We start from the raw sequence: 55,534 nt of genomic DNA, 5'->3' as shown, positions 1-55,534 counted from the left end.
GTAAGCCTCTCCGTCAGCGGCCCGGCGCTCACGGATTTCGCCAATGGCGGCGGGCCGCAGGGCGTTGTCGTCAGCTTCAATGAATCGGTCGCCGCGTTGTCTGCGGTCGGAAAACCGGTCGAAACAGGCATCACGGTCACGCCCGCCGTTGACGGCAGCTGGAAGTGGCAGGACGACCGCCACCTGAGCTTCGAACCCAAGCACGAGTGGCCCGTCGGCGTCGAGTTCAAGGCCAGCATGGGCCGCGAATTGTTTGCGCCGCAGATGCAACTGGAGACCTACGACTTCGCCTTCAGCAGCGCGCCGTTCGTCGCCAAGATCCGCAAGGCGGAGTTCTATCAGGACCCGCAGAACCCCGATCTCAAGAAAGGCGTGTTCGAGCTGCACTTCAGCCACCCCGTCAACGCGGCCGAGCTGGAAAAACGCATCGAGCTGCGCTTGTCGGGGCAGGCCGAAGGCGTGCTGGGCGTGGGCCGAGAGACGACTCCCTTCACCGTCTCGTACGACAAGCTCAAGCTCAACGCCTACGTGCATTCGGCGCAACTTGCCGTGCCGAAAGAATCCACACAGCTGACGCTGACGGTCGACAAGGGCGTGCTCGCTCAGGCCGGTGGCACTGGCAGCGGCGCCAAGCTCAACCAATCGATCGCCGTGCCGGGCCAATACGGCCTGAGCATCACCGAGGTGACGCCGCTGGTGGTCACCAACGAGCGCTTCGAGCCCGAGCATGTGCTGGTCATCCACACCTCACAGCTGGTGCATGAGCGCGAACTCGCGAAGAACGTGTCGGCCTGGGTGCTGCCGCTGAAGAACCCCGACATCAAAAAGGACGAGCAGGGCGATGAGCCCTATGCGTGGTCGGACATCAAGGAGATCACGGCCACCGTCCTCGCCGCGTCGACCAAGCTCCCGCTGTCGCCGGTGCCGGCAGAGCGCGACTACACCGACACCCACAGCTTCAAGCTGCGCGCCGACGTGGGGCGCGTGGTCTATGTGCAGGTCGAGCCGAAGTTCAAGTCTTTCGGTGGCTACCTGATGCGCGACCGCGCACAGCAACTCGTCACGATGCCGCCGTACCCGCCCGAACTGCGCATCCTGAGCGAAGGTGCGCTGCTGCCGATGAGCGGCGAGAAGAAGCTGGCCGTACTGGTGCGCGATCTGCCGGGTTTGAAGATCGAAGTCGGCCGCGTGCAGCCCAACCAATTGCAGCACCTCGTTTCGCAATCGCAGGGCAGCTACGCCAACCCTGATTTCCTCGGCAGTTTCGGGGCCGACAACCTGACTGATCGCTTCGAGCGCACGGTCAAGCTCGGCGACCTGCCACCGGGCAAGGCGCACTACGAAGCCATCGATCTGGCCGAATACCTGGCCAAGGACGGCGAGCAACGCAAGGGCTTGTTCCTGTTGAAGATTGCAGGCTTCGACCCGAAGACGGCTGACGCGAAGCCCGGCGAGAGCACCGAGACCGAGAACAGCAGCGAGAACAACACCGAGAACAGCGAAAGCAACGAGAGCGAAGCGCAGCCGGAATCCCAGTCGAACGTCGACCCGAGCAGCCTGCAGCAGCGCCGCCTGGTGCTGGTGACCGATCTCGGCATCGTGGTCAAGCAGTCCACCGATGGCTCGCGTGATGTGTTCGTGCAATCGCTCTTCACCGGCCTGCCGGTGGCGGGCGCCAATGTCGAGGTGGTTGCCAAGAACGGCAGCACGCTTTTCAACCAGGCGACCGACGCCAGCGGACGCGCGCACTTCGACAAGCTCGAAGGCCTGACGCGCGAGCGCGCGCCCTTGCTGCTGATGGTGCGCAAGGGCGGCGACATGAGCTTCATGCCGCTCAACCGCAGCGACCGCAACCTCGACCTGTCGCGCTTCGACGTGGGCGGCTTGCAGAACGCACGCACCAGCGACCAGCTGAGCGCCTACCTCTTCTCCGACCGCGGCATTTACCGCCCGGGCGAATCGATGCACATCGGCATGATCGTCAAGGCCGCCGACTGGCACAAGACGCTGGCCGGCCTGCCGCTCGAGGCCGAGGTGCTCGATGCGCGCGGCCTGACGGTCAAGCGCGAACGGCTGCGCCTCGCGGCGGGCGGCTTCGCCGAGCTGAATCACAGCACGCTGGCCACCTCGCCGACCGGCAACTACACGATCAACCTCAACATCGTGAAAGACGACAAGGTGGAGCGCCAGATCGGCTCGACCACGGTCAAGGTGCAAGAGTTCATGCCCGACCGCATGAAGGTGACTGCCCAGCTGTCAGTGCCGTTGAGCGATGGGTGGATTGCACCCAAGGACCTGAAGGGACGCATCAACGCGCAAAACCTGTTCGGCACGCCGGCCGAGAACCGCCGTGTCGAGCTGGCGATGACGCTGAGCCCGACCTGGCCAGCCTTCCGCGGTTACCCCGACTACCAGTTCTACGACCCGCAGCGTGCGAAGGAAGGAACGAGTGACAACCTGCCTGAAGGCAAGACGGATGCGAACGGCGACGCCGAGTTCGACCTCAAGCTCAACCGCTTCGAGAAAGCCACCTACCGCCTGAGCTTGCTGGCCAAGGTGTTCGAGCCCGAAGGGGGGCGCAGCGTCTCGGCCGAGACGAATGCGCTGGTGTCGGAGCGGCCCTTCCTCGTCGGTGTAAAGAACGACGGCGACCTGGGGTTTGTGTCGCTCGGCAGCAAACGCGTAAGCCAGTGGATCGCGATCGATCCGCAGGCGAAGAAGGCCGCTGCGCCTGACCTGACGCTGCAGCTCATCGAGCGCAAGACGGTGTCGGTGCTGATGCGCCAGCCCAACGACACCTACCGTTACGAGTCGCGCAAGAAGGAGTCGACGATCTCTGAGCAGCCACTGGCGCTGTCAGTCGGCGGCTACGCGTTGACGCTCGACACCAAGAAGGCCGGCAACTACAGCTACGTGCTGCGCGATGCGAGCGGCCTGGAGCTGAGCCGCATCGACTACAGCGTGGCCGGCAAGGGCAACGTGACGCGCTCGCTGGAGCGCAACGCCGAGCTGCAGCTCACTCTCAACAAGAAGGACTACGAGCCTGGCGAAGAGATCGAGCTGAGCATTCGTGCGCCCTACGTCGGCGCCGGCCTCATCACCATCGAGCGCGACAAGGTGTTCGCGCAGCAATGGTTCAAGACCACGACGACGGCGTCCGTGCAAAAGATCAGGCTGCCGAAAGACTTCGAAGGCAACGGCTATGTGAGCGTGCAGTTCGTGCGAGACCCGGCGTCGGACGAGATCTTCATGAGCCCGCTGAGCTATGGCGTGGTGCCCTTCGCGACCAGCCTGGCGCAGCGCACGCAAACACTCAAGCTCGCTGTGCCCGAACTCACCAAGCCGGGCCAGGACTTGAAGATCAGGCTCAGCAGCGACCAGCCCACGCGCGCCATCGTGTTCGCGATTGACGAAGGCATCCTGCAGGTGGCGCGCTACCAGGCGGCCGACCCGCTGGGCCACTTCTTCCAGAAGCGGGCGCTCGAGGTGCGCACGTCACAGATCCTCGACTTGCTGCTGCCGGAGTTCAAGCGGCTGATGGCGCAGTCGGCGCCCGGCGGCGACGAGGGCAGCGCCAATGCGCGCTTCCTCAACCCCTTCAAGCGCAAGGGCGAGGCACCGGCCGTGTACTGGTCTGGCATCGTCGACGTGAACGGCGACAAGGAGTTCAGCTACACCGTGCCTGACCACTTCAACGGCACGCTGCGTGTGATGGCCGTTGCGGTGAACGAGGGCTCGGTCGGCGTTGCGCAAGACAAGGCGCTGGTGCGCGGCGACTTCGTGCTCTCGCCCAACCTGCCGCTGGCGGTGTCGCCGGGCGACCAGTTCGATGTGTCGGTGGGCGTGGCCAACAACGTCACCGGTTCGGCCAAGGACTCGCCGGTGCAACTGGTGCTGAAGCCGGCCGCCACCTTCGAGGTCGTGGGCCCGGCGAGCCAGACGCTCAAGATCAGCCCGATGCGTGAAGCCGTGGCCACCTACCGCCTGAAGGTGAAGGACGCACAGACCGCCAGCCTCGGCTCGGCCACGCTCGAGTTCACGAGTTCGCTCGGTGACAAGTCGAGCGGCAAGTCGGCCACGCGCCGCTTGGACATCAGCGTGCGCCCTGCCACGCCGCGTGCGACAACGCTCGCGCTGGGGAGCTTCACCGGTTCGACCGAGGTGGCGGTGCCGCGCGATCTGCTGCCCGAGTTCCGCAAGCAGGAGGTGGCGATCTCTGCGTTGCCGCTCGCCATGGCGCCGGGCCTCATGAGCTACCTCGACAGTTTTCCGCATCAGTGCACCGAGCAGCTGGTGAGCCGCGTGCTGCCGGCCCTGGTGCTGGCCAAGCGGCCCGAGTTCGGTGCCAGCACACCTGCAGCTGCGGCCAAGGCCTTCGACGAGGCGCTGCGTGTGCTGCGTTCACGGCAGAACGCGCAGGGCGGCTTCGGGCTGTGGGGCGCATCGGTGCAAGCCGATGAGTTCGCGTCGATCTACGCAGTCCACATGCTGCTGGAAGCGCGCGAGCTGGAGATCTCCGGCGTCAGCGTCCCGCCCGACATCTTGCGCCGTGGCCTCGACTACGCACAGGCGCTCGCCGCCAGCAACCCGGCCGATCTGGGCTCGGCCCGCACCCGCGCCTACGCGATCTACCTGCTCACGCGCAACGGCGCCGTCACCACACCATTGGTGGCGAGCCTGCGCGAAACGCTGGACGCCAAGTTCGCGAAGGAATGGCAGGCCGATTCGACGGCGGCCTACCTCGCGGCCACCTACCAGCTGCTGAAGCAGGAGAAGCCGGCCACCGAGCTGATGGACGGCCTGCTCACCGCGAGCGAGAAAGACACCGCGCCGTACCGCTGGTGGCCGTACTACGACCCGGTGGTGCGGGATGCGCAGACGCTGTACCTCATCGCCCGCCACTTCCCGGCCAAGCTGAAGGCGCTGTCGCCGCAGACCATGGGCCGTTTCGTGGCGCCGCTGAGCCGCGGTTCGTTCAACACGCTGTCGTCGGCCTACACCGTGCTTGCATTCGAGGCGATGGCGCGCACGCTCGGCGCCGATGCGATGGGCAAGCTGTCGGTCACGCAGTACGACGCCAAAGGCGCCGCCAGCGAGCTTGCGCTGCCAGCCAACCTGCTGCCGCGAGCCGCCATCCGGCCGGGCACGGTGAAGCTCAAGCTCGCCAACGACACGCGCAACACCACCTACTACAGCGCCACGCAGAGTGGCTTCGACCGCACGCCGCCCACGCAGGAATTGAAGGCGGGCATGGAGGTGTTGCGCGAGTACGTGGGCGCCGACGGCAAACCCGTCACCTCCGTCAAGCTCGGTGACGAGGTGACGGTGAAGCTCAGCCTGCGTGCCATCGGTGGCGGTTCAGGCAACAGCGTGCCCAGCGTTGCGTTGACCGACCTGCTGCCAGGCGGTTTCGAGCCGGTGCAGAGCCGCGACGCGAACGGTGCCGCCAGCACGGTCAACGGGCCGTCGCTCGAGTACGCCGATGTGCGCGAAGACCGCGTGGTGATCTACAGCAGCGCCTCGGGCAGCGTGCAGACCTATAGCTACAAGCTGCGCGCCACCAACACGGGAGAGTTCACCGTGCCGCCTGCCTACGCCGAGTCGATGTACGAGCGCGACAAGCAGGCGCGCTCACTGGCCGGCCGCATTGTCGTGACAGGGCCCACCGCGAAGTGAAGCTGCGCGGGGTCATCGTTGCGGGGCTTGCCCTGGCGCTTTGCCTGCTGGCACTGCGTTTGTGGCCGGCTCCGCCGCTGCAGCAACGGGCTGCGTTGTCGCGCGCCTTCTACAGCAGCGACGGCGCACTGCTGCGCATCACGCTGGCGGCCGACGAGCAATACCGCGTGTGGACGCCGCTGGACCAGATCGAACCCCGCCTGGTCGATGCGGTTCAGCTCTACGAAGACCGGTGGTTCCGCTGGCACCCCGGCGTGAACCCGGTGAGCCTGGCGCGCGGCGCGTGGACGAGCTACAGCGGCGGCACGCGGCGCGGTGCCTCCACGCTAACCATGCAACTCGCACGCCGGCTCTACCGCATCGACAGCGGCAGCGCGCAGGGCAAACTCAAGCAGATCGCCGCGGCGTTGTGGCTGGAAGCGCGCTACAGCAAGCGCGACATTCTCGAGGCGTACCTCAACCTGGCGCCGTATGGCGGCAACATCGAAGGTGTGGGCGCCGCCAGCCTCGTCTACTTCGGCAAGCGGGCGGCGCATCTGTCGCTGCCCGAATCGCTGGCGCTGGCGGTGATTCCGCAGAACCCCAATCGCCGAGGCGCTGGCGAAGCGGCCTGGCCCATCGCCTTGCAAGGCGCCCGCGAGCGCCTTTGGCAAACGTGGTTGCGGCAGCATGGCGCCCTCGCCACGCGCGAGGCCGAGATGGATTTGCCGCTCAAGCTGCGCTCGGTCAAGCAGCTGCCTTTCGGTGCACCGCATGCGGTGCAGACGCTGCTCGCGCAATTGCCGGCTCAGCCGCAAACCACCTTGTCGCTGCACGGCCCGACGCAGGCGGCGGTCGAGCGTGCCATCAACCAGTTCATCGAACGCCGGCAATCGGTGGGCGTGCGCAACGCCGCTGCCTTGCTGGTCGATGCGTCCACGATGCAGGTGAAGGCGTGGGTCGGCTCGGCCGACTACTTCAACGAGGCGATCGACGGCCAGGTCAATGCCACCACGGCCAAGCGCTCGCCAGGCTCCACGCTCAAGCCTTTCATCTATGGCCTGGGGTTTGATCAAGGCGTGCTGCACCCGCGCACCATCCTGAAAGACGCGCCCACCAGCTTCGGCACTTACAGCCCGGAGAATTTCGACGGCCGCTTCGAGGGGCCGATCACGGCGCAAGAAGCGCTCATCAAGAGCCGCAACATCCCGGCCGTGTCGGTGTCGGCGCGTTTGTCGCAGCCGACGCTGTACGGCTTTCTCAAGCAGGCGGGCGTCAGCAAGCTCGCCAGCGAACAGCACTACGGCCTCGCGCTCACGCTGGGCGGCGGAGAGCTCAGCATGGAAGAGTTGGCCACGCTGTACGCCACGCTCGCCAATGCCGGCGAGCTGTCTCCGCTGTCGTTCGTCAGCGAAGATCAACAGAAGAAGCCGCTGCGCCTGCTGACCCCGGAAGCCGCCTTCGTCACGCTCGACATGCTGTCGCGCAACCCGAGACCCGACACCGGCGTTCCGGCATTTCCCGGCGTCGCGTGGAAGACCGGCACCTCTTGGGGATTCCGCGACGCGTGGACGGCCGGGGTGTTTGGTCGCTACGTGCTGGTGGTCTGGGTCGGTAATTTCGATGGCAGCTCCAACGCGGCCTTCGTCGGTGTGCAGACCGCGGCGCCGCTGTTCTTCAATATCGTCGACAGCCTGCGCAGCCAGGGCCTGGACCCGGGCGCGATGGCGACCACCGCGCCTGCCAACCTGGCGCGCGTCCAGGTATGCGCGGCGAGCGGCGACCTGCCGAATGCGTATTGCAAGGACCTCGCAAGCACCTGGTTCATCCCGGGCAAGTCGCCCATCAAGGTCAGCACTCTGCACCGCGAGGTGCTCATCGACCAGGCCAGCGGCCGTGCCGTTTGTGCCCCGGGCCCGGGCGTGCGCAGCGAGGTGTTCGAGTTCTGGGGCACCGACATGCTGCAGCTGTTCGCGCAGGCCGGTTTGCCAAGGCGCATCCCGCCCGTGGCACGCTGCGGGGCGATGCGCACCGATGCCTTGGCGGTGGCCGATGGCCCGCAGATCGTCGCACCGCTGCGCGGCGCGAACTACGTGCTGCGCATCGCCCACCCGACGCCGCTGAGCCTGCGTGCCAATGCTGCACAGGCCGGTCCGCTGTATTGGTTTGCCGACGCCGCGTTTGTCGGAGAGGCCCAGGCCGGCAAGGACCTGAGCTGGTCGCCGCCCACCGCCGGCCGCTACGTGCTCAGCGTGGTCGACGCCCAAGGTGTGACAGACACACGCGAAGTGGCCGTGGAGTTTGCCCCCTGAGCCGGCGTTGAAGTTGAATGCGGGCGAAAATGCCGCCCATGCATTCACTTCGAGACACGTTGCGCCATCCGCAATTCCGGGCCGGCGCACGTGAGATGAGCACGGTCAGCCTGGGCATCGCCGCCTGGGGCCTGGTGACCGGGGTGGCGATGGTCAAGAGCGGGCTGTCGATCCCGCTGGCGCTGTTGATGAACTTCACGGTGTTCGCCGGGAGCGTGCAGTTGGCCGTCATCCCGCTGATGATGGTGGCCGCGCCGATCTGGGTGATCTGGGCCACGGCGGTGTGCATCAACCTGCGCTTCGTCATCTTCAGCGCACAGTGGCGGCCTTACTTCATGCGTTACCCCTTGCGCCAGCGCCTGTTGTTCGGCTACGTGAGCGGCGACCTGACCTATGTGCTGTTCATGAAGCGATTCCCCGAACCGCGCGACGACGACGGCCAAGTCGAATATTTCATGGGCGCGTCGACCACCAACTGGCTGGCGTGGCAGCTGCCCTCGGTCGCGGGCATCCTGCTCGCCGATGTGATCCCCACGCACTGGGGGCTTGGTTTTGCCGGCGTGCTCGCCTTGTTGGGGTTGACCTATTCGCTGCTCTCGGACCGTGCGACCGCCCTGGCCGCCGTGATTGCCGGCGCCGCAGCGGTGGCCGCCTTTGCGCTGCCGTTCCGCCTGCACATCGTGGTGGCCATTGCGGCTGCGATCTGCGTGGGTCTGATGATCGATGGTGGCGGTGATGCGGGGCGCCGCGTGCTGACCGCGCTCGGCCGTCGCAAGTTGCAGCCCGCCGTCGGCCAGGCGAACGAGAGGGCCACGGCATGAGCGACAGCTACGCCTTCATCACCATCGTCGGGCTGACCGTGATCACAGTGGTCACGCGTGCGTTCTTTCTCGTGTCCGAACAGGAAATGGTCTTGCCGGACTGGGTCAAGCGCGGTCTGCGCTACGCCCCGCTGGCAGCATTGACCGCCGTGGTCGTGCCTGAAGTAGTGATGACACAAGGCCAGCTCATCTCCACCTGGCAAGACGCCCGGCTCTATGCCGTGGCGGTGTCGACCGCCTATTTCTTCTGGCGTGGCGGCATCCTCGGCACCATCGTCAGCGGCATGGTGGTGCTGATCCCTCTGAAGCTTGTAATGGGTTGGTAACCGGCGCTCGCATTGCTGGTGTCCAATAGGGCGATTCTGGAATCCCTACTACGCTTCGCCACCATGAACGTTCTCCGATTCGAAGACATCGCCGCCCGCGGGCAGGCCAAGGGCCAACGCGTGTTCATCCGCGCCGACCTGAACGTGCCGCTCGACGATGCCGGCCACATCACCGAAGACACCCGCATTCGTGCTTCCATTCCGTGCATCGAGCTCGCCTTGAAGGCGGGCGCTGCGGTGATGGTCACCTCGCATCTCGGCCGGCCGACCGAGGGCGAGTTCAAACCCGAAGACTCCCTGGCGCCCGTGGCCAAGCGCATGGGTGAGCTGATGGGACGCGACATCCCGGTCGTGGCCAACTGGATCGACGGCGTCAGCGTCGCGCCCGGCCAGCTCGTGATGCTTGAGAACTGCCGCGTCAACAAGGGCGAGAAGAAGAACAGCGAAGAACTCAGCAAGAAGATGGCTGCCCTCTGCGACATCTTCGTGCACGACGCCTTCGGTACCGCCCACCGCGCCGAGGCCTCGACCTACGGCATTGCGCAGTTCGCCAAAATCGCCTGCGCCGGCCCGCTGCTCGCAGCCGAGATCGATGCGATCACCAAGGCGCTGGCCAACCCGAAGCGCCCGCTGGTGGCCATCGTGGCCGGCAGCAAGGTCAGCACCAAGCTGACGATTCTTCAGGCGCTCGCCAAGAACGTTGACCAGCTGATCGTCGGTGGCGGCATCGCCAACACCTTCTTGCTCGCCGCTGGCCTGCCCATCGGCCATTCATTGGCCGAGCCCGACTTGCTGGGTGAAGCGAAGGCTGTCATCGAGGCGATGAAGGCCCGTGGCGCCGCAGTGCCGATCCCGACCGACGTGGTCACTGCCAAGAAATTTGCGGCCGATGCGCCCGCCACGGTCAAGGCCGTGGCCGACGTGCAAGCCGACGACCTGATCCTCGACATTGGCCCGCAGACCGCCGCGTTGCTGGCCGACATGCTGAGGAAGGCCGGCACCATCGTCTGGAACGGCCCCGTCGGTGTGTTCGAGTTCGACGCCTTCGCGAACGGCACCGAAACGCTGGCGCGTGCAATTGCCGAGTCGAGCGCATTCAGCATTGCCGGCGGTGGCGACACGCTGGCTGCCATCGCCAAATACGGCATCGAGAAGCAGGTGGGCTACATCTCCACAGGCGGCGGTGCTTTCCTTGAAGTGCTGGAAGGCAAGACCTTGCCAGCCTTCGAAATCCTGCAGAAACGCGCACAGGGCTGATCGGTCCGAGACGCCAACCCAAGAAAAGAACGGAGACTTCACGATGCCCCGCGCTACCAAGATCGTTGCCACCCTCGGCCCTGCTTCCAGCTCACCCGACGTGCTCGCACGGATGATCCGCGCCGGCGTCGACGTCGTGCGACTCAACTTCTCGCACGGCACGGCGCAAGATCACATCGACCGCGCGACGCTGGTGCGCGAGGTGGCCAAGTCGTGTGGCAAAGAGGTCGCGATCATGGCCGACCTGCAAGGCCCGAAGATCCGCGTCGGCAAGTTCGAAGGCGGCAAGACGGTGCTGGAGCGCGGGCAGAAGTTCATCCTCGACGGCGGCATGTCGGAGCTGGGCACCAACGAGCGTGTGGGCCTGGACTACAAGGAGCTTCCGCGCGACGTGCGCCCCGGCGACACGCTGCTGCTCAACGACGGCTTGATCAAGCTTACCGTCGACGTCGTGCGTGGCCAGGAGGTGCACACCACGGTGGTGGTCGGCGGCGATCTGTCCAACAACAAGGGCATCAACAAGGCGGGCGGCGGTCTCACTGCACCGGCCTTGACGTCCAAGGACATGGAAGACATCAAGACGGCGATGAGCTTCCAGTGTGAGTACCTCGCGGTGAGCTTCCCCAAGAACTCGACCGACATGGAAATGGCGCGCCAGCTTGCTAATGTGGCCGGCGAACCGTGGCGCCACAAGCCGGCGCTGATCGCGAAGATCGAGCGCAGCGAAGCGATTCCCGCGCTCGAATCCATCATTCGTGCGAGCGACGGCATCATGGTCGCGCGTGGTGACCTGGCGGTTGAGGTGGGCAACGCGGCCGTGCCGGCGCTGCAGAAGCGCATGATCAAGATGGCGCGTGAGATGGACCGCCTGACCATCACCGCGACGCAGATGATGGAGTCGATGATCGTCAACCCGGTGCCCACGCGCGCCGAGGTGAGCGACGTCGCGAACGCCGTGCTCGACGGCACCGACGCGGTGATGACCAGCGCCGAGACGGCCGCTGGCAAGTACCCGGTGGAAACGGTGGAAATGATGGCGAGCATCTGCGTCGAGGCCGAGGCTGCCGAAGAGATCGCACTCGATGCCAGCTTCACCAACAAGAAGTTCGGCCGCATCGACCAGTCCATCGCGATGGGCGCGTTGTTCACGGCTTTTCATCTGGGCTGCAAGGCCATCCTCGCGTTGACTGAATCCGGCTCGACCGCGTTGTGGATGAGCCGCCATCGCATCCACCTGCCGATCTTCGGCCTGACCTCGCAGATCGCTAGCCAGCGCCGCATGGCGCTGTACCGCAATGTGCAGCCAGTGCTGATGCCCAACTTCACCGACCGTGATGAGGCACTGAAGCACGCCGAGTCCTTGCTCGTTGCGAGCGGCGTGCTGCGGCCAGGCGACACCTACGCCATCACCTGTGGTGAACCGATGGGTTACCCCGGTGGTACCAACATGCTCAAAGTTTGCCTCGTCGGCTGAACGGCAGAGCGAAGCGATTGCCGCCATCAAGCAACGCCCGCGGAACCGGCTTCGCCGGGCCGCTGGGCGGCGCCCCTCGGGGGCAGGAGCGAAGCGACTGGGGGGCCGTCAATCAAACCGGACGGCGATGCCGGTAGTGAACAGCGCGTCGCTGCGCCTCAGGCCTAAGCCTGGGTCGCTGTTGTACCTGTGCAGCAGCCCGGTCGTGAGTTGCATGCGGTCGGTGATGGCCACGGCCAAGCCCAGATCGAGCACGGTGCGGTACTCCCCGCGTGTGCGCATGTTGGGGTAGACCTCGAACTTCTGCCTCGCCGAGGTGTTCGGTGTCAGCTTGTGGTTCGAGGCTTCGATCATCACGAGCTCCGTGCGGCCGTAACTTGAGCGCAGGTCGCCTGCCACGTCTGCCGCTTCCACGTAGCGGTCTTCCGAGTAGCCGATACCGGTAGACAGGTCCCACGTGTTCTCTTCCGTCTTGATCACGTGCTTGCCGAGACCGCCGTAAGCCGAGACGCGGGACTCGATGTTGGCCGGCCGATCGCGAAAGTAGTCGAGCTTGCTGAAGCCGAACCATTCCTGATTCATCAGGTTCTGGTCGTACTGTGTGCTCGCGGCCACGTTGGATGCCGTGGTGCCGGTGTCTGCTCGCGCATAGTTCAACCGGCCAAGGAGCGACCATTTGCTGTCTTCTGTCTGGCGAACGCCTTCGCCTGTCAGCGTGGCCGCGGCCGAGCGGGTGTTGCCCTCGCTTGCGCTGATGCTCAGCCCAAACAGCGAACGGAATACGCCGTCGGGCTTGGGTGATATCTGCGCAATGGCCCAGCGGGGCGTCACAAGAATGAAGAAGAGAAGGAGGAAGAGTCGGAACGGGGCGGGCTTGCGAAAAAAGGTCATCGGAACGAAGTGCGAGAGGTTTGTGTTGTCCGACATCATGTTTCGATCTGCGTTCAACGCAAGTTCTTGGCGCCCGGCCACAATGCAAGCATGGAATCAACGCTGACTCTCGATGACATTCGCGCCGCCGCGGCGCGCATTCGCGGCCAGGTTCTGGAGACGCCGTGCTCGCCCTCCCGCACATTGGGCGAGATGACGGGTTGCCAGGTTTTCCTCAAGTTCGAGAACCTGCAATTCACCGCTTCGTTCAAGGAGCGTGGTGCACTCAACAAGATCGTGCAGCTCACCGAAGCGGAGCGCGGGAGCGGCGTGCTGGCCGTGTCGGCAGGTAATCATGCGCAGGGTGTCGCGTATCACGCACAACGCCTGGGCATTCCGGCCACGATCGTGATGCCGCGGTTTGCGGCACCGGTAAAAGTTGCACGTACACGTGGCTTCGGTGCGAAGGTGGTGCTCGAAGGCGACACGTTTGACGATGCGCGTGCATTCGGCGTGCAGCTTGCACGTGAAAGCGGGCTCACGCTCATTCACCCGTACGACGATCTGGCGGTTGCTGCAGGGCAGGGCACCATCGCGCTAGAGATGCTGGCGCAGCAGCCCACACTCGACACCTTGGTGGTGCCGGTTGGCGGCGGTGGGTTGATCGGTGGCATCGCCACGGCAGCACGTGCGCTCAAGCCGGGCATCGAGATCATCGGCGTGCAGACCGAGCGCTTCCCTGCCGTGTGGAATGCAACGCACGGCCAGAACCAAGAGGTGGCGCAGGCCACCATTGCCGACGGCATCGGCGTCAAGTCACCAGGGGCGCTGACCTTGCCGCTGATCCAGGAGCACGTGAGCGATGTGCTGCTCGTTGGTGAAAGCGACATCGAACAGGCCATCGTGATGCTGCTCGAGATCGAGAAAACGGTGGTCGAGGGTGCCGCTGCAGTCGGCTTGGCCGCGTTGGTGAAACACCGTGAACGCTTTGCGGGGCGCAAGGTCGGGCTGGTGCTATCCGGCGGCAACATCGAACCGCTGGTGCTCGCCGAGATCATCGAGCGTGGCATGGTGAAGTCGGGCCGGCTGGCTCGCTTGCGGCTTGATGTGCGCGACGTGCCCGGCGCATTGGCCGATGTGGCCACGCGGCTGGGCAAGCTCGGCGCGAACATCGATGAGGTGCAGCACCAGCGTGCGTTCAGCTCGGTGTCAGTCGAACGCGTCCAGATCGAAGTGGTGGTGCACACGCGTGGTGTGGACCACATCGAAGAGATTCTTGCGGCGATGCGCGCAGCCGGTTATCGCGCCGAGCGCATCGGCTGAGCTGCGGGCCGGCTCGGCAGCGGCCTGCTGCGGCTAGATTCCGCCGCGAACGCTTTCGATCATCGCCGCGACGGCCGGCGACGCGTTCAGCGGCACAAGGTCCACGTCGCCGAGTTCGGGCGACATGACGCGGAACAACTCATCGGCGAAGCTGTGGCCGATGGTGTCCACGCCGTCGAAGTCCATCTCGGCGCGGCGGAATGCGTTCAGGCGCGCGGCCACGCGGCGTGCCTGTGCGCGTGAGTCGAGCCCTGCCAGTGGCGAGGCCATCAGCCGCAATGGCACGACAGTGCGCTCGAAGCCGAAGCCCGCACCGTTGAGGCTGTGGGCGTGCAGCACCGATTCGAGCGTGCGTGTCGTGTCCAACGAGATCGCGGCGTAGACGGAGGTGCCTTGGTGCTTGAGTGCACGGCCGGGGCGCCAGCCGCTGCCTTCCCAGTCGCGATGCTGGAAGGCGACTTCGTTGGCATGCAGATCGAACACGTCAGCCAGGCGCGAGGTGAAGAAGAGCCCCCGACCGGCGTGGCGGGCGGGTTGGCTGGTCAGCTTGCCCTTGCTCAGCTCGAGCATCGCGAGCGTCGGGTCGTCGAGCGCGAACGAACGCGACAGCTGGTCGAACACGCCGCAGCCGTCGTCGGACACCAGCAGCTGCACGTGGCTGGCTGTCTGGCGCAATGACACGGTGACGCTCGTGCCGCCGCTGTGGTCGATGGCGTTGTTGAGCAATTCGCCGAAGATGTGTTGTGCCATTCGCTGCACGCCGGTCGGCAGGGCAAAGAAGGGGGCGAAGTCGCGGGCCCAGGGCAGGTCTTCCTGCAGGCCGGCGAGCGGGTAACGCTGCACCACCTGGCGCATAACCCCCGGACGAAAGTGCGGGCTGCGTGCCGAGCCCTCGCGCTTGAGCCAACCCAGTTGCACCAGGCGCTGCAGCGCCTTGTTGGCCGTGCTGCGGCTGATCGAGGCCGATTGCGTCAGGTGATGAGCGAGGTCGTGCGGATGTTGCACGGCGGCTGCAGTGATGTGCAGCGTCAAAGCGTTCAGGTCGAGTCGTCGTGCCACGGCAGTTCCCAGGTCTCCATGTGGAAGGCCAGTGTCGGCTTGCGGACCCGAATCTGGAGGGGGAAAAGCGGGCCATTCCCGGCGCAGTTGCTGCGATCCCGCGCTCCGGATCGGGCGCCCCTCAAGCGCGGGAGACGCGCATCCTGGAAGGGTTTTCACGGGGGAGCGTCGCTACAATCGGTTCAGTTTCAGAGCGGTTACAGCCGCGCTGGCCGGTGTTTGGCGCCGGCACCCCAGTTTCGTCACTTCCGGGAACCACCATGCCTATCGTCTCAATGCGCCAGTTGCTGGACCATGCCGCTGAAAACAGCTACGGCATCCCTGCCTTCAACGTCAACAACCTCGAGCAGGTGCAGGCCGTGATGTCGGCGGCCGATGAGGTGGGCTCGCCGGTGATCCTGCAGGCCAGCGCCGGTGCCCGCAAGTACGCTGGCGAAGCTTTCATCAAGCACCTGATCCAGGCGGCCGTCGAAGCGTATCCGCATATTCCGCTGGTGATGCACCAGGACCACGGGCAGAACCCCGAGGTGTGCAAGGGCGCCATCGACCTGGGCTTCAGCTCGGTGATGATGGATGGCTCGTTGCAGGCCGACGGCAAGACGATCGCCAGCTACGAATACAACGTCGATGTGACCAAGAAGGTCGTGGAGATGTCGCACAAGGTCGGCGTGACCGTGGAGGGTGAACTGGGCTGCCTCGGCTCGCTCGAGACCATGAAGGGCGACAAGGAAGACGGTCACGGCACCGATGCCACCATGACCATGGAGCAGCTGCTGACCGACCCGGAGCAGGCCGCAGATTTCGTCAAGCGCACTCAGCTCGACGCCCTGGCCATCGCCATCGGCACCAGCCACGGCGCCTACAAGTTCACACGCAAGCCCACGGGCGACATTCTCGCCATCAGCCGCATCAAAGAGATTCACCAGCGCATTCCCAACACGCACCTGGTGATGCATGGCTCGTCCAGCGTGCCGCAAGACCTGCTGGCCATGATTCGCCAGTACGGCGGCAACATCAAGGAAACCTACGGTGTGCCGGTCGAGGAAATCCAGCACGCCATCAAGTACGGCGTTCGCAAGATCAACATCGACACCGACATTCGCCTCGCGATGACTGCCGCGGTGCGCAAGTTCCTGGCCGAGAACCCCGAGAAGTTCGATGCCCGCGAGTGGCTCAAGCCGGCGCGCGAAGCCGCCAAGGCGATCTGCAAGCAGCGATACATCGAGTTCAACTGCGAAGGTCAGGCCGGCAAGATCAAGTCGCAGAGCCTGACGCAGATCGCCCAGCGCTACGCCAAGGGCGAGCTTGCACAGATGGTGGTCTGACCGTCATCCATCTTGATGATGCCCCTGGGACCCGTGCCGTCTTCGGCCGGGTGAGGGGAATGTGCCTCCTACAATCGCGGGCATAAAAAACGCATGGGACACGTCGTCAGGCGTGTGCGGAAAGAAATCACTTCATGACGGCGGCCTTGCTGAATTCTTCTTTGACGTCCCTGCCGTTGCTGGCGAGGGGCAAGGTGCGTGACAACTACGCCGTCGGCAACGACCGCATGCTGATGCTGGCAAGCGACCGGCTCAGCGCCTTCGACGTGATCATGGGCGAGCCGATCCCTGGCAAGGGTGCCTTGCTGACGCAGATGGCCTTGTTCTGGTTCGCGCACCTCGAAGGCATCGTTCCCAATCACCTGACAGGTGACGACCCCGAAAGCGTCGTGTCTCCGGCCGAGCGCGAGCAGGTGCGTGGTCGTTCGATGCTCGTAAAGCGCCTGAAGCCTTTGCCTGTCGAAGCCGTCGTTCGCGGCTATCTGGCCGGCAGCGGCTGGAGCGAATACCAGGCCAGCCAGTCGGTCTGCGGGGTCGCGCTCCCCGCTGGCTTGAAGAACGCGGGCAAGCTGCCGGAGCCGATCTTCACGCCGGCGACCAAGGCCGAGATGGGCGACCACGATGAAAACATCTCATTCGGGCGCATGAAGGAGATCGTCGGTGCCGACCTTGCCGAGCGTGTGCGCAGCACCGCCATCAAGCTGTACACCACCGCGGCGGCGATTGCACTGGCCAAGGGCATCATCATTGCCGACACCAAGTTCGAGTTCGGCCTGGACGCCGATGGCACGCTGACCTTGATGGACGAGGTGCTCACGCCCGACTCGTCGCGCTTCTGGCCGGTCGAAGGCTACGAAGCGGCTTTCCGCGAAGGCCACAACCCGCCGAGCTACGACAAGCAGTTCGTGCGCGACTGGCTGGAGCAGGCGCGTATCGACGGCCAGCCTTGGAACAAGAAGGCGCCTGCGCCCGCATTGCCTGCAGACGTGGTCGACAAGACGGCGGCCAAGTACCGCGAAGCATTGCAACGGCTGACGGCCTGAACTTCATAGCAGCATGAAATCGCGTCTGCTGAGCAGCTTGGATGCCGCAATTGCAGCGGCCACACAACCCGTTCAGGCCGACTGCCTGCGCGCTGAGCGAGCGGGTCTGCTGGCGCGCCAGGGGCAGCTAGCCGAAGCGCGTGCCGTAATTGCTTCCTTGCAGGCGCAATACGCCTTGAAGTCCAATGCCGCTGTGAGTGCATGGGTGGCCCTGGCCGACGGGCTGCTGAGTCATTTCAGCGACTTGAACCGCGTTGCGCACGATAGGATGCGCCGTGCTTATGCACTGAGCGGCGCCGCACGCGACCTGCGCTTGCAGGCCTCGGCCGCGGCCTGGCTGGCACACATGGACTACGCGGCCTACGACCTCGAACCCATGGCGCGCCATGTGGCGGAAGCGCTTCAACTCGCCGATGCCGATCACCATGGCCCACGGGCCCGCGCCTGCCTCGTGGCGGCCTTGGCCTATCACTTCGGCAACCGCTTCGAGAGCGCTCAGCCCTGGTATGCAAAGGCTCGCCTGCATGCCAACGCCGAAGGCGACGAAACGACGCTCAGTGCCATCATGTACAACATGGCCGGCTTGCTGACCGACCAGGCGCGGCAGCTGATGCTGACGGGTACGCCCGACACCTCGGTGGCTCGCCGCGCGATGCTCAGCCTTGAGTCGACCAGCAACTTCGATGCGTTGATCGGCACCGCGTCCCTCAATTCCTTGGTGCCGCTCAATCGAGCCCGTGTCTGCTCGATGCAAGGTCAGTGGGCCGAAGCGATTTCGCTGTACGAAGCGCACTTCAGTGATGGCCTGCTGCAGGGGCTCGACCGCATGCGTGCCTGGCTGGGCGCCGATCTCGCCTGGTGCCGTCTGCAACTTGGCCAGACCGAGCAAGCATTGAAAGAAGCGATGGCTGCCGAAGTGGCCGTCGCGCACGACCGCGACGTGGACGACCGGGCTGCCGCGCACAGCCGCCTTGCACAGATCTTCACGCACCTGGGCCAGATCGAGGCCGCGGCCCGCCACAGCGCGCAGGCCGCCATCGACTGGCGTGCCCATGAACGGGATCAGGCCGCGGCCGTGGCGGTGATGGACAGGGTGCTTGCCAAGACCCGCGGCTGAGCTGCAGCTGCGTACCCGCCGCTGTGCACGGCGGCAGTCAGCTCAGAACAGCGCCATGCTGAGCTTGCGCCGGTATTGGTCGACCACCGGATCGGCGGGCGCAGTGCTGACCTTGCCGGCCACCTCCAGCGTGCCCTTGGGTGCGGCGGCTTCGGGCTTGATCGGCGCGGGCTTGACCATCAACTCCAGGATGGCGACGTAGGTCTTGCGTGCCAGTTCGCTGTTCCAGGTTTTGTCGCGCATCACGATCTCGAGCAACTCATCCATGGCTTCGGTGAATCGCTGTGCGGCGAAGTGCATCTGTGCCAGTTCGAAGCGGGCGTCGAAATCTCGCCGGTTGGCGGCGATGGCTGCATTCAAAGCTTCAGCACTTCGCGCTTCGGCGGCTTTTTCGCAGGCTGCGATCCAGTGGCCCGCGGCCGCCAGCCGGCTGTCGAGCATCACCTTGCTGGCGACCGGCTCGAACGCGCGCCGTGCCTCGGCCACGCGGCCGGCCATCAGCAGCGCTCGCAGGTAGTCGTAGCGGCCGGTGTCGTTGGCCGGATCGATGGCCACGGCTTCCTGCAGCTTCTCGAGTGCACTTTCGGTGTCGCCCTCGGCCATCAGCTCTTCAGCCTGAGCCACCTCTTCAACGGCGGCGGCTTCCTCGGCGCTGGGCACGTGGCGGTCGAGAAACTCGCGAACCTTGGCCTCGGGCAGGGCGCCGACGAAACCGTCAACCGGCTGGCCGCCCTTGAACAGCACGCAGAAGGGAATGCTGCGCACGCCGAACATCTGCGAGAGCTGCCCGGAGATTTCGGGCTGCTCGTCGGCGTTGAGCTTGGCCAGCTTGAACCGCCCAGCGTAGGCGACTTCGAGTTTCTCGAGCACCGGTGTCAGCGCCTTGCAGGGGCCGCACCACGGCGCCCAGATGTCGAGCAACACGGGTTGCTGCAGCGACGCGTTGATCAGGTCGGCCTCGAAGTTTTGAATTGTGATGTCCATCGTGTTCCGGCAGGTGTTGAGCAGGGGCTGAATCAGAGGAGGTGACGCCGCCCCGCCTACAATTCAAGGTTATTCAGCATTTGGAGCGAGCCTTGAGCAGCGCCCCCCTGGTTGGCGTGGTGATGGGGTCCAGCAGCGACTGGGAAACCCTCCGCCTCGCGACCGAGATTCTCGCCGAGTTCGGTGTCCCCTTCGAGGCACGGGTCGTCTCCGCGCATCGCATGCCCGACGACATGTTTGCGTATGCCGAGGGCGCGGCTGCGCGCGGGCTGCGCGCCATCATCGCCGGTGCAGGCGGCGCAGCCCACCTGCCCGGCATGCTGGCTGCCAAGACCACGGTGCCGGTGCTGGGCGTGCCGGTGGCGAGTCGTCACCTGCAGGGAGTCGATTCGCTGCACTCCATCGTGCAGATGCCCAAGGGGATTCCGGTCGCTACCTTCGCCATCGGCAATGCCGGTGCTGCCAACGCGGCGTTGTTTGCCGTGGCCATGTTGGCCGGGGAGCAACCGGCCTTGCGCGTGCAGCTCGAGGCTTACCGCGCCCGGCAGACGGAAGTCGCCCGGGCCATGAGCGCTGACCTGAAATGACGACGAGTTTCATAGCCCCCGGCGCCACGCTCGGCGTCATGGGTGGCGGGCAATTGGGACGCATGTTCGTGCATGCTGCGCAGCAGATGGGCTATGCCACGGCGGTGCTCGACCCGGACGCGGCCAGCCCGGCTGGGTTGGTATCACACCAGCACGTGCAGGCCGACTACCTGAGCGACACGGGCCTAGCGCAATTGGCGCAAGTGGCTGCTGCCATCACCACCGAATTCGAGAACGTGCCCGCGGCCGCACTGCGCCGCCTCGGTGCACAGCGGCCCGTCGCGCCGTCCGGCGATGCGGTGGCAACCTGCCAAGACCGCGCGCTGGAGAAGGCTCACTTCGTCGCATGTGGCGTGCCCTGTGCACCGCATGCGTTGATCGAGACGGCCGAGCAGCTGGCTGCGATCGATGGTGCCTTGCTGCCCGGCGTGCTGAAGACGGCGCGCTTGGGCTACGACGGAAAAGGCCAGGTTCGCGTTGCCAATCGCGAGCAACTCAACGCGGCCTGGGATTCGCTCAGGCGCGTGGGCTGCGTGCTGGAGAAGATGCTGCCTTTGGCGTATGAGGTGAGTGTGATCGTTGCACGCAGCGCTTCGGGCGAGGTGGTGCATTTCCCGCTGCAGCAGAATCTGCACCGCGACGGCATCCTGGCCGTCACCCAAGTCCCAGCGCCTGACGTGACACCCGCCGTGCAGCAGCAAGCCGTCATGGCGGCCGAGAAAATCGCGTCAACGTTGGGTTACGTCGGCGTCTTGTGCGTCGAGTTCTTTGTGCTTGAGGACGGCAGCCTGGTTGCCAACGAGATGGCGCCACGTCCGCACAACTCGGGCCATTATACGATCGATGCCTGTGACCTGTCGCAGTTCGATCTGCAGGTGCGCACGCTGGTTTGCGCGCCCTTGTCCGCACCTCGGTTGCACTCCAGCGCAGTGATGCTCAACCTGATGGGTGACCTGTGGTTTCACCATGGCGAATCGGAGACCCCACCGTCCTGGGATCGGGTGCTGGCTTTGCCCGGTGCTCACCTGCATCTGTACGGCAAGGCCAGTGCACGCAAGGGACGCAAGATGGGCCACCTGACCTTCACGGCTGCGACGCCGCAGCAAGCACGTGAAGCCGCGCTGCAGGGGGTCGAGCTCCTGGGCCTGGCCGCGTGGTGACCTCGCGACGATGCTGCTGAACGCAAAGGATGGCGGCGCCATCGCGCAAGCTGCACAGGCGCTCGCCGCAGGCGATCTGGTCGCCTTTCCCACCGAGACGGTCTATGGTCTCGGTGCGCGCGCCGACGACGACGCAGCCGTGGCCAAGATTTTTGCTGCGAAAGGCCGGCCGGCGGATCATCCGCTGATCGTCCACGTGGCCACGCCTGAGGACGCGCTTGCATTTGCCAGTGAGTGGCCGACGGCAGCGCGCCGACTGACCAAAGCCTTGTGGCCCGGGCCGCTGACGGTCGTCGTGCCACGGCGGTCGGACATGGCATCAGCATCGGCAGGCGGGCAATCCAGCATCGGGCTGCGTTGTCCGGATCACCCAGTAGCCCAGGCGCTGTTGCGAGAGGCGAGCGCGCTCGGTGTCAAAGGCGTCGCCGCGCCGAGCGCTAACCGCTTCGGCCGCATCAGCCCCACGCATGCACGTCATGTGGTGGACGAATTGGGAGACCAACTCCTCGTGCTGGACGGTGGCGCCAGCCAGGGCGGTATCGAGTCGGCCATCGTCGATTGCTCCCGAGGGCATCCGGTCTTGCTGCGCCCGGGTTTGCTGACTCGCGGCCGCTTGGAGGCCATCGTCGGTGAAGCGGTGCTTGATCGCGATGACGCCGCACCACGTGCTTCCGGGACCCTGGAGGCGCACTACGCGCCCCGCGCCAAGCTGCGGCTGATGCCCGCGGCGATGCTGCGCGCGGCGCTGCAGGTTCTCGGCAATCCGGCCAAGGTGTCTGAACTGAAGCTGGCGGTATATTGCCGCACCGTGCCGCGAAGCGTGGCGGCGGGCGCCATCTACCGGCACATGCCCGCCGAGCCTGCGCCTGCAGCGCACGAATTGTTTTCAGTCTTGCGTGAACTGGATGACCAGAACGCGCATCTCATCTGGGTTGAAGAGCCTCCCGCCACTCCCGAGTGGGATGGCGTTCGAGACCGGCTGCAGCGCGCTGCAGCGGCTTGACGCTTCGGCCTTCTTCCCCTGCCCAAATCGATTTTTGGAGTGTTCATGAAGTTCAAGTTGGATGTGGTGCGCAGTGCCGTGATGGCTGCAGTGGTCGTGGCGATGCTGACGTCGTGCGGGGGCGGCACGCAGATCGAGGCTTTTGTGCCCAAGCGTGTGATCGCCTTTGGAGACGAAACGAGTGCCATCGAGTCGAGTTCTGACGGCCAGGGGCGCAAGTACACCGTCAACGGGGTCGAGTTCTTCACTGATACGTCTGTCAACCCCAGCGTCGTCATCCCGGTATCTCCGACGAAGATTACATGCGCCTCGAACGCCATCTGGGTGCAACAAATGGCTGCTGGTTTTGGCCTTCTGTTCCCGGAATGCGCTGGTAGTGCCACAACAGCCAATGGCGAGATGCGGGCTGCGAAGGGTGCCAAAGCGACGGAGCTCGGGGCTCAGATCGACTTGTTCACGGCCGGCAACAACGGCACTTTCGGCAGCAACGATCTGGTGACGGTGATGGCTGGCATGAACGACATCATCGAGCTGTACACATCGAACCAGCCCAGCCCGACGGCCAATTCGAGTGCCCTGATCGAAGCTGCCCGCCAAGCAGGGACCGAGGTCGGTGCTCAGGTGGTGCGCATCACTGACCGGGGCGCCAAGGTCATCGTCTCCACCATCCCTAACATGGGACTCTCTCCCTTTGCCGCTAAAGAAGAAGCGGCGAACCCCGGCGAAGGTCGCGCGGCTTTGCTCAGCACAATGAGTACCGAGTTCAACACTCGTTTACGCCTGAAGTTGCAAGACGTTCGCGATGGCGGCCGTGCGGTGGGCTTGATCCTCGCTGACGAACTGATCCTTTCCATGACGAACAATCCGTCTCTCTACGGCATCACCAATACCACTCAAGGGGCTTGCGGAACGACGACGGTGGAACAGCTTCTTCAATGCGATCAGACAACGACGCAGGATTCGAGTGCGGGCCTCACTTATGGTGCTGCGTGGCTGTGGGCCGATGACACACACCTGGGTCCGAACGCCCAGTCCCGTCTCGGATCGGCGGCCGAATCTCGCGCGCGCAACAACCCGTTCTGACAATTCTCTGAACGCCACCTGAACCAACAGCGCCGCGTCCCGGCGCTGCTTGCATTTAGAGCCTCACCTCGTCATGTCCAGGGGGTTTCCCCGCTGCCGGACTTTCGACGACAGAATCTATAGTGGCCTCCGGAAATAGAACGACCGTTCGTTCTTTCTAAGACTCATTGAAAGGTTGGCATGAAGTTCATTCGGTTCCTGGGCGTGGCGAGTGCCGTGTCGCTGTTGTTGGCAGCGTGCGGTGGCGGCGGTGATGGCGATCAGAGTTCGCGGGTTCACTACAGTGCCATGGTGTCGTTCGGCGACAGCCTGAGCGATGTCGGCACCTACGCCACAACGAACCTGAAGGTCGCGACGGGGGGCGGCAAGTACACCGTCAACGGCCCGTCCGGCAAGAACTGGACGGAGCTGGTGGCGGGCCAACTCGGAACCGGCGCCCCGTGTGCCGCACAGACGGGCCTCGAATCATCGGGGCCGCTCGTGGGCTTCGCCGAAGCCAGCGCAACCCACACCGGTTGCTATGGCTATGCACAAGGCGGCGCGCGCGTCACCAACCCGGTGGGCCCGGGCAACAAGGCGCTGATTGCTGCGGGTGACACCAGCGGCTATGTGGGCCAGCTCACCGTTCCGGTTGTGACGCAGATCAACAACCACCTGACCGCTGTCGGTGGCACGTTCAGCGGTACCGAGTTGGTGACGGTCATGGCGGGCGGCAACGACGTGTTCATCAACCTCGCTGCCGTGAGTGCGGGCCAAGCGACGCCGACGCAGGCCGTGACGGCCATGGGTCAGGCCGGAGGTGAGCTCGCGGCTTACATCAAGAACCTGATCGTGGCCAAGGGCGCGAAGCGCGTCGTGGTGGTCAACTTGCCCGACGTGAGCCAGACGCCGCTCGCCTATTCGCAGAGTGCGCAGGTGCAAGGCCTGATCAACACGATGACGACCACCTTCAACTCGCAATTGCATGCCGGTCTCGCCGATGTGTCGGGTGTTCTCGAGGTCGACGCCTACACGCAGGGCCGCGACCAAGTCGCGAACCCCGGCACCTACGGCCTGACCAACGTGACGACCCCGGCCTGCGACTTGACCAACGCGAACACGGCCAACACGAAGACGATGCCCTTCGCCAGTTCGCTGGTCTGCAGCACCAACACCTTGATCGCCGGCGACACCTCGCACTACGAGTTTGCTGACACCGTGCACCCCACGCCGTTCGCCTACCAACTGCTCGCGCAGTTCGTCACCAAACGCATGATCGAGTCCGGCTGGCTGTGAGCCGTCGGGCGTGAACTGAACATCTCAAGGACATTTCCATGACGCATGGCATCAAGACCTTCGCACTGGCCGCGATGACGCTGCTCGGCAGCTCGGCCGCACTGGCCCAATCGGCCGGTACCTGGATGGTGAAAGGCGGTTTCAACCGCATCGATCCACAGGTCAAGAGCAGTGATCTCTCGGCCCCCAGCTTGCCCAACAGCAAGATCGACGTGAAGGCGGCGAATTCAGCCATTCTCACCCTCGCCTACATGCTCACCGACGAAACCTCACTCGAGTTCTACGCCGGCCTGCCCTACAAGCACGATGTGGTCGGCGCGGGCGCGCTGTCGGGCGTGGGCAAGCTCGGTACGGTGAAGCAGGTGTCACCCACTCTGTTTGCGCAGTACCGTTTCTTGCCGGCCGCGTCGGTCTTCCGCCCGTACGTGGGTCTCGGCCTGACCTATGCCTACTTCTTTGACGAAGAAGGCTCGGGCACGCTGACGGCGCTCACCAACCCGGGCGGCCCGCCGACGAAGATGTCGGCCGACTCGGCCTTCGGCGTGTCGGCCCAGCTGGGTCTGACATTCAAGATCGACGAGCGCTGGTACCTCGACGCTGGCGTCATCAAGACCTACCTGAAGAACACGAACACCTTGTCGACAGGTCAGAGCATCGACACCAGGCTCGACCCGGTGTCGACTCACCTGTCGATTGGCTACAGGTTCTGAACGCTGTTCGCAGGCAGGCCCTTGCGGGCTCGCCTGCGGCGCCGGGTATCGATGGTGATCTTCATCACCAGAATGCTCGCTGCCATCAGCAGCGTGATGGTGTTGGCGAGAGTCATCGGCCATGAGTTCAGCAGCAGGCCATAAACAAGCCACAGCGCCACGCCCAGCGTGAAGGCGCTGTACATGCCGAGCGAGATGCCGCTCACGTCGCGTGTGCGGAAGGTGTGCCAAGCCTGCAGCGCGAACGAGCCGGTGGTCAGCGCTGCGGCAGAGTAGCCCAGCCATTCGGTGAGGTAGTTCATTGCTCAGTCTGCGTCGGGCTCGGGTGGCGAAGCCGGCAAGGGTGCCGACGCAGGCACCGGCGGCGGGGTGGGTGGCGGCATGGTGACGGGCTCTGGTGCGGTCGCCGGCGGCAACTCAGGCGGCAGTTCCGGCAGCGGAACAGGCGGCAACGGTGGCGCGACATCACTCGCGGCCCATTGCACCAGCGCCTCGAGTGCGGGCCGTGCCGCTGCCGCGTTTGGGTGGTTGATGATCCCCACCAACACATAGCGCCGCCCGCCGGCGCTCAGCACATAACCGGCCATGCCGGTCACGTCGCGCAGCGAGCCGGTTTTCAGGTGGGCACGCCCGGTGGCGCTGTTGCGCGAGCGGCGCATGGTGCCGTCGACGCCGGTCACCGGCAGCGAGCTCATCAGCTCGGGCATGACAGGTCCGGCGAAGGTGGAGCGCAGCATGCGTGACAGCAGTTGCGCGGTGACGCGCCCGTTGCGAGATAGGCCCGAGCCGTTGTCGATCACCGCACCGCGCGCATCGTCGCCATAGCGTTCGGCGAGCCACATGCTCATCATGTCGCGCGCCTGCTCGGGTGTGCCCGTGCCGCGCTGCATCAGCGCCAGCGTCAAGAACAGCTGCTGCGCCATCACGTTGTTGCTGAACTTGTTGATGTCCCTGATCATCTCGGCCAGCGGCGGCGAGCTCAGCTCGAAGCTCGGTGGGTCGCTTGGCGCGAGGCCATCGCGCACGCGGCCGACCAGCTTGCCGCCCATTTCTCGCCACAGCCCGGCGAGTGCACGGGCGTTGAAACTCTTCGGGTCGGCATAGGCCACGGGCCATTGCTTCTCGACACAGCTCGCGGCGTAGTGGCCGAGAAAGCGGATGCGCAGCGGGTCGGTGAAATCGGGCCGCAGCGCGCCACGCCAGTCGTCGCACACGCCGTTGGACAAGGGCACGCTCAGGTCGACGCGCACGCCCGACAGCGGGGGCTCGCTCGAGACGATGGCGATGCCTCGCGCCACGTCGGGCGTGAAGGTCAGCAGCACCGATTTGTAGTTGAGCAGCAGCGCATCAGGCCCGACGTTCGACGGACGATAGGGTTCGTTGTCGAACTCCGCGGCGTCATGGGGTGGCAGACTGAAGGCGCTGCGGTCGAGCACGATGTCGCCCCGGATTTCGCGCACGCCCAGCTGCTGCACACGGCGCAGCAGCAGCCACAGGCGCTCTTGCACGAACCGTGGGTCGCCTGTGCCCTTGATCACCAGGTTGCCTTCCAGCACGCCGTTCAGCGTGGTCCCCTGGATCCACACCGGCGTGGTCCAGCTCCAGGCCGGCCCAAGCAGATCGAGCGCCGCCGTGGTCGTCACCAGCTTCATCAGCGATGCCGGGTTCATCGGCTGTTGAGGTTGCCAGGCCAGGCGCGGCGCGCTGGCGCCGACTTCATGCACGACGGCCACCATCGATTCGCGCGGGACGCCGGCACGCTGCAGGGCGGTCTCGACCTCGAAGGGCAGCGGGGCCGGCGCGGCAGTCGCAACGGCGGCCTGTATGAGCAAAACGGCAGCGGCAAGGCCGCGCAGAAACAAGGCAAACGACATGGGGGAATGATCGCACGCAGGCCGTCGGGCGATGGTCGGCCGGTAGACTTCGGGCATGGCGTATTTGCTGGCGTTCGACACCTCCACCGAAGCGATGAGCATCGCCCTGCAATCACCGCAGGGCCTGCTCGTGCGCGAGGCCGTCGGTGGCGCACAAGCCTCGGCACGGCTGATTCCCGACATCCTGGCTCTGCTGGACGAAGCCAGTTGCACGCTGGCGCAGCTCGATGCCATTGCATTCGGCTGTGGGCCTGGCGCCTTCACCGGCCTGCGCACGGCCTGCTCGGTGGCGCAAGGCCTGGCCTTCGGTGCGAACAAGCCGGTCCTCGCGGTGGACAGCCTGCTGCTGGTCGCGCAGGACGCACACAGCCAATTGCCGGACGCAGCCTCGCTCGACGTCTGGGTCGCGATGGACGCGCGCATGGACGAGATCTACGCCGGCGCTTACCGCTGCCAGGGCGGGCGCTGGACGGTGCAGAGCGCGCCGGCCCTGTACGCCGTCGAGGCTCTCAATGAACGTTGGAAAGCCGAACCGCCGACGGTTGTCGCAGGCTCCGCGCTCGATGCTTTCGGTGATCGACTGAACACGCGTGCTGCCAAGCGCCTGCCTCAAACGCGCTCGCGGGCCGAAGCGCTGATGCAGGTCGCACAACAACTGTGGACCGATGGTGCTGCCGTGGACGCCGCCCATGCGCTGCCGGTCTACCTGCGCGACAAGGTGGCGCAGACGACCGTCGAGCGCGAGGCCATCCGGCTTGCCAAGGAGGCGTTGTCGTGATGCATCGTCAGATGTGGCGGGACGAGCGCTGGGCCGCTCCCAAGCCGGCCCGCAGCCCCTTGGGGGATCGCCCAACGTACTCGTTGGACGAGGGGTGGTCATGAGTGCCGTGCTGCGCGATGAGCGGCTGCTGTTGCCGATGACGGTGAAGCAGCTCGACGCTTTGCTCGCGATCGAGCAGCAGGCCTACGCCTTTCCGTGGACGCGCGGCAACTTCATCGATTCGCTCGCCGCCGGCTACCCCTCGCAGGTGTTGTACGGCCGGCAAGGTGAACTGCTCGGCTACTTCATCGCGATGGAAGGCGTGGACGAATTGCACCTGCTCAACATCACCGTGACCCCGGGCGCCTGGGGTCAGGGCCACGCGCGCTTCATGCTCGACGAGCTGTGTGTTCTCGCCCGTGCGCGCAAGGCGCAGCAGATCTGGCTCGAGGTGCGCGAGAGCAACGCGCGCGCACGTGCGGTCTATGAGCGCTACGGCTTCAAGCACATCGGGTTGCGCCGAGGCTACTACCCTGCTGCGCGCCACACCCATGCGAGCGGGCGCGAAGACGCGGTGGTGATGAGCCTGGTGTTGACGGGAGCGCGTGATGGGATGGAGTGAACGCCAGGTCGCGATGCTGGACGAGATGGGCATCCGCGTCTGGAGCCCGGCCGAGGCGGCGCTGCCCGTGGAGCCTGCACCTCCAGCGCGGCTGATGGCTGCCGAGACGCCAGCCCCCGCAGCTACGCGCGAGGCGCCGGTGGCCGTGTTGCAAGCCGAGCCCGGCTCGCGCCCGCTGCACCTCGACACCATGGACTGGCCCGAACTGCGCGAAGCAGTCTCCGGTTGCACCGCCTGCAAGCTGTGCACCGGCCGCAAGCAGACGGTGTTCGGCGTGGGCAACGAGCGCGCGCACTGGATGATCGTCGGCGAGGCACCCGGCGAGCAGGAAGATCTGAAGGGCGAACCCTTCGTCGGCAAGTCGGGCCAGCTGCTCGACAACATGCTGCGTGCCGTGGGTCTCACGCGCGGCGAGGCGCCGGCCGATCAGCAGGTCTACATCGCCAACACCGTGAAGTGCCGCCCCCCCGGCAACCGCAACCCCGAGCCGGCCGAGCTCGCGCAATGCGAGCCTTTTCTTATCCGCCAGATCGCGTTGGTGCAGCCGCGCATGATCCTCGCGATGGGGCGCTTCGCGGTGCAAAGCCTGTTGCGCAGCACCGAGCCGATCGGCCGCTTGCGTGGGCGTGTGCACCAGTACCAGGGCGTGCCGTTGGTGGTGACGTATCACCCAGCCTACCTGCTGCGCAACCCGGAAGACAAGTCCCGCTCCTGGGACGATCTCTGCCTCGCGAAAGAAGCGTTGCAGCCGCGCTAACGGAGCCGCGGCAGGGTGCCCGGTATCATGGGCGACACACGGCCCTGCTTGCGAGCGACCCGCCCTCCATGATCCAACTGCCCTCCATGCGCGACAGCGATCTGCCTGACGCAGACACCCTGCCTTGCATGCTGGTGTGGTTGTCGACCGACGGCGTCGTGCTGCGTACCAACCGCGCGTTCGCCGAGTTCACCGGCGTTTCGCACACCACTGACGCCGGTCTCAAGCTGCCGACCCTGCTGAGCGCCGACTCGGCAACGGCTCTCTCCACCAGCCTGCAGGGGCAGCGCGACTTCACGCTCAACCTGCGCATGCCGCGTTCGCGCAGCTCGTCGTGGGCCGACGCGTGGCTCGATTGCAGCGCGCGCTGGCTGCCATCACATGGTTGCTATCTGTGCGCGGTCCACGACATGACGGAGGCCCGGCTGGCTGAGTTGTCGGCACGCGGCCGTGCCGACCAGTTCCAGCTGCTGGCCGACAACCTGCCGGTGCTGATCTCGTATTTCGAAGCCGGAACCTTCCGCTGCCTGTTCGCCAACAAGCTGTACGCGCAGACCTTCGGCTTCGACGAGCGTTCGGTGATCGGGCGCACCTTCGCGCAGATCATCGGCGAAGAGGCGGCCGCGGCCATCCAGCCCTACGTCGACTACCTGCTGTCGGAGCACAAGCCCACGTCGTACGAACGCGAATTGCGCGGTGCCGACGGCCGGCGCCTGTGGCTCGAAGTGAACCTGATTCCCCACCTCGCGCCCGACGGCACGCTGATCGCCGCCTTCGTGCTGATCACCGATATCAGCAAGCACCGCCTGGCCGAGCAATCGGTGCGTGAATCCGAAGAGCGCCTCAGCAAGTTCATGCAGGCCAGCGTCGAAGGCATCCTCTTTCACAAGGACGGTTGCCTCACCGATGCCAACGAACCGCTGTGCGAGCTGGTCGGCTATACACACGACGAATTGATCGGCCGGCAGATCTTCGACTTCGTGCCGGCGGACCAGGTGACCCGCATCGCCACCACCATGCAGGCCGGTGAAGAAACGGCCTACGAAAGCGTCGTGCTGCACAAGGACGGCCGCCGCCTGCCAGTCGAGTTCATCGTGCGCACCATCGAGCGCCACGGCGAGCGCATGCGCATGAGCATCGTGCGCGACATCCGCGACCGCCATGCTGCGCAGGCGCACATCCGGCACATGGCGCACAACGATGCGTTGACCGGCCTGCCCAACCGGCTGAGCCTGATGGAGCACCTAGGCCACATGATCGCGACCGCGCGCCGCGACGATTCGCAGGTGGCGCTGCTCTTCATCGACCTCGACCACTTCAAGCGAGTCAACGACTCGCTGGGCCACCTGGTCGGCGACACGCTGCTGCAGACGATCGCGCGGCGCATCACCGAAAGCCTGCGCACCACCGACGTGGTGGCGCGCTTCGGTGGTGACGAGTTCATCGTGCTGCTGCCACGCACGCTGCAGCGCATGGACGTGGAAGAAGTGGCGCAGAAGCTGCTCACCGCGATCGAGGTGCCGGTGAATGCCGACGGGCGGCTGATCTCGGTCACGCCGTCGATCGGCATGTCGATGTTCCCGCACGACGGCGAGACGGCCGACGACCTCATCAAGAACGCCGACACCGCGATGTACCTCGCCAAGTCGCGGGGGCGTGCCAACTTCCAGTTCTTCACGCCCGAGATGGCGAGCTCGGCCTATGACGCGCTGGTGCTCGAAAGCCAGATGGCGCAGGCGCTGGCGCGTGGCGAGTTCGTGCTGCACTTTCAGCCGCAGGTGCGTGCGAGCGACGGCGTGCTGGTCGGCGCCGAAGCGCTGATCCGCTGGAATCACCCCGAGCGCGGGCTGCTGTTGCCCGACGCCTTCATCACGCTGGCCGAGCAGCAGCGGCTCATGTTGCCCATCGGGCAGTGGGTGTTACGCGAAGCGGCCCGCTGCGCGCGTCAGTGGCATGCCGATGGCTTGGTGAACGTGCCGGTGGCGGTCAACCTGTCGAGTGTGCAGTTCCAGACCAGCGGCTTCACCGCGCTGATCGAGCAGCTGCTCGCCGAAGAAGGCGTGACCGGCGATTTGCTCGAGCTCGAACTTACCGAGCGCATGCTGATGGACGACCTGCCCGAGGTGAAGCGCAAGCTGCGCGAGCTGAAGGACCTGGGAATCCGCATCTCGGTCGACGATTTCGGCACCGGCTACTCGTCGCTCGCTCACTTGAAAGAGCTGCCGATCGACAAGATGAAGATCGACCGCTCGTTCGTGCTGGGTCTGCCGACCGAAAGCGATTCGGCTGCCATCGCCCGGGCGATCGTGCAGATGGCCCGTGGCCTCGGGCTGTCAGTGATTGCCGAAGGTGTCGAGACCGAAGCGCAACGCGCCTTCCTCAAGCGGCTCGATTGCGATGAGCTGCAAGGCCTCTTGATCAGCCAACCGCTGACCTTGGCCGAATTCCAGGACTGGGTGGCTGCCCGGCGCTGAGGCGAGGGTGGGAAGACGCGAGAACGCGGGACCCCTCAGCGCTTCTTGACCGGCCGCGTCCAGCCGGCGATCGACATCTGCTTGCCGCGCGCCACCGCCAGTTCGCCTGCCGCCACGTTCTTGCTGATGGTCGAGCCGCCGCCGATGGTGGCGCCGTCGCCGATGGTGATGGGGGCGATCAGCACCGTGTTACTGCCCACGTGCACGTCGTTGCCGATCACCGTGCGGTGCTTGTTGGCGCCGTCGTAGTTGGCAGTGATGCTGCCAGCGCCGTAGTTGACCCGCTCGCCGACCGTGGTGTCGCCCAGGTAGGCCAGGTGGTTGGCCTTGGCGCCCTTGGCCAGCGTGGAGTTCTTCACCTCGACGAAGTTGCCGATGTGCACGTCTTCCGCCAGGTCGGCCCCCGGCCGAAGGCGGGCGAACGGGCCGATCAGCGAACCGGCGCCGACCTTCACGCCTTGCGTGTCGCCATCGATGTGCGTGAAGGGGTGGATCACCGCGTTGTCGGCAATGCGGGCGTTGCGGACCACGCAGTGCGCGCCGATGCGCACGTCGTTGCCCAGCACCACCTGGCCCTCGAAGATGCAGCCGACGTCGATCTCGACATCGCTGCCGCAATGCAGCTCGCCGCGCACGTCGAAGCGCGCCGGGTCGGCCAGGCGCACGCCTGCTTCCATGAAGCGATCGGCCAGCGTTCGCTGCAGGCGCCTCTCCAGGTCGGCGAGCTGCGCCGGGCTGTTCACGCCCAGCACCTCGGCCTCGCTCGCGGGTTGCGCTGCCACCACCGGCGTGCCGTCGGCCACGGCCATCGCGACGATGTCGGTCAGGTAGTACTCGCCCTGGGTGTTGTCGTTCTTCAACCCAGCGAGCCAGCGCTTCAGCGCGGCCGTGGGCACGGCCATGATGCCGGTGTAGATCTCGCGGATCTGGCGTTGCTCGGCGCTCGCATCCTTGTGCTCGACGATGGCGCGCACGGCGTCACCTTGCCGCACGATGCGGCCATAGCCGCTCGGGTCGGCAAGCTCGATGGTCAGCAGCGCGAGCTTGCTGCCGCCGCAGGCGTCGACCAGGGCACGGGCCGTGGCGGCGGTGATCAGCGGCACGTCGCCGTTCAGGATCAGCGTGGTGCCTTCGGCGTGCAGCGCCGGCACGGCCTGCTGCACGGCATGGCCGGTGCCCAGTTGCGGCATCTGGCGCACGAACTTGAGCTTCGGCGCCTGCACCGCGGCCTCGACCTGCTCGGCGCCATGGCCGGTGATGGTGATGATGCGGTCAGCGCCCAGCGATGCCGCCGTTTGCAGCACATGCTGCAATAAACTGCGACCGGCCAACGTATGCAGTACCTTGGGCAGTCTGGATTTCATGCGGGTGCCTTTGCCCGCGGCCATGATCACGATGTCGAGCGCCATGCAACGTCCTTTTTGGAGTTCATTGATTATCGGTTCGGCGCTGGTCATGGCCAGCCTGTTGTCCGGCTGCGGCGCCACGCGGTTTCTCTACGGCCAGGCGCCCGAACTCAGCTTCTGGTGGCTCGACGGCTACGTCGACTTCAACGAAGCGCAGACCCCCCGGGCACGCGAGGTCATCAACGACTGGTTCCGCTGGCACCGCGCCACCCAGCTGCCCGACTACGCGCAGTTCCTGGCCCGGCTCCAGCCGCAGGCGCTGGAGCGCGTGTCACCTGGCCAGGTATGCCGCCTCTATGACGAGGCCTGGGGCCGCCTCGACCCGATGCTCGAGCGCGCGCTGCCCATGGCGGTGGAGACGGTGCAAAGCCTCACGCTGCAGCAGATCACCCACATCGAGCGCAAGTACGCCAAGGTCAACAAGGAGTTTCGCGCCGACTATCTGCAGAGCGACCTTGAAGAGCGGCTGAAGAAATCGGTCGACCGCGCCGTCGACCGCGCCGAGATGCTGTACGGCAGCCTGGACGATGCCCAGCACGAGATGCTGGCCAAGGGCGTGGCTGCGTCGCCTTTCGATCCGCAGCTGTGGCTGGGCGAGCGCATGCTGCGCCAGCAGGACGCATTGAAGACGCTGCGCCGCCTGGTCACGGAACATTCGCCACCCGACCAGACACTGGCGGCGCTGCGGGTGCTGGTGCAGCACGTGCAGCGCTCGCCGCGCGAGGTCTACACCAGCTACCAGGCTCGCTTGTACGAGTACAACTGCAACCTCGCGGCGCAGCTGCACAACAGCACCAGCCGCGAGCAGCGGCTCGCGGCGGTGAAGAAGCTCAAGTCGTGGGAAGAAGACGCCCGCTCACTCGCGGCTGACGCCCGTTAGCCCGGCCCGAGACAGCTGGGCCGGACGGCTCTGAACCTCAGCCCGGCAGCGGCACCGTGATCCGGCGCGGGTTGATGCCGTTGTGCGGGAAGTCCTTCATCGCGGCAATGAACATCGCCCCGGTGAGCTGGTCGCCGCCGGAGGTCAGCCCGTCGTTGCTGGCGCGTGCTTCGTAAAGCGGCTGGTTGGTCTTGCGGTCACGGATCAGCACCGCCACTTCGCGGTCGTAGCGCGGGCTGTCGTAGGCCAGCCCGGCGCCCGGTCCCCAGAACGGGCGAGCACCCCAGCGCGAATAGAACGGGCTGCCGCCGCGCCACCAGAACGGGTCGTCGTAGTAGCGGTCGGTGCGCGAGATGCGCACGCCCACCTGCACGGTCACGTCGGCGTCCTTCGGGTCGGCTGCTTCGACGAAGCCGGCCTGGGCCAGCGCCGGCCGCGCGGTGGCTTCGAGCTGCGCCTGCTCCTGCGGGCGGGCCTGCTGCGAGGGCAGGCGCTCGAAGGCGTAGCTGGTCGCCTTGCGGTCGGCGGGCCACTGGCTGTAGGTGGACACGTCGCTCTCGATGGCGTTCATGCCCGCGCAAGCCGTCAAGGCCGCCAGCAGGCTCAGCAGGGCAAAGGTCGACAAGCGCATATCAGCCTCCGGGCAAAAGAATCGGGCAAAGAGCGAAGCGGGTCAGGTCCCCTGGAACTTGATGACCGTGCCGTCGACCGGTACGGCCGGCGGCGCGCAGCCTTCGTCGGCATCGAACGCCAGGTCGCCGCCCGCATCGGGCACGCCGGTTGTTTCGAGCGTTGTGAAGGGGTAGAGGTTCCGGTCCATCATGTGCGAGGGCGTGATGTTGCCCATGGCCGTGAAGAGGTTGTCGATGCGGCCGGGGAAGCGCTTGTCCCAATCGCGCAGCATCTGCTTGATCTGCACGCGCTGGAGGTTGTCCTGGCTGCCGCACAGCGTGCACGGGATGATCGGGAACTCGCGGTGCGCCGCCCAGCGCTCGAGGTCGGTCTCGGCCACGTAGGCCAGCGGGCGGATCACGATGTTCTTGCCGTCGTCGCTCACCAGCTTGGGCGGCATGCCCTTCATGCGGCTGCCGAAGAACATGTTCATGAACAGCGTCTGAATCATGTCGTCGCGGTGGTGGCCGAGCGCCACCTTGGTCGCGCCCAGTTCGCCGGCCACCCGGTACAGGATGCCCCGGCGCAGCCGCGAGCACAGGCTGCACATGGTCTTGCCCTCGGGGATGAGGCGCTTGACGATGGAATACGTGTCCTGGTTCTCGATGTGGAAGGGCACGCCGAGGCCCTTCAGGTACTCGGGCAGCACGTGGTCGGGAAAGCCCGGCTGCTTCTGGTCGAGGTTGACCGCCACCAGCTCGAAGCGAATCGGCGCGCGCTTCTGCAGGTTGAGCAGGATGTCGAGCAGCGCGTAGCTGTCCTTCCCGCCCGACACGCAGACCATCACCTTGTCGCCGTCTTCGATCATGTTGAAGTCGGCAATCGCCTGGCCCACCTGGCGGTGCAGGCGCTTGCTCAGCTTGTTGATCTCGAAGGCTTCTTTCTTCGCTTCTTCAGCTTGTTCCAGTACCGCGCTCATCACATGTCCTTCAATCCAAACACTTCACAACCGACCGCTTCGCAGTCGGGGTACACATCGGGTTTCTCGGTCGAGACCTTGGCGGCCTTGACCCGCGGGTGGGCCAGCATCAGCGCCAGCACGTCGTCGCACAGGGTCTCTTGCAGGTGCACATGGCCTTGCTTCACGCGGATGGCGATGCTGCGGCGCATGAAGTCGTAGTCGACCACTTCTTCGAGCTCGTCTTCCTTCGGCGTCGACAGCGCGAGCGGGATGTAGAGGTCCACGTTGATCAGCACCCGCTGCTCGCCACGTTTCTCGAAATCATGCACGCCGATGTTGATCCACACCTCGTAGTTGCGCAAGAAAAGGCGCCGGCAGTCCATCAGGCTGGGGTGGCTCAACAAGGAATGCATGTCATGCGTCCTTCGACGGGTTGGCTAGAAACATCACGTCGCGCGGTTGTGGCTGCAGGTGCTGCCCTCCGTCCACCAGCAGGGTGGTGCCCGTGATGGCCGGCGACTCGATCAGGAAGCGCACGCTGCGCGCGATGTCGGCCGGTGCCGACGAATGGCCCAGCGGCGTGAGCTGGTGCGCCTGCGCGAACTCGCTGCCCGTCATCTCACCCGACAGCAGCGTCACGCCGGGTGCGATGCCGCACACCCGGACCGTCGGCGCCAGCGCCTGCGCCAGCATCGTGGTGGCGGCCTGCAGGCCGGCCTTGGACAGCGTGTACGAGAAATAGTCGGGGTTGAGGTTGAAGAGCTTCTGGTCCAACAGGTTGACCACGCAGCCGGTGCGCCCACCTGCCTTCACGTGCTCATGCAGTGCCTGCGCCAGCAGCACGGCCGGCGCGGTGTTGGCACGCCAGTGACGGTCCATCGCGGCGTAGCTGAAGCGCTCGGCGTTGTCGTATTCGAAGGTCGATGCGCTGTTGACCACCGCGTCGAGCCGCTTGAAGTGCGCCAGCACGGCGGGCACCAGCGCACGGCAGCCGGCTTCGTCGGACAGGTCGGCGGCAAAGCCGGCGGCCTGGGCTCCTGCCTCACGGGCCAGGGCCACCGTTTGCTCCGCGTCCTCGCGCGAGTGGCGGTAGTGCACCGCCACATCGAAGCCGTGCGAGGCGAGGTCGAGTGCGATCTCGCGGCCCAGGCGACGGGCCGCGCCAGTGACCAGGGCGACGGGGCGGGCAGACATGCTTCCTACAATGCGGCGATGCAATCCAACGAGTCCGTCAGTGTATCGGCCATGCTCTCCCGGCTGATCCACCGGGCCATTGAGCGTGCGGGCGGCTGGCTGCCGTTCGACCGCTTCATGGCGATGGCCTTGTACGCCCCGGGCCTCGGCTATTACGCCAACGACAGCCGCAAGTTCGGCCTGATGCCCAGCTCGGGCAGCGACTTCGTCACCGCGCCCGAGATGTCGCCCCTGTTCGGCCGCTCGCTCGCCCGGCAGGTGACGCAGGCGTTGCGCGCCTGCGGCAGCAACGAAGTGTGGGAATTCGGCGCTGGCTCGGGCGCGTTGGCCGAGCAACTGCTGGATGCCTTGGGCTCGCAGGTGGCGCGTTACACCATCGTCGACCTGTCGGGCAGCCTGCGTGTGCGCCAGCGCGAACGCCTGGCGCGCTTCGGCGACACCGTGCAGTGGGTCGACGCCTTGCCCGAGTCCCTCAACGGCGTGATTGTCGGCAACGAGGTGCTCGACGCGATGCCGGTGCAGCTGCTGCACTTCGACGGCACGCAATGGCTCGAGCGGGGCGTGCTGTCACAGGGCGACGGCTTCGCCTGGAGCGACCGGCCCACCGAGGCGCTCCCGCCGCACGACGGCCCGTTCGCGCCCGGCACCGTGACCGAAATCCACTCGCAGGCCGAAGCCTTCATCGCCACCCTGGCCGACCGCCTGCAGCGCGGTGCGGCCTTCTTCATCGACTACGGCTTTCCCGACGCGGAGTACTACCACCCGCAGCGCACCGGCGGCACGCTGATGTGCCACCAGGCCCACCTCGCCGATGCCGATCCGCTTGTCGACGTGGGGCTGAAGGACATCACCGCGCACGTCAACTTCACCGGCATCGCACTCGCCGCGCAGAACGCCGGGCTCGAGGTGCTGGGCTACACCTCGCAGGCGCGCTTCCTGATGAACTGCGGCGTGTTGGACCTGCTGCAGAACGCCGACGTTCGCACCATCGCGCCGGCGCAAAAGCTGATCGCCGAACACGAGATGGGCGAGCTGTTCAAGGTGATCGGCTTCGCCCGCGGCTGCGATGCGGCCTTCACCTCCGACCCTCTGGGCTTCGCCCAGGGCGACCGGACGCACCGGCTGTGAACGGAGAATTGCCATGGGCCTGAGGTGGCTTCTCGTCATCCTGATCGCGCTGCTGCTCTTCAGCGGGCTGCACAAGTGGCTGGAGAGAATCGGCCTGGGCAAATTGCCGGGCGACTTCCGCTTTCGCATCTTCGGCCGGGAGTTTTTCATCCCGCTCACCAGCAGTGTGCTGCTGAGCCTGGTGGCGATGGCGGTCGCGCGGCTGTTCTGAAGTGCGGCTGCGTTCTCCCGAAGCAGCCGCTTGCGCCAGCTCAGCCTTTGTAGAAATACGGGTCGAGCACGCTCACCTTCGTGATGGCGCCGACCGGCAGGTTGTTGCGGCCAGCGGTTTCGCGAATGGCGTCCGGCGACGGGCCGTCATACACGCAGAACGACTTGCGCAGGTCCTCGCTCACGTACGAGTGGACCCAGGTCACGCCGCTTTGAAGGTTGTTGTCGACCACCGTGCTGCAGGCTTGGGCGCCTTCGGCGTTGACGGGAATGCGCAGACCATCGGGAAACGAACGTTCGACGACATAACGGGGCATGGTGAACTCCTTGAAGTGGGTTGGAACGGCCTGAATGAACCGTTGACCTCACTGTAGAAATTCAGCCCTGCCCGCACCTCGGTGGGCTTGCCCAGATTGCGCAGCGGCCTTGCCTATTTTGGGTTGCCGATGCCGACCTGCCGGGCTGCCACCATGGCCTCGGTGCGCGAGCTGACGCCGAGCTTGGCGAAGACGGCGGCCAGGTGGTGGTCGACCGTGCGCACCGAGCGGCACAGGCGTTCGGCGATCTCCGAGTTCTTGAGCCCCTCGCACAGCAGCTGCAGCACCTCCACTTCGCGCGCGGTGAGCTGGTGCGGGTTGACCTGGGTCGATGCCCGCACGCCGCGCGGCAGACCGCGCACGCCGGCGGCGCGCAGCTGCTTGCGCAGGCTGTCAATGGCCGGCCGCGCGCCGAGCTGCTCGAACAGGGCGGCCGCTTCAAGTTGGGCGTCGGCATCGCCTTCGGCCAGCGCCCGAGCGTGCTCATAAGGGCAGCCGAGCGCAGCCCAGGTCTGAGCGGCTTCGCGCCACTGGCCACGCATCTGCAATGCAAACGGTTCCGCGCACGGTTCAGGCATGGCGACTGTCGCGCCGGTGCGCTGCAGCCACCAGGTCAGCTCGCCAGCGAACCACGGGTGCCGGTGGTGCAGAGCGAGCGGCAACCCAGCCTGCGCTTCTTCGGCGGCTGCGCGCAGGTCGCCGCGCAGCCAGGCGGCCTCGGCACGGGCGGCGCGCACCGGGCCAGTGCGTTGCAGCGTGCCGCTGGCCAGCGCAAGTTCCAGCGCCTCGTCGAGCGCCTCGGCCACGCCAGGGTCACCGCGCCGCGCCCGCAGGCGGCCCAGCGCCACGAGGGCCATCACTCGGCTGGTGGTGCGGTGGGTGATCTGCCGCACGATGTCGAGGGCGCGCTCTCCGGCGTCGTCCCAGCGGCCCAGGTACATCTCGCACAGGGCAAGCCAGGCGGCGCAGTAGTGGCGATAGAAGTCGATCTCGTGCTGGTGAGAGAACGCGATGGCCTGGGTCAAGTAGCGCTCGGCCTCTCGCAGCTGGAAGACCTCGCCCGAGCCGGAGCCCAGGTTGTTGCAGATGTTCGCCGCGGTGTAGTGCAGCCCATCGGCGAGCGCCAGATCGAGCGCGCGGCGCAGGTGAGCGCAGCCGGCTTCGTAGTCGATGAACATGGTCGCCGCGCCCATCGCACTCAGGGCCGCCGGCAGCACCTCGCGCGCACCGAACTGCTCGGCGAGACGGATGGCGCGGTTGCCCCAGTCGATCGCCGCCTCGCAATCGCGGTTGAGCATGCGCAGCTGCGCTTCCACGCGGTAAGCGCGGGCCAGCGGCATGCCGGGCGGCAGCGTCTCCAGCAGGCCGATGGCTCGGCGGCTGGCGTCGTCGGCCTCGGCGTTCTTCAGGGCCAGCACGTACACCAGCGCGAGCTGGCTGAGGTTCTCGGCCTCGCCCACGATGTCGTTGGAGCGTTGGTGCAGCTCGTGCAGCTGCATGCGCGCGTCGATGGCTTCGTTCAACTGGTCGTTGTGCTGGCACTCGGTGGCGTAGGCCTCGAGCCAGGCGATGCGGTCGGTGTCGCTCGCCGTTGTCGCGTGGTGCAGCGCGGTGCGGTAGTGGGCCGCGGCCTCGCGGTGGGCGCCGCGCTGTTGCGCCTGGCGCGCGGCCTCCGGCGCGTAGCGGAGCACGGCAGCGTCGTCGCCAGCGTGCGTGGCGTGGTGAACCAGGCGCGCGAGCGACACGCGCTGCGTCTCGTCGTCGAGCAGCGTGCCCAGCACACCGGCGTGGAGCGCCTGCGCTACCGGCTCGGAGAGCGACGTCTCGACCGCTGCGCGTGCCAGCTCATGACGGAAGCTGAGTGCCGACGCCGCGCTCACCAGCAGGCCGGAGTTCAGGCACTCCTCGATCAGGGCGACGTGTGGGGTGAGCTGCTTCTCGATCAGCCAGCGCTCGATCCGAGCGGGCACGATGGAGGCCAACCGCACGATGCTCTGTGCGCCTTCGCTGAGCCGCGCAAACCGAGACAGCACCAGTGCCTGCACGCTGCGCGGTACGCCGTCCACGCCCTGGCGAAGCAGCTCGGTGACGAAGAACGGGTTGCCATGGGTGGCAGCATGAATGCCGGCAGGCGATTGCAAGGCACCACGCGCAAGCAACTCGACGGCGGCTGCAGACAGGCGTGGCACGTCCACCCGCGTCACTAGGCTGCTTGGCAGTTCGCCGAGCAGCAGCCGCAGTGGGTGCGCAGGCGTCAACTCGTCGTCGCGGTACGAGATGGCCAACAGGCAGGGGGCGCGGTCGATGCGCCGGCGGAGGAACTTCAACAAGTCGAGCGTCGCGTCATCGGCCCAGTGCGCGTCTTCGATGACGAGCAGCGTCGGCCGGCGGCTTTGCTGCAGCTCGGCCAGCACGGCCTCGAACAGCGCGGACCGGTTGCTCTCCGCCGCCAGCAGCGAACGAAAGCCGACATCCGATGCTCGTGCAATGTCGTGCAGCGGGGCCAGCGGGTGGGGCGTTTGCAGGGCGTCGCAGGCGCCCCACCACAGCTGGGCTTCGCCACGCCGGTTGGCCAGCGCCTTCAGCAGGCTGGTCTTGCCGATTCCGGCTTCGCCGGCGATCAGCGCAGCATGGCCCGACCCACCGGCGACGGCGCGCAGGCGATCTTCAAGGGTGTGCAGGACGCTGTCGCGTTCAACCAGTTCCATCGGTCACCGAGTTTAGGCACCGGGCTCGAACGTGTCATGGGCGCCATGGCCCTTCGAATCGGGGCCCATGGCTCCTTCGGGCGATGCCGGCCGCCGCGCCGCTGAAGACACTTCATGCCATGTCACGTCATGGAGAAATTGGAATGAAGCCCGCTGTTCTTGCCGTCGTTCTTGCCGCCGTTGCGGCTCTGCTCGCGCTCAGTGCTGCCACCGCTGCACACGCCGCTGAATCGCCCTCGTCGGTCGCTGCCTTGCTGGCCCGCGTGCCCGACCTGCCGGCCACCGCTGAAGAGGCCGCGCGCTGGGTCGACAAGAACGGCGCACTCGTTCACCTCGGCCTGCTCGCGTTGCGCAAGGACATCGAGGCACACCAGCAGGCCATCGGCCAGATCCAGAAATCGGTGGCCGTGCGGCACCAGGCGCAGTCGGCCATCGCCACCGAAGACCTCGGCAAGGGCATGGCCGACGTGGGCATCGACATGGCCCGCATGCAGAGCGATCCGGCGTACGCGAAGGAGGTGCAGGACCGCGTGCGCAAGATGTCGCCGCAGGAATTGATGGCGATGTCGCAGAAGCTGTCGCAGCCCTTGAACCAGGACAAGCGCTACCAGAACGCGGCGAAAGCCATGGTCGACGATGCGCCCGCCACGATTGCCGCGGCTGAAGCGGGCGAGGCTTACAGCGGTGCCCAGATGACGCGAATGAAGACCAACCTTGTGGTCTGGCAAGAGGCCGACGAAGCCGTCTCACGCGTGCTGAAGAAGCCGCTGGCCGTGGGCATGGTCAAGCCCGCGATGGAGTGGGAAAACATCGGTTGCGATGCCGGTTGCCGGGCCCAATGGGACGCCTACGCCGCGAAGACGCTGCCGCTGATGATCGCCCGCGACACGGAGGTATTGCGCATCCGCCGCGCCGCGTTGCAGCGCCAGCGCGGGGCCATCACCGAAGAGATCAAGACCGCCGACAAACACCTCGCAGCCTCGCAGTTCGGTGCGCTGTCGCAGAGCCAGGTGAACCAGATGAAGATCGTTGCCTACGACGGTGCCGTGGTCGCCGAGATCAGCCAACTCGTCGACCGCATCGGCGACAGCGTGAAGAGCGCCGCCGTGGTGACGCAGTGCGGCAAGCAGATCGTGTTGGCGCCGCGGGCGGTGTGCCGCTGAGCAGCCTCAGCCGGCCAGGCTGACAGCCACCGCGGCCTGGCGCGCGTTGCGGATCGCGTCGCCAATGGCCGGGCCCTTCCAGCCTTTCTCGAGCGCCTGCGCGGAGACGCTCGCGGTGTCGACCGCCAGTGCCGCATCGAGCGCACGCTGCAGCCGCTCGCGCTGCGGATAGGGCCGGTTCTCGAAGCCGGTGCGGCCGCGCGCGTCGCATTCGCAGGCGAGCAGCAGCTCGGCAAAACGCTGCGGCCGGCGCCAGGCGTCGCAGCGCTCGAACAGGCGCATCACGGCGGCAGCATCGAGCGTTTCGCTGCGGTGCACGTTGCCATGTTCTCGTGCCACTGTCTCGGCGAGCTCGCGGCAATCGGTGGGCACCTTCAGGCGCTCGCAGACGTCCTGCACCAGCTTCACGCTGCGCGCTTCGTGGGCGATGTGGCGAGGCAGTTCTTCGGCACGCGTGGTGCCCTTGCCGAGGTCGTGGCCCAGGCAGGCGAAGCGCACGGTCAGCGGCGTTTGCAGTTGCGCCGCCGTGTCGAGCACAAGCATCAGGTGCACACCGGTGTCGACTTCGGGGTGGTGGGCAGGCGGTTGCGGCACGCCCCACAGGCAGTCGACCTCGGGCAGCAGCCGGGCCAACGCCCCGCAGGCACGCAGCACCTCGAACATGCGCGACGGCTTGTTTTCCATCAGGCCGCGGGCCAACTCCTGCCACACGCGTTCGGGCACGAGCGCGTCGACTTCGCCTTCTTGCACCATCTGCTGCATCAGCCGATTGGTCTCGGGCGCGACGCTGAAATCGGAGAAGCGCGCCGCAAAGCGCGCGACGCGAAGAATGCGCACCGGGTCTTCGGCGAAGGCGGGCGACACATGGCGCAACAGCTTCGCGCGCAGGTCCTTCTGCCCGCCGTAGGGGTCGACGAGCGTGCCGTCTTCGGCCTGCGCGATCGCATTGATCGTCAGGTCGCGGCGCAGCAGGTCTTCTTCGAGCGTGACGCTCGGGTCGGCGTGGATGGTGAAGCCGCGGTAGCCCGGCGCCGACTTGCGCTCGGTGCGCGCGAGTGCCACTTCTTCCTTCGTCTGCGGGTGCAGGAAGACGGGGAAATCCTTGCCGACCGGCGTGTAGCCCGCGTTCACCATCTCCTGCGGCGTGGCACCGACCGCGACCCAGTCGCGGTCGTTCACCGGTAGCCCCAGCAAGGCATCGCGCACCGCACCACCGACCATCCACATCTTCATGCGGGGAGTGTATGAGGCGGATTGCCCAGGCGAACGCACAGATGCCTCGATCCAGCAACGCCCGCGGAGCCGGCTTTGCCGGTCCGCCAGGCGGCGCCCTTGGGGGCCGAGCCCGGGCACAAACAGTCCACTGGACTGTTTGTGCCTGGCGAGGAGCTGGGCCGCTGGCCCAGCGCGGCCTGCAAGGCGGAGCGCAGCGACTGGGGGGCCTAACGACCTTTTCGGTAGGGCTCGTCCATCGCGACGAAGTCGTGCTCAGCCAGCGCGTCGCGGGTCCAGGCGGCCACGCTGGGCAAGGCTTGCACTTGATCGATGTAGGCCTGAATCACCGGCGGCACCGGCACGACGAAGGTGACCAGTCGCTTGACCACGGGAGCGAAGAAGGCATCGGCAACGCTGAACTGGCCGAACAGGAAGGGGCCGCCGTGCTCGGCGAGCAACTCGCTCCACATCTGCACGATGCGGTCAACGTCGGCGCGCACCTGCGGCTCGGTGCTCAGCACCCGCTGGCCGACCTCGGGGAACGAGGCTTCGATGTTCATGCCGAAGTGGTTGCGCAGCGCGCTGAAACCGGAGTGCATCTCGGCGCACACGCTGCGGGCGCGCGCTCGTGCCTTTGCATTCGTGGGCCAGAGCTTCTTCTCGGGGAATTTCTCGGCCACGTACTCGGCGATCGCCAGCGTGTCCCAGATGGCGAAGCCATCGTCGACCAGCACCGGCACCTTGCCGACGGGACTCAGCCGGCTGAGCTCGGCCTTGAATTTGGAGTCGGCATCGAACGAGTCGAAGCGGATCATGCGTTCTTCGAACGGAATGCCGGTCTGCTTGAGCAGCACCCAGGGGCGCATTGACCAGGACGAGTAGTTCTTGTTGCCGATGTAGAGCTGCAGGGGCATGGCGTGAGGCCTTTGAGACGGGCCTCAGATGCTAGGCGACGGCGCTCGTTTTGGCGATGACAAACCGGCATGGCGGTGATGCCGCCTTCGCATCTGTCACGCCCGGCCGGCACCTCGGCGCCACACGTCCAGGCGCGTTGCCTCGCCGAGGCGAGACAACCAGGGCGCCATGACGCCTTCGATCGCGGTCGGTGCGATGCCCAGTGCCTCGAGAGCAGGCGCGGCACCGGTGGCCACGTTGGCGACCTGCATCGAGTCGATGTTGTCGCGCGACATCAGTGGTTCACCCGGCAACCATTCCATCAGCATCGCCTGCAAGCGCCCGAGCGCTGCCGGCAAGGCCACTACCGGCCGCTCGTGTCCCGACCAGCGCCCGGCCATCCTCACCAATTCGGCCAGCGTGTAGACGCGTGGGCCCACGCATTCGAAGGTGTGGCCGATGCTGTCGGGCTGGTCGAGTGCGGTCACGATGGCCTGCGCCACGTCGTTGACCCACACCGGCTGGAAACGCGCGTCGGCGCACGCCAGCGGCATCACCGGGAACAGCGCCTGCAGCTTCGCAAAGAGGTTGAGGAAGCGGTCTTCTGCGCCGAAGATCACCGACGGCCGCAGCACGGTCAGCGCGAGCCCTGCGTCGCGCAACACGGCTTCGCCCTGGGCCTTGGTGCGCAGGTAACGCGACGGTGCTCCATCGGCTGCGCCGAGCGCGCTCACATGCACCACACGCCGCACGCCGGTGGCGAGGCAGGCGCGTGCCAGCTTGCGCGGCAGCTCCACATGCACCCGCTGAAGCTCCGCCTCACTGCCGTGCAGCGTGGCCACCAAGTTGATGACCGCATCGCGGCCCGCCACCAGGCGAGTCAGCGTGGCTTCGTCGTGAACGTCGGCCTTGTGCAGCTGGATCGTCGGCAGAAGCTGGATGGCCTTGGCGCGCTGCGGTTGCCGGCTCGGCACAGTGACGGGGCCACCGCTGCCGCCCGATCGCTCGACCAGCTTGTCGCAGACGGCGCGGCCGACGAAGCCGGTACCGCCCAACAGCAGGATGTTGCTTACGCCCGTGCGCTGGGGTTGCCAAGAGGTTTCGCGAAGCCTTTTGGGGCCGGGCGTCACGGCAATTCCTTGTCGAGCGGTGTTTCGGGACCCGGCCGCGGGCCGATCTGGTTGCCCAGGCGAGCCTTCAGCGACGGTGCCTGCGTCGGCGCCGTCTGGGCCAGCAGGGCGGCGTAGAAGGTGGCGTTGGCCATCACCTTCTTCACGTAGTCGCGCGTTTCACTGAAGGGCACGTTCTCGGCCCACACCGCAGTCTCGAGCTTCGGGCCTTCGCGCCAGCGGCGCGAGCGGCTCGGGCCGGCGTTGTAGGCCGCGGCGGCCAGCACCTGTGAACCTTCGAAGTCGTCGAGCACCAGGCGCAGGTACTGTGTGCCGATCTTCAGGTTGGTGTCGCGGTCGGTGATCATGTCGGGCGAGAAGGGCACGCCCATCTTGCGGGCCGTCCAGCGCGCGGTCGCGGGCATCACCTGCATCAGCCCGGAGGCGCCCACGGCAGATCGAGCATCCGTCACGAAGCGTGATTCCTGGCGGATCAATCCATACATGTAGGCCGCGTCGACGCCAGCCTCGCGGCTGCGCGCCTGCATCTCCTTGCGGAAGGGCATGGGGAAGCGCTGGGCCATGTTGATCTCGGTGCGCGTGCGGTCGCTCGTGTTGATGCAGCGGTCCCAGATCTCGCGGTCGCAGGCCAGCTGCGCAGCGGCGAGCAGGGCGCGGTCGTCCATGCTGCGCAGCGTGAAGTTCCATTCGCGCACGCCTTCGCTGCGCAGGCCGATGGCGATGAGCTGCATCGCGCGCACCAAGCCCGGCTCGCGCGCAGCGGCCTGGCGCTCGGCGTCGGTGGGCGGCGCGGGCAGGGGCGGCAGCGCGATCGGCTGGCCCAGGTCTTCGGCGGCAAGTGCGCCGTAGAAATTGAGCTGGCCGACGAGCGTGCTCATCATCTCCTGGGCCTGCGCCGTCATCGCCTCGGGTTCTGTCGAGTCCTTGGCCAGGGCTTGCAGCGCGCGGGCCTTCCAGTAGACCCAGGTCGGGTCGCGCTGCTCGCTCGGGTTCATCGCATTGATGGCCTGCACCACCTGCTGCCAGCGCGGCTTGCCCTCGTTGGCGCGCAGTGCGGCGCGGGCCTTCCAGGCCAGCGTGTCGTCGGCCCAGTCGATCTCCATCACGGCCTTGCCGGCCAGCAGCGCGGCACGCTGGTAGTGGTCCGAGGCGTTGGGCAGCAGCTTCATCGCGGCCTGCTTGGCGACGGCTGCCCAGGCACAGGCGGCGAGTTCGGGCGGCAGCAGCAGCTCCCACTTCGCGTTCAGCGACGCGGCCGCAGCGTCGGGGTCGGTCGAGGCGAGGCGCATCAGGGCCAAGGCCGCGAGCTCCTTGTCCTGCCGGGTCCGCGTCACGGTGAGGGCGGTCAGGTAGCGGGCGGGCTTGTCGAGCAGGTCGGTCGCCTCGGTGCCGGCACGCGGGCTCACCAGCGCGGCGGCGAGCTGGGCGGCCTTGGGCTTGTTGGCGTCGACGGCCAGGCGCGCGCGGCGCCAAGCATCGTTTTCGGTGAGCAGCTTGGCGTCGTACAGCGCAGTGCCGAGCTGGGCACAGCCGTCGTCGGCATCGCGCTGGTTGAACCATGCGGCGCGGGCGGCGGTGCGCACGTCTTTGCCATCGAGGTGGTCGGCGAGCAGGGCGTAGCAGCTCACCTCGCGGTCGTCGTTCATGCGGAAACGTGGGTAGTCGGCCGCGAGCGCCTTCCAGTCGCGCCGGCGGCCCAGTTCGAGCAGCCAGTCGTTGCGCAAACGGTCCTCGACGTAGGTGCCGCTCCACCGCTTGTAAAAGGCCTCGACCTCGTCGCTCGAGGCGGCGAACAAGTGGTTGTTGAGCTGCCAGTAGTCGACCCACATGGCCAGCGGATGGCGCTCGGCCATCGCGGTGGCGCGCAGCGCAGTGAGGCGGTTGCTGTCACGCTTCATGAAGGCTTGGCGTGCTTCGACGATGGCGTCGTTGCCGCTCTGGGCCTGTGCGGGCCCCACGCCGATCAGCAACGCGGCCGCGAGGCTTGCCAGCCGCAGGGCACGTACCACCATCGGCCGCTCATATACTGATTTCAAAAGCCTACCCCGTCTTTCATGGTCTCTCACACACTGCCTTCTCGCCCGGCGCTTCGCGCACATCTGCGAGCCGTGAGAGAACGATTCGCGTCATCACCAGAAGCTGCAGCCGCCGAGTTGTCTCTGGCGAAGGAACTGAGGGCGCTGGTGGAACGCCTGGAGCCCGAATGCCTGGGCGTCTACTGGCCGACGCAATCGGAATTTAACGCAGCAGCCCTGTGGCACGACGACAAGGTGGGTACTTCCTTTCAGCTGGCGTTGCCTTTCGCACAGAAGGAGCCGCGCCAGATGCACTACCGGCTGTGGGACGGCTCGCCGCCCGAGTTGGTGGACGACTGCAACATCCCCGCAAGCCAGGGCAAGCTGGTCGTGCCCGACGTCGTGCTCGTGCCGTGCGTGGGCGTCACGCCCAGCGGCTACCGGCTCGGCTACGGCGGCGGGTATTTCGACCGCTGGATGGCCGCCCACCCGCACGTCACCGCGGTCGGCGTGGCGTGGTCGGTCAGCCGCATCAGCGATGAAGACTTCGCCGCCCAGCCGCACGACCAGCCGCTGACGCTGGTCGTGACGGAGCAGGGCGTGGCTTGAGCTGCCCCGCCACGCTGGCTATTTGAGGTCGGAGCGGTTCTGGATGATGCGAGACACCAGGCCGTAGTCCACGGCTTCTTCGGGCGACATCCAGTTGTCGCGTTCGATGTCCGTCAACACCCGTTCGAGCGTGCGCCCTGTTTCGCGGGCGATGACCGCTGCGATGCGTTCGCGGGCCTTCACGATCTCGCGCGCCTGGATGGCGATGTCGGTCGCCATGCCACCGGCGCCGCCGCTGGGCTGGTGAATCAGGAAGCGCGTTTGCGGCAGGCACACGCGGCGCTCGCGCGGCACCGACAGGTACACGTGCGTTGCTGCGCTGCCGACCCAGCCGGTGCCGATCATGAACACCGGCACGTCGATGAACTTCACGATGTCGTGGATCGCGTCGCCCGACTCCAGGTGGCCGCCCGGCGAGGACACCAGCACGTGGATGGGCGCGGAGCTGTCGGCTGCCAACGCCACCAGGCGGCGCGCCGTGTCGGCCGCGGTGCTGTCGCTGATGGCGCCGAACAGGAAGACGGTGCGTGACTTGAAAGCCTTCTCTTCAAGGAACTGGCCGCGCATGTCGGCTGTTGGGGTGGGTGCTGGAGTTTCCATGGGGCGTGGGATGGGAGTGGTTTGAACCCGTATGACGAACGGGCCGGCCATTTCGTGACAAGCTCCCGGCTCGCGTTGGAGATTCCATGAAGCCCACCTTTGCGCTCCCCTTTTCGCTCCCTCTGGCCCCCGCCGACCGCCGCCGCCTGCTCGATATCGCGCGCGGCCTGCTCGGCACCCATGCCGATGCCGAAGATGTGTTGCACGACGCCTACCTGCGCGCCGTGACTGCACCACCGGTGGATGTGCAGACGCCGCTGGCCTGGCTCACGACCGTGGTGAAGCACCTCGCGGTCGACGGCCTGCGCCGGCGCCAGCTCGAACGAGGGCAGGCCTCGTCGCCCGGCGAAGTAGCCCCGTCGGCTGAAGACGAGGCCGCACTTCTGCAGCGCCGTGCCCAGGCGCTGCGCCAGCTGGCCGACACGCTGCAGCCGGTGGAAGCGGCAATGCTGCTGCTGCGCGAGGTCTTCGAGTTCAGCTACGCCGCGCTGGCCGAGCGATCGGGGAAGAGTGAGGCCGCTTGCCGACAGACCGTGCACCGCGCCTTGCTGCGCCTGCGCGATGGGTCACACGGCGAACCCGATGACCGCGCCACCGCCGATGCGCTGTACGTGCTGTGCCTGCGCGCGATGCAGAGCCTGAGTCCGGCGCCCCTGCATGCGATTCTGGCCACGACGATGTCGGCCCAAGCGAGCGCGAAGGCCGTGATGGCGGCCACCCAGTCTGGCGGAGGCATCGTGCAGATCGAGGGCGGTTATGCGCTCGTGCTGATGCACGAAGGCAAACCCATCTGCTGCATGCCACTCGGGCCGGTGACGACCGCCAGCGCCGAGTCGGTCTAGCTTCAGGCGGTCTCGCCCATGGCCAGGCGAGTTTGCGCAGCGAGCTGTTCGACCCAGCTGCAGAACTCGTCGACTTCCTTGCGCGCGCGGCTGTTGGCCGGGGTGATCAGCCAGTAGGACAGGTCGATCGCCACGCGACCTGCCACGCCGAAGGGCTCCAGCAGGTCCCCGCGCTCCAGCTGTTCGATCACCAGCGGCAGCCGTGCGAGTGCCACGCCCTGGCCCGCCAGCGCCGACTGCACCTGCTGGTAGGTGAAGTTGAGATACAGCCAGCGGCGCGGCTGCACGTGGGGTGCGCCCTGCTGCGCGAGCCAGTGGCGCCAGCTCAGAAACTCGGCGCTCGGGCGGTTGTCGTCTTCTTCGGTCAGCGTGTACTGCGAGAGGTGTTCGGGCTTCGACAACGGCGGCGCCTGCCCGTTGCGGATCTGCTCGGCCAGCCAGGGGCTGATCACCGGCGTGATCACTTCGCCGAACAGCTTCTGCGAGCCCGGCGGCGCCCGGTGCCGGCCCGAGAAGCGCACGATCAGGTCGAACTCGGGATCGGTGGTGTTGACGATCATGTCGGTGGCCGAGACGCGGATGTCCATCTCGGGCCGGTCGCGCTGAAAGGCCTCCAGCTGCGGCAGCAGCCACATCGAGGCGAACGACGCGAAGGTGTTGACGTTGACCACGCGCCGCCCTTGCGACTGGCGGATCTGCTGCACGCTGGCGTCGATACGGGCCAGGCTCGGGGCCAGCGCGCGCAGGAACATCGCGCCTTCTTGCGTCAGCTCCACCTTGCGCGTGCCGCGCAGCAGCAGCGTGGCGCCCATGTCTTCTTCCAGCGACTGGATCTGCCGGCTGATGGCCGACTGGGTCAAGCTCAGTTCGTCGGCGGCGGCACGGAAGCTGAGGTGGCGGGACACCGCCTCGAAGGCTCGGATCGGGCCCACCGAGAGCGGGCGGCGGCGGACGTTATTCATGAGTAAAACGCGTTAATCGCTTGTCGGCAATTCATTGGACGCTCCCCGTGCACGGGCCTATTCTCCAGGCATCGATTCAAAAGGAGTAACGCCATGAACACGCAACTGATGACGAGAGAGCAACAGTCTACCGCTTCGTCGGCACTGTGGTCCGTGGGTGCAGGCGAGGCCTTGCGCCTGAGCATCGGCCCGGGCGAGCGTGAAGTGCACGTGGCCGAAGGGCGCCTCTGGCTGACGCGCGAAGGGTCGCTCGAATCGCCGCCCGAAGACATCTGGCTCGAAGCCGGCGACAGCATCGCACTCGAGTCGGGCAGCCAGTGGGTGGCCGAAGGCTGGGGTGCCACACGCTTCCAGCTACTGGTGCCGCCACGGGCTTGCGCCCAGGCGTCGCGCCATGTCAGCGCTTCTTCGGCTTGGCAGCGGGTGTCTTCTTCGCTGGTGCCTTCGCTGGGCTGACCGGCTTGGGCCGTTTGGCGCCCGGCTTGGCAGGCTTGGCGTTGCGGGCACGCAGCGCCGCCTCCATCGCGAGGCGCGTCCACGGGAGCATCAGTGCGGGCGATTCCATCGCGTCGTCGGGTGCCGTCCAATAGCCCAGGCTCACCTGCTTGCCGGAGCTGTCGTAGACAAAAGGCTCGCAGCCGGCTGCTTCGAAGCGCGGCCGGGTCTGTGCATCGACCTTCAGGTACAGCCGGTCACCGCTGGCCAGCGCGACGAATACTTCGTCCACATAAAAGCCATGCCCGCCGAACATGCGCTTGATGCGCACCGGCCCCAGCTTGCCGAGCAGTTCGGCGCAGTGAGCGGCAAATTCGGACGTGGCAGCCATGGTGTCGGACTCCGTGATGCTTCAGGGCCGCGGGATCACGGCCAGCGGCATGCGCACCACGGCACGCAGGCCGTGCGGCTGCACCGATTGCAATGACACGCTGCCGCGGCTGCGCTCGACGATCTCCTTGACGATCGCGAGACCCAGCCCGCAGCCATTGCCCTTGTGCGTGGCCCGCACGAAGCGCTGGAAGACGCGCTCGTGGTCGGCCTCGGGCACGCCCGGGCCGGTGTCTTCCACCGTGATGACGGCATCGTCGCCTTCGGAATGTGCGCTCACCGTGATGCTCGCGCCGCGCCCCGCGTAGCGGATGGCGTTGTCTACCAGGTTCACCAGCGCCTCGCGGATCAGCATCGCGTTGCCCAGCACCTGCAGCGGCTTGTCGACGCCGTCGGGTGACTCGGTGTCGTCGGTGCCGAGGTCGATGCCGGCGGCGATCGCGCGAGGCACCTGTTCTGCCGTCACCTCGCGCGCCAGGCGCTGCAGGTCGAAACGCGTGCGCGACTGGGCCATCGCGGCCTCCGGCTCAGCGCGTGCCAGTGCCAGCAGCTGGCTCACCAGGTGCGCGCTGCGTGTGGCGCTCTCGTGCACGAGTTGCAGCCGCGCCTGCAGCTCGGGGTCGGCGCACACGGCAGAGCTGGACAGCGCCAGTTCGGTCTGGCTCTTCAGCCCCGCCAGTGGCGTACGCATCTGGTGGGCGGCGTCACTGATGAAGCGCTTTTGTGCGTTGACGTTTTCGCGCACCTCGGCCAGCAGCGTGTTCAAGGCCAGGGCCAGGCTGCGCACCTCTTCCGGCGCGGCCTCCAGGCGGATCGGCGCGAGGTCGTTCGTGGCGCGGCTTTCGACCACGCTGCGCAAGCGCGCAAGCGGCGCCAGCCCGCCGCGGATGCCGCCCCACACGATGACCGACATCAACGCGATCAGCAGCGACAAGGGCAGCGCGGTGTCGATCAGGATCTGCCGCGCCAGCTCTTCGCGGCTGGTGCGGCTGCGCGCCACTTGCACCAGCATCTGCTGCGGCTTGCCGGGCTCGCCGTATGCGAGGTAGAGCGCCACCACGCGCACGTTGACATCGCGCTTCTGATCAGCGGCGTTCTTGTCGTGGATGACACCGTCGTACAGATACGGCTGGCCCAGGCGAGGTTCGGCGATGGCCGGCGGCTGCGGCATCTGGCTGTTGCCGAGGATGAACTCGCCCGGCGGCGTGCTCACCATGTAGTACACGCGGTCGTCGGGGTCGGCCTCGATGATGTCTTGAGCGGCACGCGGAAAGTCGATCAGCAGCCCGCTGCCGCTGGGCTTCACTTGGCGCGCGAGCGAGCGCGACGCCGTGCTCAGGCTCGCATCGATGGCCTGGTTCGCGTAGCGGTCGGCCAGCTGATAGGTGAAGCTCGCGGCCGCCAGCCACAGCACCAGTTGCGGCAACAGCAGCCACAGCAGCAGGTGGCGGTGCAGCGAGCGAGTGCCCGGCGTGAGGCCCGGCATGCGGCGCAGCGCGCCGAGCGGCGATGTCCAACGGCGCAGCATGGGGGTGCGCCTCAGCCTGGGGCGATGGCGCCACACCGAAGGCTTGCAGGTGTTCTCACCCTTGTCCTTCCGCTTCGAGCAAGTAGCCCAGGCCGCGAACGGTGCGGATCGACACCATCGACCCTTCGAGCTTGCGGCGCAAGCGGTGGATGTAGACCTCGATGGAGCCGAGGTTCTGCTCGTTCGGGTCCGGCGTCCAACCTTGCGCGATTTGCTCCTTGGTGACCACGCGGTCGCGCTGGGTCAGCAGCAGGTCGAGCAGTGTCCATTCGCGCGGCGACAGCTCCAGCGTGGTCTTGTCGACGACCGCGCGGCGCGCTTCGCGGTCGAAGCGAAGCAGGCCTGTGGTCTGCACCGCCGGGGTGGCCACAGGGCCATGCGCGCGGCGAAGCAGGGCACGGATGCGGGCTTCCAACTCGGGGAAGTCGAAGGGCTTGGTGAGGTAGTCGTCGGCACCGGCATTGAGGCCGGCCACGCGCTGCTCCAGGCCGTCGAGTGCGGTGAGCACCATCATCGGCAAGGTCGGCTTCACGGCGCGGACCTTCTTCAGCACGGTGAGACCGTCGACGAGCGGCAGGCCGAGGTCGAGCACGCCGAGGTCAAAGTCGTGGCGCAGCAAGAGGTACTCCGCGACCGCGCCGTTGCCCGCCACTTCGATCTCGAAGCCGCTGCCCTTCAGGCTCACGGTGAGCGCGTCGGCCAGGATGGTGTCGTCTTCGGCAAGCAGCAGTTTCATCGGGCGGTCGGATTCGGGTGCCCGAGATGGTATGACAGCGTGTGCCGGCTCCGCGGGGTGTTTCCCCCGGGGGCCGCCGGCTGGCTTTGCTGCTGTCGATGCCTGCGGCCCTGTGCCTTTGCCGGCCGGTGGGGCCTTGCGTCGAGTGCTCAAGACGATGCCGTCACAGCTGCTGCAGAAGTTCCTTGCGCTTTTGCTGGTACTCGTCTTCGGTGATCAGGTTCTTCTCGCGCAGGCGCTTCAGGGTCTCGAGCCGGCGCTCCAGGTCGTCGCTCCGGTCCGCTGCCTTGGCAGGCGCCGGTGCTTGGGCGGGCTGGGCCGCTGGTGCCGGGGCTGCTGCCGGTGCCGGCGCAGCCGCTGTAGCGGCCACCGTTGTTGGGATCGACAGCCAGTCGGCACGCCGGTTTGTGGCGTCGGCCGCTTCCAGCTTCACGCTGCCGGCCGCGCTGCGCGAGCCGAAGACGAAGCGTGGCGGCGCGCCCGTGCCACGATAGACGTTGTAGAACTCGAAGCGGGCATCGTGGGCGATGAACTGCAGGTTGCCGCCTTGAACGAACAGGCGCGCAGCCACCGCCATCGGCGAGCCGAGAATGCCGCTTTCGCGGCGCGCGCTGCTCAGCAGCAGCACGTCGTCCGCAGGACCTGCCCGTTCGAACGCTTGCGACAAAGTGGGAACCAGTTCGGCCAGCTCGTCGTTGGCAAACAGGGGCGCACGACCACCGGTGGCGTCGATGAAGCGCACGCGGGCTAGCTGGTCGCGCAAGGTGTCGGGGCTCAATTTCGCGGGGTGCTGATTCGGTTCCGCACCGGCTTCACGCGGCACCAGCTCGATGCGCGTGAACTCATGCAGTTGCCAGCTGCGGGATTGACCGGCGTGGGCGGCCGCAACAACGCCGCTGGCCAGCAGGCCGCCGCACACCAGCTGCGTGAGCACGCGGCGTCGGCCAAGGGATTCGTGGGTCATGGAAGGGTTCGCTTCTAGTGAATCTGAACCGCAGTGTGCCCCGAAGGCCGCAAACGAGCGGTCTTCGGGGCATTCACATCACAAGGTCAGAACCAGATTTCCGCTTGGGCACCGAAGCTGGTGCCCTTGGTCTTGCCATTGGCCAGACCGGTCAGGCCGTTCGGGCCGGCGGCGTCATTGGCGGCGGCGTTCCACTTGGCGGTGGTGACGTACAGGCGCAGCTCCGGGCGGTTCCAGAAGCCCGGGCCCGCCGACAGCGTCGGCGCGAAGGTGAACTTCGCCAGCTTCTGGGTGCCGGCCCCGTCTGGCTTCTTCTGCATGTAGCCCAGTTCGCTCACCAGCTTGAAGTTGCGCGTCAGCGCGTACGACGCACGGCCACCGATCGAGGCTTCGTTGAACTTCGTCGTGCCGGCCACATCGTCCTTGTCGTGCTGGCCGTACAGCGCCACCGCCTGGCCCCCGAAGGCGCCCAGCTGCCAGGTCAGGCTTTCCACCAGGCGCCACTTCTTCACGCTGCTCGGTGCCGTCATGGTGCCGAAGTTGCCGTCCAGACCGGCCGAACCCTGGGCGAACTGCAGCCACAGGGTGTTGCCGCTGCCGGTGCCGAGTGCGGCGATGTCGACCGTGTGCTGCAGGCTCAGACCGAAGCCGCTGGTGCCCTTGCCATCGGTTGCGTTGTCATAGCGGCCCTGGGTGTAGGTGCCGGTCACGCGCAGAGCGCCCATGCCGACCGGGATCTCCTGCACGTCGACGTTCAGGCGTGC

The 55,534-nt window shown here is 66.4% G+C and carries 50 protein-coding genes (1 of these 50 cut by a window edge); 27 read left to right on the top strand and 23 right to left on the bottom strand.

Annotation, left to right across the window (positions count from 1 at the left end; translation table 11 throughout):
• From AC1DYS_RS26870 to pyk, 6 genes are all read left to right on the top strand, one after another.
• Positions 1-5,676, top strand: partial view of an alpha-2-macroglobulin gene (locus AC1DYS_RS26870; protein ID WP_477904625.1) — the 3' portion only. It extends 246 nt beyond the left edge of the window; 5,676 of the gene's 5,922 nt are visible here — the last part of the coding sequence; its start codon lies beyond the left edge, outside the window; its stop codon occupies positions 5,674-5,676.
• The gene (gene pbpC, locus AC1DYS_RS26865) at positions 5,673-7,967 is read left to right on the top strand and encodes a penicillin-binding protein 1C (RefSeq protein ID WP_477904624.1); all 2,295 of its coding nucleotides are present in this window, start codon (positions 5,673-5,675) and stop codon (positions 7,965-7,967) included. Before AC1DYS_RS26870 ends, pbpC begins: the two co-directional genes overlap by 4 nt.
• Positions 7,968-8,005: 38 nt before the next feature.
• A complete protein-coding gene (locus tag AC1DYS_RS26860) occupies positions 8,006-8,788 on the top strand; it encodes an AzlC family ABC transporter permease (RefSeq protein WP_477904623.1) in 783 nt (260 codons plus the stop codon).
• On the top strand, positions 8,785-9,114 hold the full coding sequence (locus AC1DYS_RS26855; protein WP_047489597.1) for an AzlD domain-containing protein: 330 nt from the start codon (positions 8,785-8,787) through the stop codon (positions 9,112-9,114). The genes AC1DYS_RS26860 and AC1DYS_RS26855 overlap by 4 nt, the downstream gene beginning before the upstream one ends.
• A 63-nt stretch (positions 9,115-9,177) precedes the next feature.
• Positions 9,178-10,371: a phosphoglycerate kinase gene (locus tag AC1DYS_RS26850; protein ID WP_477904622.1), complete on the top strand. Its 1,194-nt coding sequence runs from the start codon at positions 9,178-9,180 to the stop codon at positions 10,369-10,371.
• Between the two features lie 43 nt (positions 10,372-10,414).
• Positions 10,415-11,845: a pyruvate kinase gene (gene pyk / locus AC1DYS_RS26845; RefSeq protein WP_477904621.1), complete on the top strand. Its 1,431-nt coding sequence runs from the start codon at positions 10,415-10,417 to the stop codon at positions 11,843-11,845.
• A gap of 108 nt (positions 11,846-11,953) precedes the next feature.
• Here pyk and AC1DYS_RS26840 read toward each other — a convergent pair whose 3' ends face one another.
• Positions 11,954-12,772 carry a DUF481 domain-containing protein gene (locus AC1DYS_RS26840; RefSeq protein WP_477904620.1) on the bottom strand — a complete coding sequence of 273 codons (819 nt, stop codon included), beginning with the start codon at positions 12,770-12,772 and terminating at the stop codon, positions 11,954-11,956.
• 54 nt (positions 12,773-12,826) lie between these two features.
• On the opposite strand from AC1DYS_RS26840, the gene AC1DYS_RS26835 reads away from it, so the two are divergent.
• On the top strand, positions 12,827-14,038 hold the full coding sequence (locus tag AC1DYS_RS26835) for a threonine ammonia-lyase (protein WP_477904619.1): 1,212 nt from the start codon (positions 12,827-12,829) through the stop codon (positions 14,036-14,038).
• A 33-nt stretch (positions 14,039-14,071) separates the two neighbouring features.
• On the opposite strand, the gene AC1DYS_RS26830 is transcribed toward AC1DYS_RS26835, so the two are convergent.
• Complete coding sequence (locus AC1DYS_RS26830) at positions 14,072-15,097, bottom strand: STAS-like domain-containing protein (protein WP_477904618.1); 1,026 nt, start codon at positions 15,095-15,097, stop codon at positions 14,072-14,074.
• Between the two features lie 260 nt (positions 15,098-15,357).
• Between AC1DYS_RS26830 and fba the strand changes: the two genes are divergently transcribed.
• From fba to AC1DYS_RS26815, 3 genes are all read left to right on the top strand, one after another.
• Complete coding sequence (fba, locus tag AC1DYS_RS26825; RefSeq protein ID WP_477904617.1) at positions 15,358-16,422, top strand: class II fructose-bisphosphate aldolase; 1,065 nt, start codon at positions 15,358-15,360, stop codon at positions 16,420-16,422.
• A gap of 134 nt (positions 16,423-16,556) precedes the next feature.
• Positions 16,557-17,465, top strand: a complete 909-nt coding sequence (locus AC1DYS_RS26820; protein ID WP_477904616.1) for a phosphoribosylaminoimidazolesuccinocarboxamide synthase — start codon at positions 16,557-16,559, stop codon at positions 17,463-17,465.
• Between the two features lie 13 nt (positions 17,466-17,478).
• Complete coding sequence (locus AC1DYS_RS26815; RefSeq protein ID WP_477904615.1) at positions 17,479-18,582, top strand: hypothetical protein; 1,104 nt, start codon at positions 17,479-17,481, stop codon at positions 18,580-18,582.
• Between the two features lie 42 nt (positions 18,583-18,624).
• On the opposite strand, the gene AC1DYS_RS26810 is transcribed toward AC1DYS_RS26815, so the two are convergent.
• A complete protein-coding gene (locus AC1DYS_RS26810; RefSeq protein WP_477904614.1) occupies positions 18,625-19,566 on the bottom strand; it encodes a tetratricopeptide repeat protein in 942 nt (313 codons plus the stop codon).
• Between the two features lie 122 nt (positions 19,567-19,688).
• Between AC1DYS_RS26810 and purE the strand changes: the two genes are divergently transcribed.
• From purE to AC1DYS_RS26780, 6 genes are all read left to right on the top strand, one after another.
• On the top strand, positions 19,689-20,153 hold the full coding sequence (gene purE / locus AC1DYS_RS26805) for a 5-(carboxyamino)imidazole ribonucleotide mutase (protein WP_477904738.1): 465 nt from the start codon (positions 19,689-19,691) through the stop codon (positions 20,151-20,153).
• On the top strand, positions 20,150-21,313 hold the full coding sequence (locus tag AC1DYS_RS26800) for a 5-(carboxyamino)imidazole ribonucleotide synthase (RefSeq protein ID WP_477904613.1): 1,164 nt from the start codon (positions 20,150-20,152) through the stop codon (positions 21,311-21,313). Before purE ends, AC1DYS_RS26800 begins: the two co-directional genes overlap by 4 nt.
• Positions 21,314-21,323: 10 nt before the next feature.
• On the top strand, positions 21,324-22,316 hold the full coding sequence (locus AC1DYS_RS26795; RefSeq protein WP_477904612.1) for an L-threonylcarbamoyladenylate synthase: 993 nt from the start codon (positions 21,324-21,326) through the stop codon (positions 22,314-22,316).
• 45 nt (positions 22,317-22,361) lie between these two features.
• Complete coding sequence (locus AC1DYS_RS26790; protein WP_477904611.1) at positions 22,362-23,399, top strand: SGNH/GDSL hydrolase family protein; 1,038 nt, start codon at positions 22,362-22,364, stop codon at positions 23,397-23,399.
• Between the two features lie 180 nt (positions 23,400-23,579).
• Positions 23,580-24,674 (top strand): SGNH/GDSL hydrolase family protein, encoded by a 1,095-nt coding sequence (locus tag AC1DYS_RS26785; RefSeq protein WP_477904610.1) that lies wholly within the window; start codon positions 23,580-23,582, stop codon positions 24,672-24,674.
• Between the two features lie 38 nt (positions 24,675-24,712).
• Positions 24,713-25,384, top strand: a complete 672-nt coding sequence (locus AC1DYS_RS26780; RefSeq protein WP_477904609.1) for an OmpW/AlkL family protein — start codon at positions 24,713-24,715, stop codon at positions 25,382-25,384.
• On the opposite strand, the gene AC1DYS_RS26775 is transcribed toward AC1DYS_RS26780, so the two are convergent.
• Positions 25,372-25,686 carry a SemiSWEET transporter gene (locus tag AC1DYS_RS26775; protein ID WP_477904608.1) on the bottom strand — a complete coding sequence of 105 codons (315 nt, stop codon included), beginning with the start codon at positions 25,684-25,686 and terminating at the stop codon, positions 25,372-25,374. The two genes, AC1DYS_RS26780 and AC1DYS_RS26775, sit on opposite strands and share 13 nt — an antisense overlap.
• 3 nt (positions 25,687-25,689) lie before the next feature.
• Positions 25,690-27,258 (bottom strand): D-alanyl-D-alanine carboxypeptidase/D-alanyl-D-alanine endopeptidase, encoded by a 1,569-nt coding sequence (gene dacB, locus AC1DYS_RS26770; protein WP_477904607.1) that lies wholly within the window; start codon positions 27,256-27,258, stop codon positions 25,690-25,692.
• A gap of 55 nt (positions 27,259-27,313) precedes the next feature.
• Between dacB and tsaB the strand changes: the two genes are divergently transcribed.
• The 4 genes from tsaB to AC1DYS_RS26750 all read left to right on the top strand — a co-directional run bounded on the left by tsaB (position 27,314) and on the right by AC1DYS_RS26750 (position 31,871).
• Complete coding sequence (tsaB, locus tag AC1DYS_RS26765) at positions 27,314-28,036, top strand: tRNA (adenosine(37)-N6)-threonylcarbamoyltransferase complex dimerization subunit type 1 TsaB (protein ID WP_477904606.1); 723 nt, start codon at positions 27,314-27,316, stop codon at positions 28,034-28,036.
• Between the two features lie 100 nt (positions 28,037-28,136).
• Positions 28,137-28,640 (top strand): ribosomal protein S18-alanine N-acetyltransferase, encoded by a 504-nt coding sequence (gene rimI / locus AC1DYS_RS26760; RefSeq protein ID WP_477904605.1) that lies wholly within the window; start codon positions 28,137-28,139, stop codon positions 28,638-28,640.
• The gene (locus AC1DYS_RS26755; protein WP_477904604.1) at positions 28,627-29,397 is read left to right on the top strand and encodes a uracil-DNA glycosylase; all 771 of its coding nucleotides are present in this window, start codon (positions 28,627-28,629) and stop codon (positions 29,395-29,397) included. Before rimI ends, AC1DYS_RS26755 begins: the two co-directional genes overlap by 14 nt.
• Before the next feature lie 68 nt (positions 29,398-29,465).
• A complete protein-coding gene (locus AC1DYS_RS26750) occupies positions 29,466-31,871 on the top strand; it encodes a putative bifunctional diguanylate cyclase/phosphodiesterase (protein ID WP_477904603.1) in 2,406 nt (801 codons plus the stop codon).
• Positions 31,872-31,906: 35 nt separating this feature from the next.
• Here AC1DYS_RS26750 and glmU read toward each other — a convergent pair whose 3' ends face one another.
• On the bottom strand, positions 31,907-33,280 hold the full coding sequence (gene glmU, locus AC1DYS_RS26745; RefSeq protein ID WP_477904602.1) for a bifunctional UDP-N-acetylglucosamine diphosphorylase/glucosamine-1-phosphate N-acetyltransferase GlmU: 1,374 nt from the start codon (positions 33,278-33,280) through the stop codon (positions 31,907-31,909).
• Between glmU and AC1DYS_RS26740 the strand changes: the two genes are divergently transcribed.
• A complete protein-coding gene (locus AC1DYS_RS26740) occupies positions 33,279-34,157 on the top strand; it encodes a DUF6279 family lipoprotein (protein ID WP_477904601.1) in 879 nt (292 codons plus the stop codon). The two genes, glmU and AC1DYS_RS26740, sit on opposite strands and share 2 nt — an antisense overlap.
• A gap of 37 nt (positions 34,158-34,194) precedes the next feature.
• Here the strand turns inward: AC1DYS_RS26740 and AC1DYS_RS26735 are convergent, their stop codons facing one another.
• Genes AC1DYS_RS26735 through AC1DYS_RS26720 form a run of 4 tightly spaced genes read right to left on the bottom strand, consistent with a single transcriptional unit; the run spans position 34,195 to position 36,924 of the window.
• Positions 34,195-34,788, bottom strand: coding sequence for a DUF4136 domain-containing protein (locus AC1DYS_RS26735; protein WP_477904600.1), 594 nt, complete (start codon positions 34,786-34,788; stop codon positions 34,195-34,197).
• A 42-nt stretch (positions 34,789-34,830) separates the two neighbouring features.
• Complete coding sequence (gene ttcA, locus AC1DYS_RS26730) at positions 34,831-35,748, bottom strand: tRNA 2-thiocytidine(32) synthetase TtcA (RefSeq protein WP_477904599.1); 918 nt, start codon at positions 35,746-35,748, stop codon at positions 34,831-34,833.
• On the bottom strand, positions 35,748-36,143 hold the full coding sequence (locus tag AC1DYS_RS26725) for a dihydroneopterin aldolase (RefSeq protein ID WP_477904598.1): 396 nt from the start codon (positions 36,141-36,143) through the stop codon (positions 35,748-35,750). The genes ttcA and AC1DYS_RS26725 overlap by 1 nt, the downstream gene beginning before the upstream one ends.
• Before the next feature lies 1 nt (position 36,144).
• Complete coding sequence (locus AC1DYS_RS26720) at positions 36,145-36,924, bottom strand: SDR family oxidoreductase (RefSeq protein WP_477904597.1); 780 nt, start codon at positions 36,922-36,924, stop codon at positions 36,145-36,147.
• 18 nt (positions 36,925-36,942) lie between these two features.
• Between AC1DYS_RS26720 and AC1DYS_RS26715 the strand changes: the two genes are divergently transcribed.
• Both AC1DYS_RS26715 and AC1DYS_RS26710 read left to right on the top strand, forming a co-directional pair.
• A complete protein-coding gene (locus tag AC1DYS_RS26715; RefSeq protein ID WP_477904596.1) occupies positions 36,943-38,052 on the top strand; it encodes a class I SAM-dependent methyltransferase in 1,110 nt (369 codons plus the stop codon).
• Positions 38,053-38,065: 13 nt separating this feature from the next.
• Positions 38,066-38,263 carry a DUF2905 domain-containing protein gene (locus tag AC1DYS_RS26710; RefSeq protein ID WP_477904595.1) on the top strand — a complete coding sequence of 66 codons (198 nt, stop codon included), beginning with the start codon at positions 38,066-38,068 and terminating at the stop codon, positions 38,261-38,263.
• 40 nt (positions 38,264-38,303) lie between these two features.
• Here the strand turns inward: AC1DYS_RS26710 and AC1DYS_RS26705 are convergent, their stop codons facing one another.
• Positions 38,304-38,579 (bottom strand): DUF4242 domain-containing protein, encoded by a 276-nt coding sequence (locus AC1DYS_RS26705; protein WP_477904594.1) that lies wholly within the window; start codon positions 38,577-38,579, stop codon positions 38,304-38,306.
• A gap of 113 nt (positions 38,580-38,692) precedes the next feature.
• On the bottom strand, positions 38,693-41,287 hold the full coding sequence (locus AC1DYS_RS26700; RefSeq protein WP_477904593.1) for an ATP-binding protein: 2,595 nt from the start codon (positions 41,285-41,287) through the stop codon (positions 38,693-38,695).
• A 143-nt stretch (positions 41,288-41,430) separates the two neighbouring features.
• On the opposite strand from AC1DYS_RS26700, the gene AC1DYS_RS26695 reads away from it, so the two are divergent.
• Positions 41,431-42,450: a hypothetical protein gene (locus AC1DYS_RS26695; RefSeq protein WP_477904592.1), complete on the top strand. Its 1,020-nt coding sequence runs from the start codon at positions 41,431-41,433 to the stop codon at positions 42,448-42,450.
• Positions 42,451-42,456: 6 nt separating this feature from the next.
• Here the strand turns inward: AC1DYS_RS26695 and AC1DYS_RS26690 are convergent, their stop codons facing one another.
• From AC1DYS_RS26690 to AC1DYS_RS26675, 4 genes are all read right to left on the bottom strand, one after another.
• Complete coding sequence (locus tag AC1DYS_RS26690) at positions 42,457-43,683, bottom strand: multifunctional CCA addition/repair protein (RefSeq protein ID WP_477904591.1); 1,227 nt, start codon at positions 43,681-43,683, stop codon at positions 42,457-42,459.
• 209 nt (positions 43,684-43,892) lie between these two features.
• Positions 43,893-44,579, bottom strand: coding sequence for a glutathione S-transferase family protein (locus tag AC1DYS_RS26685; protein ID WP_477904590.1), 687 nt, complete (start codon positions 44,577-44,579; stop codon positions 43,893-43,895).
• Between the two features lie 96 nt (positions 44,580-44,675).
• Positions 44,676-45,689: a complex I NDUFA9 subunit family protein gene (locus AC1DYS_RS26680; RefSeq protein WP_477904589.1), complete on the bottom strand. Its 1,014-nt coding sequence runs from the start codon at positions 45,687-45,689 to the stop codon at positions 44,676-44,678.
• Positions 45,686-47,701 (bottom strand): lytic transglycosylase domain-containing protein, encoded by a 2,016-nt coding sequence (locus AC1DYS_RS26675; RefSeq protein ID WP_477904588.1) that lies wholly within the window; start codon positions 47,699-47,701, stop codon positions 45,686-45,688. The genes AC1DYS_RS26680 and AC1DYS_RS26675 overlap by 4 nt, the downstream gene beginning before the upstream one ends.
• 42 nt (positions 47,702-47,743) lie before the next feature.
• On the opposite strand from AC1DYS_RS26675, the gene AC1DYS_RS26670 reads away from it, so the two are divergent.
• Positions 47,744-48,313, top strand: a complete 570-nt coding sequence (locus tag AC1DYS_RS26670; RefSeq protein ID WP_477904587.1) for a 5-formyltetrahydrofolate cyclo-ligase — start codon at positions 47,744-47,746, stop codon at positions 48,311-48,313.
• An 18-nt stretch (positions 48,314-48,331) separates the two neighbouring features.
• On the opposite strand, the gene AC1DYS_RS26665 is transcribed toward AC1DYS_RS26670, so the two are convergent.
• Positions 48,332-48,913 carry an ATP-dependent Clp protease proteolytic subunit gene (locus AC1DYS_RS26665; RefSeq protein WP_477904586.1) on the bottom strand — a complete coding sequence of 194 codons (582 nt, stop codon included), beginning with the start codon at positions 48,911-48,913 and terminating at the stop codon, positions 48,332-48,334.
• A gap of 86 nt (positions 48,914-48,999) precedes the next feature.
• On the opposite strand from AC1DYS_RS26665, the gene AC1DYS_RS26660 reads away from it, so the two are divergent.
• Entirely contained in the window at positions 49,000-49,755 is a 756-nt protein-coding gene (locus tag AC1DYS_RS26660; RefSeq protein WP_477904585.1) for a sigma-70 family RNA polymerase sigma factor, read from the top strand.
• Between the two features lie 2 nt (positions 49,756-49,757).
• Here AC1DYS_RS26660 and AC1DYS_RS26655 read toward each other — a convergent pair whose 3' ends face one another.
• Entirely contained in the window at positions 49,758-50,717 is a 960-nt protein-coding gene (locus AC1DYS_RS26655) for a LysR family transcriptional regulator (RefSeq protein ID WP_477904584.1), read from the bottom strand.
• A 93-nt stretch (positions 50,718-50,810) separates the two neighbouring features.
• Here AC1DYS_RS26655 and AC1DYS_RS26650 point away from each other — a divergent pair, with 93 nt between their 5' ends.
• The gene (locus AC1DYS_RS26650; RefSeq protein ID WP_477904583.1) at positions 50,811-51,173 is read left to right on the top strand and encodes a DUF2917 domain-containing protein; all 363 of its coding nucleotides are present in this window, start codon (positions 50,811-50,813) and stop codon (positions 51,171-51,173) included.
• Here AC1DYS_RS26650 and AC1DYS_RS26645 read toward each other — a convergent pair.
• The 5 genes from AC1DYS_RS26645 to AC1DYS_RS26625 form a co-directional block, all read right to left on the bottom strand.
• A complete protein-coding gene (locus AC1DYS_RS26645; protein ID WP_477904582.1) occupies positions 51,115-51,543 on the bottom strand; it encodes a TfoX/Sxy family protein in 429 nt (142 codons plus the stop codon). The genes AC1DYS_RS26650 and AC1DYS_RS26645 overlap by 59 nt on opposite strands.
• A gap of 21 nt (positions 51,544-51,564) precedes the next feature.
• On the bottom strand, positions 51,565-53,070 hold the full coding sequence (locus AC1DYS_RS26640; RefSeq protein ID WP_477904581.1) for a sensor histidine kinase: 1,506 nt from the start codon (positions 53,068-53,070) through the stop codon (positions 51,565-51,567).
• A 55-nt stretch (positions 53,071-53,125) separates the two neighbouring features.
• Complete coding sequence (locus AC1DYS_RS26635; protein WP_047489725.1) at positions 53,126-53,806, bottom strand: response regulator transcription factor; 681 nt, start codon at positions 53,804-53,806, stop codon at positions 53,126-53,128.
• Positions 53,807-53,969: 163 nt separating this feature from the next.
• Complete coding sequence (locus AC1DYS_RS26630; RefSeq protein WP_477904580.1) at positions 53,970-54,770, bottom strand: SHOCT domain-containing protein; 801 nt, start codon at positions 54,768-54,770, stop codon at positions 53,970-53,972.
• An 86-nt stretch (positions 54,771-54,856) separates the two neighbouring features.
• Positions 54,857-55,534, bottom strand: a 678-nt coding sequence (locus tag AC1DYS_RS26625; protein ID WP_477904579.1) for a carbohydrate porin, incomplete at its 5' end; no start/stop codon positions are given.

It is taken from the genome of Rhizobacter sp. P2_G4, assembly GCF_056403575.1.
Note: the sequence above shows the minus strand (reverse complement) of the source record. Positions and strands in the feature narration are given on the sequence as shown.

What these genes read in the sequence shown, in the direction of transcription:
- AC1DYS_RS26660 (WP_477904585.1), top strand. Translation starts at nt 49,000, where the DNA reads ATGAAGCCCACCTTTGCGCTCCCCTTTTCGCTCCCTCTGGCCCCCGCC.
- AC1DYS_RS26720 (WP_477904597.1), bottom strand. Translation starts at nt 36,924, where the DNA reads ATGTCTGCCCGCCCCGTCGCCCTGGTCACTGGCGCGGCCCGTCGCCTG.
- dacB (WP_477904607.1), bottom strand. Translation starts at nt 27,258, where the DNA reads ATGTCGTTTGCCTTGTTTCTGCGCGGCCTTGCCGCTGCCGTTTTGCTC.
- AC1DYS_RS26675 (WP_477904588.1), bottom strand. Translation starts at nt 47,701, where the DNA reads ATGGTGGTACGTGCCCTGCGGCTGGCAAGCCTCGCGGCCGCGTTGCTG.
- AC1DYS_RS26740 (WP_477904601.1), top strand. Translation starts at nt 33,279, where the DNA reads ATGCAACGTCCTTTTTGGAGTTCATTGATTATCGGTTCGGCGCTGGTC.
- AC1DYS_RS26640 (WP_477904581.1), bottom strand. Translation starts at nt 53,070, where the DNA reads ATGCTGCGCCGTTGGACATCGCCGCTCGGCGCGCTGCGCCGCATGCCG.
- purE (WP_477904738.1), top strand. Translation starts at nt 19,689, where the DNA reads ATGGGGTCCAGCAGCGACTGGGAAACCCTCCGCCTCGCGACCGAGATT.
- AC1DYS_RS26715 (WP_477904596.1), top strand. Translation starts at nt 36,943, where the DNA reads ATGCAATCCAACGAGTCCGTCAGTGTATCGGCCATGCTCTCCCGGCTG.
- AC1DYS_RS26635 (WP_047489725.1), bottom strand. Translation starts at nt 53,806, where the DNA reads ATGAAACTGCTGCTTGCCGAAGACGACACCATCCTGGCCGACGCGCTC.
- AC1DYS_RS26860 (WP_477904623.1), top strand. Translation starts at nt 8,006, where the DNA reads ATGCATTCACTTCGAGACACGTTGCGCCATCCGCAATTCCGGGCCGGC.
- AC1DYS_RS26785 (WP_477904610.1), top strand. Translation starts at nt 23,580, where the DNA reads ATGAAGTTCATTCGGTTCCTGGGCGTGGCGAGTGCCGTGTCGCTGTTG.
- AC1DYS_RS26650 (WP_477904583.1), top strand. Translation starts at nt 50,811, where the DNA reads ATGAACACGCAACTGATGACGAGAGAGCAACAGTCTACCGCTTCGTCG.
- AC1DYS_RS26755 (WP_477904604.1), top strand. Translation starts at nt 28,627, where the DNA reads ATGGGATGGAGTGAACGCCAGGTCGCGATGCTGGACGAGATGGGCATC.
- fba (WP_477904617.1), top strand. Translation starts at nt 15,358, where the DNA reads ATGCCTATCGTCTCAATGCGCCAGTTGCTGGACCATGCCGCTGAAAAC.
- AC1DYS_RS26670 (WP_477904587.1), top strand. Translation starts at nt 47,744, where the DNA reads ATGGTCTCTCACACACTGCCTTCTCGCCCGGCGCTTCGCGCACATCTG.
- tsaB (WP_477904606.1), top strand. Translation starts at nt 27,314, where the DNA reads ATGGCGTATTTGCTGGCGTTCGACACCTCCACCGAAGCGATGAGCATC.
- AC1DYS_RS26835 (WP_477904619.1), top strand. Translation starts at nt 12,827, where the DNA reads ATGGAATCAACGCTGACTCTCGATGACATTCGCGCCGCCGCGGCGCGC.
- AC1DYS_RS26710 (WP_477904595.1), top strand. Translation starts at nt 38,066, where the DNA reads ATGGGCCTGAGGTGGCTTCTCGTCATCCTGATCGCGCTGCTGCTCTTC.
- AC1DYS_RS26630 (WP_477904580.1), bottom strand. Translation starts at nt 54,770, where the DNA reads ATGACCCACGAATCCCTTGGCCGACGCCGCGTGCTCACGCAGCTGGTG.
- AC1DYS_RS26790 (WP_477904611.1), top strand. Translation starts at nt 22,362, where the DNA reads ATGAAGTTCAAGTTGGATGTGGTGCGCAGTGCCGTGATGGCTGCAGTG.
- AC1DYS_RS26855 (WP_047489597.1), top strand. Translation starts at nt 8,785, where the DNA reads ATGAGCGACAGCTACGCCTTCATCACCATCGTCGGGCTGACCGTGATC.
- AC1DYS_RS26705 (WP_477904594.1), bottom strand. Translation starts at nt 38,579, where the DNA reads ATGCCCCGTTATGTCGTCGAACGTTCGTTTCCCGATGGTCTGCGCATT.
- pyk (WP_477904621.1), top strand. Translation starts at nt 10,415, where the DNA reads ATGCCCCGCGCTACCAAGATCGTTGCCACCCTCGGCCCTGCTTCCAGC.
- AC1DYS_RS26780 (WP_477904609.1), top strand. Translation starts at nt 24,713, where the DNA reads ATGACGCATGGCATCAAGACCTTCGCACTGGCCGCGATGACGCTGCTC.
- rimI (WP_477904605.1), top strand. Translation starts at nt 28,137, where the DNA reads ATGAGTGCCGTGCTGCGCGATGAGCGGCTGCTGTTGCCGATGACGGTG.
- glmU (WP_477904602.1), bottom strand. Translation starts at nt 33,280, where the DNA reads ATGGCGCTCGACATCGTGATCATGGCCGCGGGCAAAGGCACCCGCATG.
- AC1DYS_RS26665 (WP_477904586.1), bottom strand. Translation starts at nt 48,913, where the DNA reads ATGGAAACTCCAGCACCCACCCCAACAGCCGACATGCGCGGCCAGTTC.
- AC1DYS_RS26815 (WP_477904615.1), top strand. Translation starts at nt 17,479, where the DNA reads ATGAAATCGCGTCTGCTGAGCAGCTTGGATGCCGCAATTGCAGCGGCC.
- AC1DYS_RS26820 (WP_477904616.1), top strand. Translation starts at nt 16,557, where the DNA reads ATGACGGCGGCCTTGCTGAATTCTTCTTTGACGTCCCTGCCGTTGCTG.
- AC1DYS_RS26690 (WP_477904591.1), bottom strand. Translation starts at nt 43,683, where the DNA reads ATGAAGATGTGGATGGTCGGTGGTGCGGTGCGCGATGCCTTGCTGGGG.
- AC1DYS_RS26685 (WP_477904590.1), bottom strand. Translation starts at nt 44,579, where the DNA reads ATGCCCCTGCAGCTCTACATCGGCAACAAGAACTACTCGTCCTGGTCA.
- AC1DYS_RS26795 (WP_477904612.1), top strand. Translation starts at nt 21,324, where the DNA reads ATGCTGCTGAACGCAAAGGATGGCGGCGCCATCGCGCAAGCTGCACAG.
- AC1DYS_RS26695 (WP_477904592.1), top strand. Translation starts at nt 41,431, where the DNA reads ATGAAGCCCGCTGTTCTTGCCGTCGTTCTTGCCGCCGTTGCGGCTCTG.
- AC1DYS_RS26655 (WP_477904584.1), bottom strand. Translation starts at nt 50,717, where the DNA reads ATGAATAACGTCCGCCGCCGCCCGCTCTCGGTGGGCCCGATCCGAGCC.
- ttcA (WP_477904599.1), bottom strand. Translation starts at nt 35,748, where the DNA reads ATGAGCGCGGTACTGGAACAAGCTGAAGAAGCGAAGAAAGAAGCCTTC.
- AC1DYS_RS26840 (WP_477904620.1), bottom strand. Translation starts at nt 12,772, where the DNA reads ATGTCGGACAACACAAACCTCTCGCACTTCGTTCCGATGACCTTTTTT.
- AC1DYS_RS26800 (WP_477904613.1), top strand. Translation starts at nt 20,150, where the DNA reads ATGACGACGAGTTTCATAGCCCCCGGCGCCACGCTCGGCGTCATGGGT.
- AC1DYS_RS26850 (WP_477904622.1), top strand. Translation starts at nt 9,178, where the DNA reads ATGAACGTTCTCCGATTCGAAGACATCGCCGCCCGCGGGCAGGCCAAG.
- AC1DYS_RS26645 (WP_477904582.1), bottom strand. Translation starts at nt 51,543, where the DNA reads ATGGCTGCCACGTCCGAATTTGCCGCTCACTGCGCCGAACTGCTCGGC.
- AC1DYS_RS26735 (WP_477904600.1), bottom strand. Translation starts at nt 34,788, where the DNA reads ATGCGCTTGTCGACCTTTGCCCTGCTGAGCCTGCTGGCGGCCTTGACG.
- AC1DYS_RS26725 (WP_477904598.1), bottom strand. Translation starts at nt 36,143, where the DNA reads ATGCATTCCTTGTTGAGCCACCCCAGCCTGATGGACTGCCGGCGCCTT.
- AC1DYS_RS26750 (WP_477904603.1), top strand. Translation starts at nt 29,466, where the DNA reads ATGATCCAACTGCCCTCCATGCGCGACAGCGATCTGCCTGACGCAGAC.
- AC1DYS_RS26775 (WP_477904608.1), bottom strand. Translation starts at nt 25,686, where the DNA reads ATGAACTACCTCACCGAATGGCTGGGCTACTCTGCCGCAGCGCTGACC.
- AC1DYS_RS26810 (WP_477904614.1), bottom strand. Translation starts at nt 19,566, where the DNA reads ATGGACATCACAATTCAAAACTTCGAGGCCGACCTGATCAACGCGTCG.
- AC1DYS_RS26700 (WP_477904593.1), bottom strand. Translation starts at nt 41,287, where the DNA reads ATGGAACTGGTTGAACGCGACAGCGTCCTGCACACCCTTGAAGATCGC.